Source organism: Amycolatopsis sp. WQ 127309 (genome assembly GCF_023023025.1).
In the GTDB taxonomy this organism is placed as follows: Bacteria; Actinomycetota; Actinomycetes; order Mycobacteriales; family Pseudonocardiaceae; genus Amycolatopsis.
The window spans coordinates 5,945,129-6,002,799 of record NZ_CP095481.1 but is presented as its reverse complement, the minus strand read 5'-3'; the positions used below and the strand labels follow the sequence as shown (position 1 = coordinate 6,002,799).

The window sequence follows — 57,671 nt, the reverse complement described above, 5'->3', positions numbered from 1 at the left end:
GCGCAGCTCGGCCGCGCCCGGCGCGTCCAGGCCGCGACGGCTGGTGAGCACCAGCCGGTCGACGCCCTCGGCGGCCAGGTGGCGGGCGACGTGGGCGCCGAGCGCGCCGGTGCCGCCGGTGACCAGCACGGTCCCGCGCGGCGTCCAGGCCGTGGTGGCGGGGGCGGCGTGCGTGAGGCGCCGGCCGAAGACGCCGGTGGCGCGGATCGCGACCTGGTCCTCGGTGCCGTCGGCCAGCACCCGGACGAACCGGGTGGCGGCGCGCTCGTCCAGCGTGGTGTCCAGGTCGATCAGGCCACCGCCGTGCTGCGGGTACTCCAGGCCGACGACGCGGCCGAAACCCCAGGTCATCGCCTGGGTGGCGCTGCGCGGCCGGTCGGCGCGGCCGGTGCCGACGGCGCCCGAGGTGACCAGCCACAGCGGGGCGGCGACCTCGTGCGCGGCCAGGGTCTGGACCAGGTCCAGCGTCGCGGCGAGGCCGTCCTGCTCGTCCAGCGAGAGCAGGGAGACGACACCGGCGACCGGGCCGTCGAGCGCCGTCGGGGTCAGCGGCTCGACCTCGGCGCCGTGCGCGGTGAGGGCGGCGGTGACGCCGAGGGTGTCGGGGCCGGCCAGCAGCCAGCGGCCAGGCAGCTCCGGGGTCGTGTCCGACGGCACCGGCAGCCACTCGATCCGGTAACGCCAGGAGTCCACAGTGGACCTTTCCTGGCCGCGGCGGCGGTAGCCGGCGAGCGCGGGCAGGACGTCGGCGAGCGAACCGGCGGGCAGGTTCAGGGTCGCGGCGAGCGCGTCCGCGTCGCCGGTTTCGACGGCCTGCCAGAACCCGGCGTCTTCGCTGCCCGAAACCTGGGCGGTGGCGGGTTCGGGCCAGAACGTCGTGTGCTCGAACGGGTAGGTGGGCAGGTCGATCCGGCGGACGTCGGCGCCCGCGAACAGCCCGGCCCAGTCGATCTTCGCGCCGTGGGCGTACGCGGTGGCCAGCGCGGTGGCGACGGTGTCGCGCTCCGGGCGGCCGGACCGCAGCAGCGGCGCGAAGGTGCCGTCGGCGACGCAGTCCTGGCCCATGGCGGACAGCACGCCGTCCGGGCCCAGTTCGAGGAACGTCGTGACGCCGTGGTCCGCCAGGGTGCGCATCCCGTCGGCGAACCGGACGGCGTCACGCACGTGCCGGACCCAGTACTCCGGGTCGGTGACGTCACCGGCGATGATCGGGATCCGCGGCGCCGCGAACGTCAGGGACTGGGCGACCGCGCGGAACGCGTCCAGCATCGGGTCCATCAGCGGCGAGTGGAACGCGTGGCTCACGGTCAGGCGCTTGGTCTTGCGGTCCGCGAAGTGCGCGGCGACGGTCAGCACGGCGTCCTCGTCGCCGGAGACGACTGTCGCATCAGGACCGTTGAGCGCGGCGATGCTCACGCGCTCGGTCAGGTGCGGGGTGACCTCGTCTTCGGTCGCTTGGATCGCGACCATCGCACCACCCGACGGCAACGCCTGCATCAGGCGGCCCCGGGCGGCGACCAGCGTCACCGCGTCCGTCAGCGAGAGGACCCCGGCGACGTGCGCCGCGGCCAGCTCGCCGATCGAGTGCCCGGCCAGGAAGTCCGGCCGCAGGCCCCAGGATTCGACCAGGCGGAACAAAGCCACCTCGACCGCGAACAGCGCGGCCTGGGTGTATGCGGTCTGGTCCAGCAGCTCGGAATCTTCGGACAAGATCGTCTGCAGTGGACGGTCGAGGTGCGTGTCGAACTCCGCGCACACCGCGTCGAGCGCGTCGGCGAAGACCGGGTGGGTTGCGTACAGCTCACGGCCCATCCCGGCTCGCTGGCTGCCCTGCCCGGTGAACAGGAACGCCAGCCCGCCGCTCGCTTCGCCGCGGACGAGAGCGGCGTCGGACCGGTCCTCGGCCAGCGCGCGCAGGCCGCGCTCGACGTCCTCGGCGGTCTCACCCGTGACGACCGCGCGGTGGTCGAGCGCCGCCCGTGAGGTGGCCAGGGAGTAGGCGAGGTCACCCAGGTCGGCGTCGACGGTCAGTGCCGCCGCCTGCGCCCGCAGCGCGTCCGGCGTGCGTGCGGACAGCACGACCGGCGCCAGCGAGGGCCGCGCGCCGCGTTCCGGAGCCGGTTCGGTCGAAGGAGCCTGCTCGATGATCGTGTGCGCGTTGGTCCCGCCGACCCCGAACGACGACACGCCGGCGCGGCGCGGACGTCCGGTCTCGGGCCAGGCCCGCGGCTCGGTCAGCAGCTCGACCGCACCGGACGTCCAGTCCACGTGCGGGGTCGGCTCGTCGACGTGCAGTGTGCGCGGCAGGACGCCGTGCCGCATCGCGAGGACCGTCTTGATCACGCCGCCGACCCCGGCGGCGGCCTGGGTGTGCCCGATGTTCGACTTCAGCGAGCCCAGCCACAGCGGTTCGCCGTCGCGGTCGCGGCCGTAGGTGGCCAGCAGGGCCTGCGCCTCGATCGGGTCGCCGAGGACGGTGCCGGTGCCGTGCGCCTCCACGGTGTCCACATCGGACGTCGTGAGCCCGGCGGCGCCGAGCGCCTGGCGGATGACGTTCTGCTGGGCCGGGCCGTTGGGTGCGGTGAGGCCGTTGGACGTGCCGTCGGAGTTGACCGCGCTGCCCGCGACGAGCGCGAGGACCGGGTGGCCGTTGCGCTGCGCGTCGGAAAGCCTTTCCAGCAACAGGAGTCCGGCGCCCTCGCCCCAGCCGGTGCCGTCGGCCGCGGCGGCGAAGGACTTGCAACGGCCGTCGGCCGCCAGGCCGCGCTGACGGGAGAACTCGGCGAACGCGGTCGGCGTGGTCATCACGGTGACGCCGCCGGCCAGCGCCAGCTCGCACTCGCCGTTGCGCAGCGCCTGCGCGGCGAGGTGCAGCGCGACCAGCGACGACGAGCACGCCGTGTCGACGGTCAGCGCGGGGCCTTCGAGGCCGAACGTGTAGGCCAGCCGGCCGGAGACGACGGCGGCGGCGTTGCCGGTGGCGAGGTAACCCTCGCCGGCGTTCCCGGAGCGCATCAGGAGGGCCGCGTAGTCCTGGCCGTTCGAGCCGACGAACACGCCGGACCGGCTGCCGCGGACCGAACGCGGGTCGATGCCCGCGCGCTCGAACGCCTCCCAGGCGGTCTCCAGCAGCACACGCTGCTGCGGGTCCATGGCCAGCGCTTCACGCGGCGAGATGCCGAAGAAGGCCGCGTCGAACCCGCCGACCGCGGGCAGGAAGCCGCCTTCGCGGGTGTAGCTGGTGCCCGGGTTGTCCGGGTCGGGGTCGTACAGCGCGTCGAGGTCCCAGCCGCGGTCGGCCGGGAACGGGCCGATGCCGTCGAGGCCACCTTCCACCAGGCGCCAGAGGTCCTCGGGCGAGGTGACGCCGCCGGGGTACCGGCAGCTCATCGCCACGATGGCGATCGGGTCGTCCACAGTGGACGTGGTGACGGTGGTCGCCACCGGCGCGTCGCCGATCAGCTCGGCGTGCAGGTGCGCGGCGAGCAGTTCCGGCGTCGGACGGTCGAACACCAGCGACGCGGGCAGGTTCAGCCCGGTCTCGGTGGCCAGCAGGTCGCGCAGCTCGACCGCGGTGAGCGAGTCGAAACCGAGGTCGGCCAGCGGGCGGTCGTCGCGCACGTCAGCGACCGAGGTGAACCCGAGCACGGCGGCGACGCCGGCGCGGACGATCCCGGCGAGCACGCCGAGAGCGTCCTTTTCGGATGGTTGCGCGGCGAGCCGCGCGCGCAGTTCGGCACCCGCCCCGGACTCGGTACGGGCGGGCCCGCCCGTCAGCGCGGCGACCGCTTCGGGCAGCTCGTCGAGCAGCGGACGCGGACGCGCCGCGGCGAACCCGGGTGCGAAGGCAGCCCAGGTCACGTCGGCGACGGTCACCGTGGTCTCGTCACCGTCGAGCGCCCCGGCCAGCGCGGCGAGCGCCGGCTCGGTGGCCATCGGCGGCAGGCCGCGGCGGCGCAGCTGCTGCTCGCCGTCACCCTCGACCATGCCGCCCCCGGCCCACGGGCCCCAGGCGATCGCGGTCGCGGTCAGCCCGCGTGAACGGCGCTGCTCGGCCAGGGCGTCCAGGTGGGCGTTGGCCGCCGCGTACGCGGCCTGCCCGCCACTCCCCCAGACTCCGGCGATCGAGGAGAACAGGACGAAGGCGTCGACGTCGCCGACGAGTTCGTCGAGGTGAGCCGCGCCGAGCACCTTGGCACGCAACAGTTCCGCGAACGCCGTAAGGGACGTCTCGTGCAACGGCGCCGAGCCGGTCGCGCCGGCGGCGTGGAACACCGACGTCACCGGGTGTTCGGCGAGCAGCGCGGCCAGAGCGTCGCGGTCGGCGACGTCACACGCCGCGACGACGACGTCCGCACCGAGCGCGGTGAGTTCGTCGCGCAGCTCGGCCGCGCCCGGGGCGTCGAGGCCACGACGGCCGGTCAGCACCAGGCGTTCCGCGCCGGTGGCGGCGAGGCGGCGGGCGACCTGCGCGCCGAGGGCGCCGGTGCCGCCGGTGATCAGGACGGTGCCGCGCGGGGCCCAGGACCGCACCGGCGTCGCCGGGGCCCGGACCAGACGGCGGGCGAACACCCCGCTGGCGCGCACGGCGACCTGGTCTTCGCCGGCGTCGGCGAGCACCGCGGCCAGCCGGGCGCCGGCGCGGGCGTCGAGTTCGGCCGGGAGGTCGACGAGCCCGCCCCAGCGGCCGGGCTCCTCCAGGCCGAGCACCCGGCCGAGGCCCCAGACCTGCGCTTGAGCCGGGGAGACGGCCCGGTCGGCGCGCCCGGTGGCGACCGCGCCGGAGGTGGCGAGCCAGATCGGCGCGGTCATGCCGAGGGCTTGGATCAGCTCGATCGTGGCGGTCAGGCCCGTGGTCAGGCCGGGGTGGGTGGGGTCGGGGGTCTCGTCGAGGGCAAGCAGGGAGAGCACCCCGGCGAGTGGTTCGTCGGCGAGATCGCTGGCCAGATCGCTCGCGTCGGCGAGGTTGCCGGGCAGTTCACTCGCGTCGGCGATCCAGCGGACCCGCGCGCCGTGTGTGGCCAGGGCCTCGACGGCCGAGTCGGTGAGTGGGCCGGGCGGGCCGACGACCAGCCAGGTGCCGGACAGTTCGGCGGTCGCGGTCGGCTTGGGGGTCCAGGAGATCCGGTATCGCCAGCCATCCACAGTGGATTCTTCGCGGCGGCGATCGCGCCACGACGCCAGTGCGGGCAGGACCTCGCCCAGCGACGACGCCAAGTCCGCGTTGCCCGGGTCGATCGTGGCGGCGAGCGCGGCCGGGTCGCCGCTCTCGACGGCCTGCCAGAAGCCGGAGTCCTCGGTGGTGGCGGCCGGCGTGGAGGAGCTCGGCTCGATCCAGTAGTGCTCCCGCTGGAACGGGTAGGTCGGCAGCTCGACCCGCCGGGCACCCTCGAACAGCACCGGCCAGTTCACGGCGACCCCGTGCACGTGGACGGCGGCGAGCGCGGCCAGCGCCGAGCCGGGCTCGGGACGGCCGGCCCGCAGCACGGCGGCGAACACCGCGTCCGGGCCGGCGGACTCGCGGCCCAGCGCGGACAGCACGCCGTCCGGGCCCAGCTCGAGGAACGTCGTGACGCCCTTCGCGGTCAGCGTGCGCATGCCGTCGGCGAACCGGACGGCCTCACGCACGTGCCGCACCCAGTACTCCGGGTCGGCCAGCTCGGCCGCGGTGGCCGGGGCGCCGGTGACGTTCGAGACAATCGGTATAACCGTCTTACCGTAAGACAGAGACTCCGCTACACCGCGGAACTCTGCCAGCATCGGATCCATCAACGGCGAGTGGAAAGCGTGGCTCACAACCAGCCGCTTCGTCTTGCGGCCCAGGTCGGCGAACTGCGCCGCGACCGCCAGCACCGCGTCCTCGTCACCCGAGATGACCGTCGAATCCGGGCCGTTCACCGCCGCAACGGTCACACGGTCAGACAGATATACCGAAACCTCGACCTCGGTCGCTTGCAGAGCCACCATCGCGCCACCCGAAGGGAGCGCCTGCATCAGCCGGCCGCGCGCGGCGACCAACGTGACGGCGTCCGTCAGGGACCAGACCCCGGCGACGTGGGCGGCGGCCAGCTCGCCGATCGAGTGGCCGACCAGGAAGTCCGGCGTGACGCCGAAGTGCGCCAGCAGCCGGAACAGCGCCACCTCGAGGGTGAACAGCGCGGCCTGGGTGTACTCGGTCCGTTCGAGCAGACCGGTTTCGTCGAACAGGACTGTCTTGAGTGGACTGTCCAAGTGGGACTCGAACGCGGCGCAGATCTCGTCGACCGCGGCCGCGAACTCCGGGAACGCGGCGTACAGCTCGCGCCCGGCACCGGCCCGCTGGCTGCCCTGGCCGGTGAACAGGAACGCCAAGCGGCCACGCACGGCCGTGACCCCGCGGACCAACCCCGGCGCGGCGGTGTCGCCCGCCAATGCGGTGAGGCCGGTGAGCAGCGCGTCACGGTCGTCAGCGAGCAGGACGGCCCGGTGTTCCAGGGAGGAGCGACCGGCCGCAGCCGAGAACGCGACGTCAGCGAGCCCCAGCTCGGGGCGCGCGGTCAGGTGGGTGACGAAGTCCCCGGCGAGTGCGCGCAGGGCCTCCGCGCTGCGGGCGGAAACCAGCACCGGCAGCGGCGACGGCCGCGGGCGCGGCGGGATGACGACGACCTCGGCGTCCTCGGACTCCGAAGCGACCGGAGCGGGCGGCGCCTCTTCCAGGATCGCGTGCGCGTTGGTCCCGCTGATCCCGAAACCGGACACCGCGGCCCGCCGGGGACGTCCGGTCTCCGGCCAGTCGCGTTCCTCGGTGAGCAGCTCGACCGCGCCCGAAGCCCAGTCGACGTGCGGGGTCGGCTCGTCGACGTGCAGGGTGCGCGGCATCTTCGCGTGCCGCAGCGCCTCGACCAGCTTGATCACGCCGCCGACACCGGCCGCCGCCTGGGCGTGGCCCAGGTTCGACTTCAGCGAGCCGAGCCACAGCGGCAGCCCCGGCTCGCGCTCCTGGCCGTAGGTGGCGAGCAGCGCCTGCGCCTCGATCGGGTCGCCCAGCTTCGTGCCGGTGCCGTGCGCTTCGAGCAGGTCGACGTGCGCGGCGGACAGCCGCGCGTTGGCCAGCGCCTGGCGGATGACCCGGCGCTGGGAGGGGCCGTGCGGGGCGGTCAGGCCGTTGGACGCGCCGTCGGAGTTCACCGCGGTGCCGCGTACGACGGCGAGGACGTCGTGGCCGTTGCGGCGGGCATCGGAAAGCGTTTCCAGCAGCAGGACGCCGGCGCCCTCGGCCCAGCCGGTGCCGTCGGCCGCGGCGGCGAACGCCTTGCAGCGCCCGTCCGGAGAAAGCCCTTGCTGGCTGTCGAAGGCGACGAACGTGCCCTGGTGCGCCATCACGGTCACGCCGCCGGCCAGCGCCATCGAGCACTCGCCGGTGCGCAGCGCGTGCACCGCCAAGTGCAGCGACACCAGCGAAGACGAGCACGCGGTGTCCACCGTGACCGCCGGGCCCTCCAGCCCGAAGGTGTAGGCCAGCCGGCCCGAGACGACGCTGGTCGCGTTGCCGGTGAGCAGGTGCCCCGCGAGCCCCGCCAGCTCCGCGCCGCTGCCCGCGCCGTACTGCGAAGACGCCGCGCCGATGAAGACGCCGGTGTCCGAGCCGCGGACGGCGTCCGCCGGGATGCCCGCCCGCTCGAACACCTCCCACGCGACCTCGAGCAGGACACGCTGCTGCGGGTCGACGGCCAGCGCCTCGCGCGGGCTGATGCCGAAGAACCCGGCGTCGAACTTCGGCGCGTCGTAAAGGAATCCGCCCTGCGGCACCCGCCCGCCGGGACCGGGCTCGAGCTGCCAGCCGCGGTCGCCGGGGAAGTCCGCGATCGCGTCGCCGCCCGTCGTGACCAGCTCCCACAGGTCCTCCGGGCTGCGCACCCCACCCGGGAAGCGGCAGCTCGACGCGACGATGGCGATCGGCTCGGTGTCCCGCTCCTCGACGTCGCGCAGCTGCCGGCGGGCGGTGCGCAGGTCGGCCGTGAGCCGCTTCAAGTACTCGAGGTACTTGCTTTCGTCAGGCATTCGAAGTCACCTCGGGGACGCGGGGGGAACGGGGGCTGGGGCGGGGGTTCACGACATGCCCAGTTCTTTGTCGAGCAGCTCGAAGATGTCGTCGCCGGTGGCCGACTCGAGCTCGGCGTCGGCCGTGTCGGCGCTCCGGTGCGCGTCGCTCCACTTCGAAAGCAAGCTCTGCAGCCGCAACGTGATCCGGGGCTGCTCGGCCTCGTCGTGGCCGGGCGCCAGCAGCAGCGCTTCGAGCCGGTCCAGTTCGCCGAGCACGGCCGGGCGGGCCGTGGCGACGGGCTCGTCCAGCAGCGCCTCGCGCAAGTACCGGGCCAGTTCGAGGGGCGTCGGCTGGTCGAACACCAGCGTCGCGGGCAGCCGCAGGCCGGTCCCGGCGTTGAGCCGGTTGCGCAGCTCGACCGAGGTCAGCGAGTCGAACCCGAGCTCCTTGAACGGCCGGGCCGGGTCGACCTCGGCCGCCGAGAGGTGGCCGAGCACCGCGGCGACCTCGGCGCAGACCGTCTCGGTCAGCAGCTGCTCACGCTCCACTTCGGACATCGCCGCCAGCCGCGTCTTCACCGCGATCCCGCCGCCGGCGGAGTTTTCCGCGGCCCGGCGGATGCGGTGCCGGATCAGTCCGTTGAGGACAGTGGGCACGCCACCGCCGGCGGCGCGGGCCCGCAACGCGGCCAGGTCCAGCCGCACCGGCAGCAACGCCGGTTCGGCCGAGGCCAGGCCCGCGTCGAACAGGGCCAGGCCTTCGGCGGCGGTCAGCGGCGGGATCCCGCCGCGGGTCATCCGGCGCACGTCGGCCTCGGTGAGGCTGCCGAGCATGCCGCCGCCCGCCCAGGGACCCCAGGCCAGCGACGTAGCAGGCAGCCCGGCCGCCACGCGCCGCTGGGCGAGGGCGTCCAGGAACACGTTGGCCGCCGCGTAGTTGGCCTGCCCGGCGTTGCCGAACGTCCCCGCGACCGAGGAGAACAGCACGAACGCGGCCAGGTCGGTGTCTACGGTCAGCTCGTGCAGCCGTTGCGCCGCAAGGGCTTTCGGCGCCCACACGGTGTCGAGCCGCTCGGGGGTGAGTGCTTCGACGGTGCCGTCGTCGAGGACACCGGCGGTGTGCACCACAGCGGTGAGCGGGTGCTCGGCGGGAATGGTGCCGAGCACCGCGCCCAGCGCCGCACCGTCGGTGACGTCGCACGCCGCGACGGTGACTTCGGCGCCCAGCCCGGCCAGTTCCTCGACGAGGTCGTCGGCGCCACCGCGCCGGCTGAGCAACAGCAGGTGCTTGACGCCGTACGTGGTGACCAGGTGCCGGGCCACCAGCCGGCCGAGCGCGCCGGTGCCGCCGGTGATCAGTGCGGTGCCCGCCGGGTCGAGCGGGCGCGGCACCCGCAGCACGACCTTGCCGACGTGCCTGGCCTGGCTGAGGTAGCGGAACGCCTCCGGCGCGTGCCGGACGTCCCATGTGGACAGTGGCAACGGCTCGAGCGCGCCGCTCGCGAACAGCGCGAGGACGTCCACGAACAGCTCGGCGATCCGGTCCGGGCCGGCGTCGATCAGGTCGAACGCCTGGTAACGGACGTCGTGCGCGGCGGCCACCTGCGCCGGGTCGCGGACGTCGGTCTTGCCCATCTCCAGGAACCGCCCGCCGGGCGCGGTGCTGCGCAGCGACGCGTCGACGAACTCGCCGGCCAGCGCGTCGAGCACGACGTGCATCCCGCCGCCGAACGCCTGCTCGAACTCGAGCGTGCGGGAGCTGGCGAGGTGCGCGTCGTCCAGGCCCATGCCGCGCAGGACGTCCCACTTGCCGGGGCTCGCGGTGCCGAAGACCTCGGCGCCGAGGTGCCGGGCGAGCTGGACGGCGGCCATGCCGACGCCGCCCGCGGCGGAGTGGATGAGCACGCGCTCGCCCGCTTGGAGCGCGCCGAGCTGAACCAGCGCGTAGTACGCGGTCAGGAACACGATCGGCGCGGACGCGGCCTGTTCGAAGGTCCAGCCGTCGGGAATCGGGACCAGGTAACGGTTGTCGGACACCGAGACCGGGCCGAACCCGCCGGCGAGCAGGCCCATCACGCGGTCGCCCGGAGCCAGCCGGGTGACGTCGGCCCCGACCTCCAGCACGACGCCGGCGCCCTCGATGCCGAGCAGCCCGGCCTCCCCGGGGTACATGCCCAGCGCGTTCAGCACGTCGCGGAAGTTGAGCCCGGCGGCGCGGACGCCCACCCGGACCTCGTGGCCGGCGAGCGGTGCGACGGCCTCCGGACTGGGCACCAGGACAAGGTTGTCCAGGGTGCCCTTGGCCCGCGTGTCGAGCCGCCAGGCGCGGTCACCGGACGGCGGCTGCAGCGCGCCGCCACCCCGCGTGACCCGCGGGACGAACAGGTCCCCGCCCCGGACCGCGATCTGCGGTTCACCGGTGGCCAGGGCCGCGTCGAGCAGCTCGCCGTCGGGGGCGTCGACGAGGACGAACCGGCCCGGGTGTTCGGCCTGCGCGGACCGGACCAGACCCCAGATCGCGGCCACGGCCGGGTCCGCGTCTGTGTGCACCGCGCCGCGGGTGCGCAGCACCAGCTTCGAGTCGGCGAAGCGTTCTTCGGAAATCCAGCTCTGGACCAGCTCCAGGACCTCGGTGACGCTCGTTGCGTCGGCCACGACCAGCTCGGGCACTTCGTCGGCGATCTCGCTGAGCGGGACCGCGACGGCGACCGCGTCCGGCTTCGGGAACGGCGTCCAGGCGAGCCGGTACAGCGACTCGGGTGCCGCGGGGCCGGGGTCGGCCACGGCCGAAACCGGGCGGAGCACCAAGGATTCGACGGTGGCGACCGGCGCCCCGGACGCGTCCGCGACCAGCAGTACCACGGCGTCGTCGCCGGACGGGGTCAGCCGGACGCGCAGTTTCGCGGCGCCGGCGGCGTGCAACGTGACGCCGGTCCACGCGAACGGCAGCCGGGCCGGGCGCTCGCCGGGCTGGGCGAGCTGGTCGCCGGTGCCCAGGGCGAGCGCGTGCAGGGCCGAGTCGAGCAGCCCCGGGTGCAGGCCGAACTCCGCGGTGCCGGCCGGCAGCGCGACCTCGGCGTAGATCTCGGTGGCCGTCCGCCAGGCGGCGGACAGGCCGCGGAAGCTCGGGCCGTAGCCGAACCCGGCCTCGGTCATCCCGTCATACAGACCGCTGACGTCGATGGGCTCGGCGCCGGTGGGCGGCCACACGGCCAGCCCTTCGGACGGCGCGGCCTTTGACGTCCCGAGCGCACCTTCGGCGTGCAGGGTCCATTCGCCGCCGCCGGCCACGCGGGCGTGGACGGTCAGCGGGCGGAGCCCCCGCTCGTCGGCCTCGCCCACGCGGACCTGGACGTCGACCGCCCCGTCCTCGGGCAGCACCAGCGGGGCGTGCAGGGTCAGGTCTTCGACGCGGTCGTGGCCGGCCTCGTCTCCGGCCCGCACGGCCAGTTCGACGAACGCGGTGCCGGGCACCAGGATCGCGCCGCGCACCCGGTGCTCGGCAAGCCACGGGTGGGTCCGGATGGACAGCCGGCCGGTGAGCAGGAACCCGTCGTCGCCGGCGGTCGCGACGGCCGCGCCGAGCAGCGGGTGCCCGGCCGCGGCGACGCCCAGGGCCGACGGATCGCCGGCGACGGTCGGCCGCAGCGTCGGCCAGTGGCGCCGGCGCTGGAAGGCGTAGGTCGGCAGGGCGACCCGCGGGACCGCGGCGGGGAAGGCCGCGGACCAGCCGACCGGGGTGCCGTGGACGAACGCCGTCGCCAGCCCGGCGAGCAGCGCGGCCTCCTCGGGCCGGCCGGCGCGCTGGGTGGGTGCGAAGACGGCGTCGGCGGTGACGCAGTCCTGGCCCATCGCGGACAGGACGCCGTCCGGGCCCAGTTCGAGGAAGCGGGTGACGCCGGCGGCCTCCAGCGTGCGGACGCCGTCGAGGAACCGGACGGCTTCGCGGGCGTGCCGGACCCAGTAGCCGGCGTCGAACTCCAGCACCGGCTCGCCGGTGACGGTCGAGACAATCGGTATAACCGACTGACCGTATGACAGAGACTCAGCTACACCGCGGAACTCCGCCAGCATCGGATCCATCAGAGGTGAGTGGAACGCGTGGCTCACGGTCAGCCGCTTGGTCTTACGATCCGCGAAGTGCTCCGCCACGGCTTTTACCGCAGCCTCGTCGCCGGAGATGACCGTCGAGTCCGGGCCGTTCAGCGCGGCGATGGTCACACGGTCAGACAGATATACCGAAACCTCGTTCTCGGTCGCCTGGATCGCCAGCATCGCACCACCGGACGGCAGAGCCTGCATGAGACGGCCGCGCGCGGCGACCAGCGTCACCGCGTCGGCCAGCGAGAGGACACCGGCGACGTGCGCCGCCGCCAGCTCGCCGATCGAGTGCCCGGCCAGGAAGTCGGGCCGGACGCCGAAGTGCTCCAGCTGCCGGAACAGCGCCACCTGCAGCGCGAACAGCGCGGGCTGGGTGTACGCGGTCTGGTCGAGCAGCCCCGGTTCGCCGAACATGACCGTCTGCAGTGGACGGTCCAGGTGGGTGTCGAACTCCGCGCACACCGCGTCCAGTGCCGAGGCGAAGACCGGGTGCGTCTCGTACAGCTCGCGGCCCATGCCGGCGTGCTGGCTGCCCTGGCCGGTGAAGAGGAACGCGGTCCGGCCGGTCGCCGGGGCCGTCCCCTCGATCAGGCCGGCGGCCGACTCGCCGCGGGCCAGTGCGCCGAGACCGTCGAGCAGGGCGGTGCGGTCATCGGCGAGCACGACCGCGCGGTGTTCGTGGACGGCGCGGGTGCCCGCCAGTGCGGCGCCGAGGCCGGCCAGGCTGAGGTCCGGCTGGTCGTCGAGCTGGGCGCGGAGGCGCTGGGCCTGGTCGCGCAGGGCGTCGGCGTTGCGGGCCGACAGCACGAACGGGGCCGTCGAAAGTTCGGTTTCCGGAGCGGCCACCGCTTCGACCGGCGGCGCCTGCTCGAAGACCGCGTGGGCGTTGGTGCCGCTCATGCCGAACGACGAGAGGCCGAACCGGCGGGGCGCGCCCGTCTCCGGCCACGGTGTCGGCTCGGTGACCAGCGCTACCGACCCCGCCGACCAGTCCACGTGGGACGACGGCGCGTCCACGTGCAGGGTCTGCGGCAGCACGCCGTGCTCGACCGCGAGCACCATCTTGATCAGCCCGGCCACCCCGGCCGCGGCCTGGGTGTGCCCGATGTTGGACTTCACCGAACCGAGCCACAGGGGACGTTCGCGGTCACGGCCGTAGGTCGCGAGCAGCGCTTGCGCCTCGATCGGGTCGCCCAGCTGGGTGCCGGTGCCGTGCGCCTCGACGACGTCGACGTCCGATGTGGACAGTCCAGCGGCCGCGAGCGCCTGGCGGATCACGCGTTGCTGCGAGGGGCCGTTCGGGGCGGTCAGGCCGTTGGACGCGCCGTCGGAGTTGACGGCGGAACCGCGCAGCACCGCGAGCACCGGGTGCCCGTGGCGCTGAGCGTCGGAAAGCCTTTCCAGCAGCACCATGCCGGCGCCCTCGCCCCAGCCGGTGCCGTCGGCCGCGTCGGCGAACGCCTTGCAGCGGCCGTCGGCGGCGAGGCCGCGCTGGCGGGAGAACTCGATGAACGCCGCCGGGGTAGCCATCACCGTCGCGCCGCCGGCCAGCGCCAGCGAGCACTCGCCGGACCGCAGGGCCTGGGCGGCGAGGTGCACCGCGACCAGCGACGACGAGCACGCGGTGTCGACGGTGACCGCCGGGCCCTCGAGTCCGAAGGTGTAGGCCAGCCGCCCGGACACGACGCTCGCCGCGTTGCCGGTGGCGACGTGGCCCTCCATCGCCTCGACCGAGGCCATCAGCAGGTTGACGTAGTCCTGGCCGTTGGTGCCGGTGAACACGCCGGTCCGGCTGCCCCGCACCGTGCGCGGGTCGACGCCCGCCCGCTCGAACACCTCCCACGACGTCTCCAGCAGCAACCGCTGCTGCGGGTCCATGGCGAGGGCCTCACGCGGGCTGACCCCGAAGAACGCCGCGTCGAACTCCTCGGCACCGTCGAGGAACCCGCCGGAGCGCGAGTAGCTCGTGCCGTGGTTGTCCGGGTCGGGGTCGTAGAGCGCGTCGGTGTCCCAGCCGCGGTCGGCGGGGAAGTCCGAGACGGCGTCGCCGCCGGCGCGCAGCAGGTCCCAGAACTGTTCGGGAGTGCGAACGCCACCGGGGAACCGGCAGCTCATCGCGACGATCGCGATCGGCTCGGTGCCGTCCACAGCGGCCTCAACAACGTCGTCCACAGTGGATTCTTCGAACAGCTCCGCGGCCAGCAGGTCGGCCAGCGCGAGCGGGTTCGGGTGGTCGAACACCAGCGTCGCCGGCAGCCGCAGGCCGGTCGCGGACTCGACCAGGTCACGCAGCTCGACGGCCATCACCGAGTCGAAGCCGAGCTCGCGGAAGGCCCGGCCGGGCTCGACCGCGTCGGTCCCGGCGTACCCGAGCACCCCGGCGACCTGGTGGCGCACCAGCTCCAGCAGGACGGCCGAACGCTCCGAAGCAGACGCCCCAGCGAGGCGACGCTGCAGCGCCGAAAGCTCCTCGGGCTCGGCGGCGGGCCGGCTGTCCAGTGCCGCGCGGACCTCGGGCAGCTCGCCGAGCAGCGGGCTCGGCCGCGCTGCGGTGAAGCCGGGTGCGAAGCGCGCCCAGTCGACGTCGGCGACCGTGACGACCGGGTCGTCTTCCGCCACCGCCCGGGCCAGCGCGGTGACCGCGAAACGCGGCGCCATCGGCGCCACGCCACGGCGGCGCAGGTGCTCGGCGGCGTCACCGGTCGCCATCCCGGCCTCGGCCCACGGGCCCCACGCGACCGACGTCGCCGGCAATCCGGCGGCGTGGCGGGCCTGGGCCAGCGCGTCGAGGAAGGAGTTACCGGCGGCGTAGGCCGACTGGCCGGCGCCACCCCAGGTGCCGGCGATGGAGGAGAACAGCACGAACGCGTCGAGTTCGCCGAGCAGTTCGTCGAGGTGGGTGGCCCCGGCGACCTTCGCGGTGACGACGTCGGCCAGGTCGGCCGGCGACATCTCCTCGAAGGCCTGGGCCTGGGCGACCCCGGCCGCGTGCACGACGGCGTTCACCGGGTGCTCGGCCAGCAGCGCGGCAAGGGCGTCGCGGTCAGCGATGTCGCAGGCGACGACCTCGACGTCCAGGTTGGACAGTTCGGCACGCAGCTCCGCGGCGCCCGGAGCGTCCGGGCCGCGGCGGCTGGTGAGCACCAGCTTGGTTGCGCCGTTCGCGGCGAGCCAGCGGACGACCTCAGCGCCCAGCGCGCCGGTGCCGCCGGTGACCAGGACGGTCCCGCGCGGCGTCCAGACGCCGTCGCGGCCGGTGGCGCGGGTGAGGCGGCGGGCGAAGAGGCCGTTGGCGCGGACCGCGATCTGGTCTTCGGCGCCGAGCCCGGCCAGCACGCCGGGCAGCCGCAGCAGGGCGCGGGGGTCGAGGTCGCGCGGGAGGTCGACGCTCCCGGCGATCCGGTCGGGGTGTTCGAGCGCGACCGCGCGGCCGAGCCCGGCCACCGCGGCCTGTGCGGCGAAGGCCCGCCGGTCCCCCGCCGGCCGGTCCGCCCGGCCGACGGCCACCGCACCCCGGGTGACCAGCCACAACGCGGCCTCCCCCGCCACGTCGCCGAGGGCCTGGGCCAGGGCCGCGGTCGCCGCGACGCTGTCCGGGACTCCGGTGTTCGCGCCGGGGTCCGCTGTGGCCAGCAGCGACAGGATGCCGGAGACCGGACCTTCGGCGAGCACCTCGCGCAGCGGTTCCGCGAAGGTCGCACGGTCGGCCGTGATCGGGACGCGCAGGATCCGTGTCTCGGCGCCGGCTTCGGTCAGGGTGTCGACGACCGCGGCGAGGGTGTCCTCCTCGCCGTCCGGGGCGACCAGCAGCCAGGTGCCGCCGACCCGGTTCGCGGCGGCGGGCAGTGGCTGCCAGGTGATGCGGTACCGCCAAGTGTCCGAAATGGACAGTTCGGTGCGGGATCGGCGCCACGCCGACAGCGCGGAGACGACCGGGCCGACCTCGCCCTCGGGCAGGGTGAGCGTGCCGGCGAGTGCTTCGACGTCCTCGCGTTCGACGGCGTCCCAGAACTGTGCCTCGCCTTCGTCTGCCGGGCCGGTCGCGGAGACCGTCGGGACGTCGAGCCAGTAGCGCTGCTCCTGGAAGGCGTAGGTGGGCAGGTCGACGCGGGCGGCGGGGCCGAAGACGGCGGTCCAGTCGACCCGGGCGCCGCCAGTGTGAGCGGCGGCGAGCGCGGTCAGCACCGTGCGGGCGGCGGGACGGCCTTCGCGCAGCGCGGCGGCGAAGCTGCCGGTGGCAGTGCCGGGAGCGGCGGCGGTGCCCGCGCCTTCCAGGCACTCCGGGCCCATCGCGGCGAGCACGGCGTCCGGGCCCAGCTCGATGAACGTCGTGACCCCGCGGGCTTCCAGCGTCCGCATGCCGTCGGCGAAACGGACGGCCTCACGCACATGCCGCACCCAGTACTCGGCGTCGAACTCCGTGACCAGCTCACCGGTGACGTTCGAGACAATCGGTATAACCGTCTTACCGTAAGACAGAGACTCCGCTACACCCCGGAACTCATCCAGCATCGGATCCATCAGCGGCGAGTGGAACGCGTGGCTCACGACCAGGCGCTTGGTCTTGCGGCCCAGCTCGGCGAAGTGCGCGGCGACCGCGAGGACGGCGTCCTCGTCGCCTGAGATGACCGTCGAGGCTGGGCCATTGATCGCGGCGATGGTCATACCGTCTGACAGATATACCGAGACCTCCGCCTCGGTCGCCTGTAGTGCCGCCATCGCGCCACCCGGCGGCAGGGCGTCCATCAGGCGGCCGCGTGCGGCGACCAGCTTGACCGCGTCGGCCAGCGACAGCACCTCGGCCATGTGCGCCGCGGCGATTTCGCCGACGGAGTGGCCCAGCAGGTGGCTCGGCCGCACGCCCCAGTGCTCGAAGAGCCGGTACAGCGCGACTTCCAGCGCGAACAGCGCCGGCTGGGTGTAGGCGGTACGGCCGAGCAGGTCGGCGTCGGCCGACCCGGCTTCGGCGAACATGACCATCCGCAGCGGCCGGTCCAGGTACGCGTCGAACTCCGCGCACACCGCGTCCAGCGCGGCGGCGAACTCGGGGTGGACGTCGTAGAGGTCGCGGCCCATGCCCGGGCGCTGGCTGCCCTGGCCGGTGCACAGGAACGCGGGCGCGACGCCGGTCGCCGCACCGCGGACGACGTTCGCGGCCGCCGATCCGCCGGCGAGGGCGGTCAGGCCGCGGACGAGTTCGTCGGTGTTCTCGCCGACGACCGCGGCGCGGACGTCGAACGCCGAGCGCGCGGTGGCCAGCGCGTGGCCGATGTCGTGCGGGTGCCCGGCGGCGGCGTGTTCCAGTAGCCGGGACGCCTGCGCCCGCAGCGCGTCCGAAGTCCGTCCGGAAAGGACCCACGTGACCGGGCCGTCGGCGGGGACGGGCAGTTCGGGAGCCGGGTCACCCTGTTCCAGCACGGCGTGCGCGTTGGTGCCGCTGATGCCGAACGACGACACGCCGGCGCGGCGCGGACGTCCCGTCGCGGGCCAGTCGCGTGTGTCGCGCAGCACCTCGACCGCGCCGTCCGCCCAGTCGATCCGGGTGGACGGCCGCTCGGCGTGCAGCGTCTTCGGCAGCGTGCCGTGCCGCATCGCCATGACCATCTTGATGATCCCGGCGACACCGGCCGCGGCCTGGGTGTGACCGAAGTTGGACTTGATCGAGCCCAGCCACAGGGGTTCCCCGGCGCGGTCGCGGCCGTAGGTGGCCAGCAGGGCCTGCGCTTCGATCGGGTCGCCGAGGGACGTGCCCGTGCCGTGCGCCTCGACGGCGTCCACATCGGACAGTTCGAGTCCGGCCGCGGCGACCGCCTGGCGGATCACCCGCTGCTGGGCCGGGCCGTTCGGCGCGGTCATGCCGTTGGACGCGCCGTCCTGGTTGACCGCGCTGCCGCGGACCACCGCGAGGACCGGGTGCCCGTTGCGGCGCGCGTCGGAAAGCCGTTCCAGCAACAGCATGCCGACGCCTTCGCCCCAGCCCGTGCCGTCGGCGCCGTCGGCGAACGACTTGCACCGCGCGTTCTCGGCGAGGCCGCGCTGGCGCAAGAACTCCATGAAGATCGTCGGGGTGTTCATCACGGACACGCCGCCGGCCAGCGCCATCGTGCATTCGCCGGTGCGCAGCGCCTGCGCGGCCAGGTGCAGCGCGACCAGTGACGACGAACAGGCCGTGTCGATGGTGACGGCCGGGCCTTCGAGGCCGAAGGTGTAGGCGATGCGGCCGGACGTGATGCTGCCCGCGCCGCCGTTGCCGAGGTGGGCGCTGTACTCGTCGAGACCGTCCGAAGCGTAGAGCCGGGAGCCGTAGTCGTGGTACATCACGCCGGCGAACACGCCGGTCCGGGAGCCGCGCGCGGCCGCCGGGTCGATCCCGGCGCGCTCGAAGGCCTCCCACGTCGTGGTCAGCAGGAGCCGCTGCTGCGGGTCCATCGCCATCGCCTCGCGCGGGCTGATGCCGAAGAACTCCGGGTCGAAATCGGCGGCTTCGTAAAGGAAACCGCCCTCGCGAGCGAAGCGGGTGCCGTCGCCGTCCGGGTCCTGACCGTAGAGCAGCTCGGGGTCCCAGCCGCGGTCGGCGGGCAGCGCGCCGATGGCGTCGGTGCCCGAAGAGACCAGCTGCCACAGGTCTTCGGGCGTCCGGACGCCGCCGGGGTAGCGGCAGCTCATCGCGACGATCGCGATCCGGTCGTCCGTGTCGTCCACAGTGGACTTGACGCGCCGGACGGGCACGATCTCGCCGGTGCCGAACAGTTCCCCGCGCACGTGCCGGGCCAGCGCGATCGGCGTCGGGTGGTCGAAGACGAGGGTCGCGGGCAGCCGCAGGCCAGTCGCGAGGTTGAGGCGGTTGCGGAGGTCGACCGCGGTCAGCGAGTCGAAACCGAGGTCCTTGAACGGCTTGCCGTCGCGCACGGCTTCGGCGGACGCGTGGCCCAGCGCGGCGGCCGCGGTGGTCCGGACCAGGTCGAGCAGCGACTGCTCGACCTCGGCCTCGCCTAGGCCGCTCAAGCGTTCGCGCAGCAGGGATTCGTCTTCGGCGGCTCCGGCCGTGGTGCGGCGGGCCGGAGCGCGGACGAGCCCGCGCAGCAGCGCCGGCACCGTGCCGGGCTTCGCCGTCGAGGCGGCCAGCCGGACCGGCACGAGCAGGGCGTCGCCGCTGCCAGTCGCCAGGTCGAACAGGGCGAGGGCGTCCTCGGTGGGCAGCGGCTCGATGCCGCCGCGGCTCATCCGGCCGAGGTCGCCGTCGTCGAGGTGGCCGGTCATGCCGGACGCCTGGGCCCACAAACCCCAGGCCAGCGACGTCGCGGGCAGCCCCGCGGCGCGCCGGTGCGCGGCGAGCGCGTCGAGGAAGACGTTGGCGGCGGCGTAGTTCGCCTGGCCCGGACCGCCGAAGATGCCGGCGGCGCCGGAGAACAGCACGAACGCGCGCAGCGGCAGGCCGGCGGTCAGCTCGTGGAGGTTCGCGGCGGCGTCGACCTTCGGGCGCAGCACGGCGGCCAGGCGTTCGGGGGTCAGGGACTCCACAGTCCCGTCGTCGAGCACGCCCGCGGTGTGCACGACGGCGGTAAGGTCTTCGGTCCGCGCCAGGAGCGCTTCGAGGGCGTCGCGGTCGGCGACGTCGCACGCCGCGACCTCGACGTCGGCGCCCAGCGCGGTCAGCTCCTCGGCCAGCGAAGCGGCGCCGTCGGCGGCGAGGCCACGGCGTCCGACGAGCAGCAGCTTCCGGACGCCGCGCTCGGCGACGAGGTGGCGAGCCACGAGCCCGCCGAGAGTGCCGGTGCCGCCGGTGATCAGGACCGTCCCGTCCGGACCGAACACCGTCTCGTCCACATCGGACACCGTGTGCCGCGCCAAACGCGGGACATACGCGACGCCGTCCCGCACGGCCAGCTCGGCCTCGTCGGCGGCGAGCGCGGCCGGCAGCAGGTCGAGCAGGTTGTCCGGCGCGACGGCGTCGAGGTCGGCGACGGCGAAGCGGCCCGGGTGTTCCGCACGCGCCACGCGCAGCAGCCCCCAGACGGTCGCCGCGGCGGGGTCGCCACCGCCGTCCGGGCCGAGCGCGCCGCGGGTCACGAAGACCAGGCGGGAGCGGTCGAACTTCGGCTCCGCGAGCCAGGTCTGGACCAGGTCGAGGGTGTCCTGGGCGGCCCGGTGCGCGGCGGCCGTGAGGCTGTCTCCCCCGCCCGGCGCGACCACGACGAAGTCCGGTGCACCGCCGTCGCTCGACGCGGCGAGCGCGGCGAGATCGGCCCAGGAGGCGACCGAGCCGCCCAGCGGCGTGCCGAGCTGCGCCCAGGTGGCCGAACCGTCCACAACGGACAGCGGCAGCTCCGGCCAGTCCACCCGGTACAGCGCGTCCCGGACGCGGCCGGCGTCGCCGATGGCCGCGGCGTCGACCGGACGCAGGACCAGCGACTCGACCGCGGCGACCGGCCGGCCGCTCGGGTCGGCGACGTCGAGCGAGATCGTGTCCGGCCCGGCCGGGCTCAGCTTGACGCGGATCGCGTCGGCCCCGGCCGCGAACAGGGTCACGCCGGTCCAGGAGAACGGCAGCAGCCCACGCGCGGACCCGGTCAGGCCGACACCGTGCAGCGCGGCATCGAGCAGGGCCGGGTGCAGGCCGAACCGGCCGGCCGTCGGCTTGACCGCGTCGGGGAGGCGGACGTCGAGGTAGAAGTCGTCGCCGGATCGCCAAGCCGCGTGCAGGCCGCGGAAAGCGGGCCCGTACTGGAAACCGGCGGCGGCGAAGGCGTCGTAGAGGCCGTCGACCGGGACCACCTGCGCGCCTTCCGGCGGCCAGGTCACGGTGTCGACGGGCGCCGCGGTGCCGGACGTCGTGAGCGTACCGGTGGCGTGCCGCGTCCACGGCTCGTCGAAGGCGGCGTCGGCGGGCCGGGAGTAGAACTCGATGGTCCGCGGGTCGCCGGCGCCGACCGTCACCTGCAGCGTGACGCCGCCGCGCGCGGGCAGCACCAGGGGCGCCTCAAGGGTCAGCTCGGCCAGCCGGTCGCAGCCGGCCTGGTCCCCCGCCCGCACGGCCAGCTCGACAAAAGCGGTGCCAGGGAACAGGATCGTGCCGCCGACGGCGTGGTCGGCCAGCCACGGCTGGGCGTGTGCGGAGAGCCGGCCGGTGAACAGGAAGCCGTCGCCGTCGGCCAGCGCGACGGTGGCGCCGAGCAGCGGGTGCGCGGCCGCGCCGAGCCCGGCCGAGCCGAGGTCGCCGGTGCGGATCGCGGAGACGTCCGGCCAGAACCGGCTGGGCTCGAAGGCGTAGGTCGGCAGGTCGGCGCGCTCGCCGGTGCCGTACAGCACGGCCCAGTCGGGCACGACCCCGCCGGCCAGCGCTTCGGCCAGCGACAGGTGGAACCGCGCGAGGCCGCCTTCACCGCGGCGCAGGGTCCGCAGGGCGACCGCTTCGACGCCTTCGTCCTCGAAGATCTCCTGCAGCCCCACGGTGAGCACCGCGTGGGGCGCGACCTCGACGAACGCGCCGATCTCTTCGGCGAGCATGACGCGGACGGTGCCGTCGAACCGCACGGTCTCGCGCAGGTTGCGGAACCAGTAGCGGACGTCGAGGGTCGTGGTGTCGATCCGCTCGCCGGTGACGGTCGAGTAGAACGGCACGTCGGTCGCGCGCGGACGGACCGGCGCGACGGCGCGTTCGAACTCTTCGCGCAGTTCTTCCAGCTGTGCCGAGTGCGCGGCGTAGTCGACGGCGACGCGCTTGGCGCGCACACCGTCGCGTTCGCACCGGGCGAGCAGGGCGTCGAGCGCACCGTCGTCACCGGAGACGACCGTGCTGGCCGGACCGTTGACCGCACCGATGGACAGCGGGCCGCCGGTGATCAGGGCCTCGACGTCGGCCTGCGGCAGCGCCACGGAGACCATGCCGCCGCGGCCGGACACCCCGAGCACCAGGCGGCTGCGCGTCACGATGACCAGGGCACCGTCCTCGATGGACAGTGCGCCCGCGGCGACCGCGGCGGCGATCTCGCCCTGGGAGTGCCCGACGAACGCGTCGGCGGTCACGCCGTGCGCGCGCCAGACCTCGGCGAGCGAGACCATCACGGCCCACAGCACCACCTGCTGCACGTCCACGCGGTCCACTTCGGACGGTGCGCCCTCGGCGCCGGCGACGACGTCGAGCAGCGACCAGTCGACGAGCGGGGCCAGCGCGGCCGCGCATTCGCGCATCCGGGCGGCGAAGACGGGCGACGCCGTCATCAGCTCGCGGGCCATGCCTTCCCACTGCGCGCCCGCGCCGGGGAAGACGAAGGCGGTCCGGCCGGAGCCGGTGACCGCGGCGCGCGTGGCCGTCGACAGATCGTCCAAAGCGGACAGCAGCGCGTCCCGGTCGGAAGCTTCCACGACAGCGCGGTGTTCGAAGGCCGCCCGCGTGGTGGCGATCGTGCGGGCGACGTCCACAAGGGACAGCTCGGGGTGCGCGGTGAGGTGGTCGCGCAGGACCTCGGCCTGCCGGGTGAGCGCGGCCTCGGTGCGGCCGGACAGCAGCAGCGGCAGGGTGCCGCCGACGGGAGCCCGGTGCTCTTCGGGGGTTTCCGGCTCGGGCGCCTGCTCGATGATGGCGTGCGCGTTGGTGCCGCTCATGCCGAACGACGAGACGGCCGCGCGGCGCGGTTCGCCGGTCTCCGGCCAGGTCCGCGCCTCGGTGAGCAGCTCGACCGCGCCGGCCGCCCAGTCGACGTGCGGGGTGGGCTCGGTGACGTGCAGCGTCTTCGGCAGGACGCCGTGCCGGATGGCCTGGACCATCTTGATGATGCCGCCGACGCCGGCCGCGGCCTGCGAGTGCCCGATGTTGGTCTTCATCGAGCCGAGCAGCAGCGGGCGTCCGTCCGGGCGGTCCTGGCCGTAGGTGGCGAGCAGCGCCTGGGCCTCGATCGGGTCGCCGAGCGAGGTGCCGGTGCCGTGCGCCTCGACCGCGTCGACCTGCCCGGCCGACAGCCGCGCGTTGGCCAGCGCCTGCAGGATGACCTTCTGCTGGGCCGGGCCGTTGGGGGCGGTGAGGCCGTTGGACGCGCCGTCGGAGTTGATCGCCGTGCCGCGCACCACCGCGAGCACGGGGTACCCGAGGCGACGCGCGTCGGACAGCCGGGCCAGCAGCAGCATGCCGACGCCCTCGGCCCAGCCGGTGCCGTCGGCGGCGGCGTCGAACGCCTTGCAGCGGCCGTCCGGCGCGAGCCCGCGCTGGCGGCTGAACTCGATGAACGCGCCCGGCGTCGACATCACGGTGACGCCGCCGGCCAGCGCGAGCGAGCACTCGTCGCGGCGCAGCGCCTGCGCGGCGAGGTGCAGCGAAACCAGGCTCGACGAGCACGCGGTGTCGACGGTGACGGCGGGGCCTTCGAGCCCGAAGCTGTAGGCGACCCGGCCGGAGAAGACGCTCGCCGCGCTTCCCGTCGCTACGTGCCCTTCGACGCCTTCAGGCGCGTCGGCGAGAAGCGTCGCGTAGTCGTGGCTGGTGGTGCCGACGAAGACCCCGCACTGGGTGCCCTTCAGCGAAGCGGGGACGATCCCGGCGCGTTCGAAAGCCTCCCACGACGTCTCGAGCAGCAGCCGCTGCTGCGGGTCCATGGCGAGCGCTTCACGCGGCGAGATGCCGAAGAACGCGGCGTCGAACCGGCCGGCTTCGGCGAGGAAGCCGCCTTCGTTGGCGTAGGTGGTGCCGCTGTGGTCGGGGTCCGGGTCGAAGACGGCGTCGGTGTCCCAGCCGCGGTCCTCGGGGAACGGGCCGATGACGTCGCGTCCCTCCGAGACCAGCTCCCAGAGCTGCTCCGGGGTCCGCACGCCGCCGGGGTACCGGCAGCTCATGGCGACGACGGCGATCGGTTCCTGCGTCCGGTCCTCGAGGCTGCGCAGTTTCTGCCGGGTCTGGTGCAGGTCGGCGGTGACCCACTTCAGATAGTCACGGAGCGTCGCCTCATCGGCCATCGCCGCACACCTCACTTGTCGCCGTGTCTGCGTCCCCCGGCTTCGTTCGGTGCGCGCGGTTCCCTTGGTCTTTCCCGTGGTCACAGCGCTGCCCCGACGAACCGGTGCCAGGGAAACCTATGAATCCGCGGACTCCCGCGACAACCCTTAGCGACCCCCTACGCCCCTAGGCGAACCCGGCTCCGACCTGCGGAAAAGCCCCGGGACGCCGCGCCGGGAGCCGAAAGCCGTGAAGGCCTCCTTACCGGCGCTAAGAGCCGGTAAGGAGGCCTTCACGGACCTGCGGGAGGGTCAGGAGCGACCGAGGTCCTTGTTGATGAACTCGAAGAGCTCTTCGTCGGACGCGCCGTCGAAGACGCCCGCCGGGCTGTCCACGGCCTCCTCGTTCTCCCACTTGGCCAGCAGGGCCTGGACGCGGACCTTGACCTTGGCGCGGGTCAGCTCGTCCGTGGCGGCCGCCGACAGCACGGCCTCCAGCCGGTCCAGCTCGCCGAACACCGACGCGACGCCGTCCTCGCCGCCCAGCTCGCGGCCCAGGTGCGCGGCCAGGTCCTGCGGGGTCGGGTAGTCGAACACCAGCGACGCGGCCAGCTTCAGCCCGGTCCCGGCGGTCAGCCGGTTGCGGAGCTCGACCGCCGTCAGCGAGTCGAAGCCCAGCTCGGTGAACGCCCGGTCCGGCGCGACCGCCGCCGTGCCCCGGTGCCCGAGCACCAGCGCGACGTCGGTGCGGACCAGCTCCAGCAGCGTCCGCCGCCGCCCGGCCTCGTCCAGCTCCGCGAGCTTGCCGCGCAGCTCGTCGCCGGTGTCCGCCTCCTCGACAACCTCGGCCTCGAGGACCGCCCGCACCTCCGGCAGGTCCGCGATGAACGCGTTCGGCCGCAGCGCGGTGAAGCCGGGCGCGAACTTCGCCCAGTCGACGTCGGCCACCGTGACCACCGCCTCGCCGTGGTCGACGGCCTGGGTCAGCGCCGCGACGGCCAGGTTCGGGTCGAGCGCGGGGAGGCCGCGGCGACGCAGCTGCTCCTCGTGCTCCCCCTCGGCCGCCATGCCGCCGCCGCCCCACGGGCCCCACGCGATCGACGTCGCGGCCAGCCCGGCCGCGCGCCGCCGCTGGGCCAGGGCGTCGAGGGCCGCGTTCGCCGCCGCGTACCCGGACTGGCCGCTGCCACCCCAGGTCGCCGCGACCGACGAGAACAGCACGAACGCGTCCAGCTCGCCGAACAGCTCGTCCAGCGCGAGCGCGCCGGTCACCTTGGCGTCCACCACGGCGGCGAACTCCGCGACGCTGCTCGCCGCGATCGGCGTGCCCTGGCTGACGCCCGCGGCGTGCACGACCGCGCGCACCGGGGAGTCCAGCCCGCTGACCAGCGCGGCCAGCGCGTCCCGGTCCCCGACGTCGCAGGCGGCGACGGTGACCTCGACACCGGTCGCGACCAGCTCGGCCCGCAGCTCCTCGGCCCCCGGCGCGGCCGGGCCGCGCCGGCTGACCAGCACCAGGTGCTCGGCGCCGTGCTCAGCCAGCCACCGCGCCATCCGGGCACCGAGACCGCCCGTCCCGCCGGTGACCAGCACCGTGCCACGCGGCTGCCAGGGCTGCGACGACGTCGTGGGCAACGGCGCCCGCGCCAGCCGCCGGGCGAAGACCCCGTCGGCCCGCACCGCGAGCTGGTCCTCCGCGCCGTCCCCGGCGAGCACGCCCGCCAGGAGTCCGGCGACGCGGTCGTCGAGCACCGCGGGCAGGTCGATCAGGCCACCCCAGCGGTCCGGGTGTTCCAGGCCCGCGACCCGGCCCAGGCCCCAGACCTCGGCGCCGGCGATGTCGACGTGGTCGCCGTACACCGCGTCCCGCGTGATCGTCCACAAGGGAGCGTTGATCCCTGCTGTGCCGAGCGCCTGGATCAGCTCCAGGGTGCCCGCGACGCCGGTGGCGACCATGCCGTGTTCCGCGTGCGGCCGGGTGTCCACGGCCAGCAGCGAAAGCACCCCGGCCAGCGGGAGGCCGTCCTCGACGAGGTTCGCGGTGCCGCGCACCGTGCGCACCTCGGCGCCCTGGGCCCGCAGCGCCTCGACGACCTGGCCGCACCACGCGGCTTCGGTCTCGGGCAGCACGACCAGCCAGCCGCCGGTGAACAACGGCGTCTCCGGTTCCGGTGTCGCGGTCCACGACACCCGGTACCGCCAGTCGTCCAGTGTGGACAGTTCACGGCGTTGGCGCCGCCAGCCGGACAGCACCGGCAGGAGCGTGCCGAGCGACTCGCGGTCGACGCCCGCCGGGAGCGTCCCGGCCAGCTCGTCGACGTCCTCGCGCTCGACGGCCGCCCAGAACCGGTCCTCGGCGGCGTCCCGCGGCGCGGGTGCGGCCACCGGCTCCGGCCAGTAGCGCTCGCGCTGGAACGGGTACGTCGGCAGCGCGACCACCCGGCCCGGCGTGAACAGCGCCGCCCAGTCCACGGCGACGCCGTTGACGTGGGCCGCGGCCACCGCGGTGAGCAGGGCTTCCGCCTCGGGGCGGCCGCGCCGCAGCGCCGGCACCACCACGGGTGTGCCGCCGTCGACCGCGGCGCAGTCCTGCGCCATCGCCGTCAGCACCCCGTCCGGGCCGAGTTCGACCACAGTGGACACCCCGGCGGCGAACACCGCGCGGATGCCGTCGGCGAACCGGACCGCCGCGCGGACGTGCCGCACCCAGTAGTCCGCTGTGCGGAACTCGTCCGCCGTGACCGGCGCACCGGTCAAGGTGGACACCAACGGCACCGTCGGCTCGTGGTACTCCAGCCCCTGCGCGATCGCGGCGAACTCGGCCAGCATCGGCTCCATCCGCGGCGAGTGGAACGCGTGGCTGACGGTCAGCCGCTTCGTCTTGCGCCCCAGCGCGGCGAGCCGCGCCGCGACCTCGGCCACCGGCTCCTCGTCGCCGGCGATGACCACCGCGGCCGGGCCGTTGACCGCCGCGATCCCGGCGACGTCCTCGAATCCCGCCAGCAGCGGCAGGACCTCTTCCTCGGACGCCTGGACCGCGACCATCGCACCACCCGAGGGCAGCTCCTGCATCAACCGGCCGCGCGCGGCGACCAGCTCGACGGCGTCGGCCAGGGTGAGCACCCCGGCGACGTGCGCCGCGGCCAGCTCGCCGATCGAGTGGCCGACCAGGACGTCCGGCCGGACGTCCCAGCTCTCCAGCAGCCGGAAGAGCGCCACCTCCAGGGCGAACAGCGCGGGCTGGGTGTACACCGTGCGGTCGAGCAGGTCGTTCTCGGTGACCATGACCGTCCGCAGTGGACTGTCCAGCCGGGAGTCGAACGCGGCGCAGATCTCGTCGAGCGCCGCGGCGAACACCGGGTACGTCTCGTACAGCTCGCGGCCCATGCCGGCCCGCTGGCTGCCCTGCCCGGAGAAGGCGAACGCCAGGCCACCCGGCCGGGCCGTCCCGCTCGTGACGCCCGCCGCCGGGCCGCCGGACGCGACCGCGTCCAGCCCGGCGAGCAGTTCGTCGCGATCACTCGCGAGCACCACGGCGCGGTGCTCGAAGATGGACCGGGTGGTGGCCAGCGCGTAGGCCAGCTCCGCCGGTTCGCCGTCGTGCTCACGCAGCCTCGACGCCTGTGCGGCGAGCGCGGCGGCGTCGTGGCCGGAAAGCACGATCGGGACCACGGCCGGGCCCTGCACGTCCGGCAGGGCCATGGGTTCCGGAGCCTGCTCGATCACGACGTGCGCGTTGGTGCCGCTCACGCCGAACGAGGAGACGCCGGCCCGGCGCGGACGGCCGGTCTCCGGCCACGCGCGCGGCTCGGTCAGCAGCTCGATCGCCCCCGCCGTCCAGTCCACCTGGGACGACGGCGAGTCGACGTGCAGCGTCTTCGGGAGCGTGCCGTGCTGCATGGCCAGCACCATCTTCATCACCCCGGCCACGCCGGCGGCCGCCTGCGTGTGCCCGATGTTGGACTTCAGCGAGCCCAGCAGCAACGGCGTCTCGCGATCCTGGCCGTAGGTGGCCAGCAGCGCCTGCGCCTCGATCGGGTCGCCCAGCTTCGTGCCGGTGCCGTGTGCCTCGACGGCGTCGACGTCCGAAGCAACCAGTCCGGCCGCGGACAGGGCCTGGCGGATCACCCGCTGCTGCGAGGGACCGTTCGGCGCGGTCAGGCCGTTGGACGCGCCGTCCTGGTTGACCGCGCTGCCGCGAACCACCGCGAGCACCGGGTGGCCGTTGCGCTGAGCGTCGGAAAGCCTTTCCAGCACGAGCATTCCGGCGCCCTCACCCCAGCCGGTGCCGTCGGCGGCCTCGGCGAAGGACTTGCAGCGGCCGTTCATCGCGAGCCCGCGTTGCCGCGAGAACTCGACGAACACGCCCGGCGTCGACGTGACGATCACGCCGCCCGCCAGCGCCAGCGAGCACTCACCGGCCCGCAGCGCCTGCGCCGCGAGGTGCAGGGCCACCAGCGACGACGAGCAGGCCGTGTCGATCGTGACCGCCGGGCCTTCGAGCCCGAAGGTGTAGGACAGCCGGCCGGAGACGACGCTCGCCGCGGTGCCGGTGGCCAGGTAGCCCTCGGCTTCCTCGGTGCCGGCGAGCAGCGTGCCGTAGTCCTGGCCGCTGGTGCCGGCGAACACGCCGGTCCGGCTGCCGCGGACCGACCGCGGGTCGATCCCGGCCCGCTCGAACGCCTCCCAGGTGATCTCGAGCAGCAGGCGCTGCTGCGGGTCCATGGCGAGGGCTTCTCGCGGGCTGATCCCGAAGAACGCCGGGTCGAACTCCCCCGCACCGGCGAGGAAGCCGCCTTCGCGGATGTAGCACGTGCCGCTGTGGTCGGGGTCCGGGTTGTAGAGCGCGGCCAGGTCCCAGCCGCGGTCCGTCGGGAACGGCGTGATCGCGTCCGTGCCTTCTGACACGAGCTGCCACAGTTCTTCCGGCGTCGTGACGCCGCCGGGGAAGCGGCAGCTCATCGCCACGATGGCGATCGGGTCGTCGTCGGTCGCCGCGGGGGCGATGACGTCGTCCGCTTCGTCGCCGCGCAGGTGCGCGGCGAGCACGGCCGGCGTCGGGTAGTCGAACACCAGCGTCGAGGGCAGCGTCTGCCCGGTCGCCGCGCCGACGCGCTTGGCCAGCTCGACCGCGGTCAACGAGTCGAAGCCCAGCTCGCGGAACGGCAGGTCCGGTTCGACCTCGGCGGCCGACCGGTAGCCGAGCACGGCCGCCACTTCGGCGCGCACGAGGTCGAGCAGAGCCCGGGTGTCGCGCCGCTCCTCACGGTCTACTGTGGACACTTCTGCCCGGCGACGCGGCACGGTGACCAGGCCGCGCAGCATCGGCGGCACGTCACCCGTGATGCTCGCCCGCAGGGCCGGCAGATCCAGCTTGATCGGCACGAGCACGGCGTCGCTTGTGGACACCGCCGTGTCGAACAGGGCCATGCCGTCCGCGACGGACAGGGCCCCGATCCCGGCTTCGGTCATCCGCCGCAGGTCCGCGGCGGTGAGCCGGGCCGCCATGCTGCCGGCGCCGGACCACATGCCCCAGGCCAGCGACGTCCCGGGCCGCCCGGTGTTCCGGCGGCGCTGCATCAGCGCGTCGAGGAACACATTCGCCGCCGCGTAGCTCGCCTGCCCGGCGCCGCCGAGCACCCCGGCGGCCGAGGAGAAGACGACGAACGCCGTCAGCTCCCGGTCGGCGGTCAGCTCGTGCAGGTGCCAGGCCGCGTCCACCTTGGGCCGCAGCACGGTGGCGACGCGCTCGGGCGTCAGGGACGCCAGCACGCCGTCGTCGAGGACGCCCGCGGTGTGCACCACGGCGGCGAGGTCGGCGATCCCGTCGAGCAGGGCCGCCGCCGCGGCGCGGTCGGCGACGTCGCAGGCCACGACGTCCACCTCGGCACCCGCGGCGACCAGCTCCTCGGCCAGTTCGGCCGCACCCGGTGCGTCGGGGCCGCGGCGGCTGGTGAGGACCAGCTTGCGCACGCCCTGGGTCGCGACCAGGTGTTTCGCCAGCTCGGCGCCCAGTGCGCCGGTGCCGCCGGTGATCAGGACCGTGCCTTCGCCGAGCGTCTTCGCCTCTTCGGGGACGGTCGCTCGCACCAGTCGCGGTGCGAACGTCTCCCCGGCCCGGACGACGACCTGCGGTTCGCCGGTGGCGACGGCCGCGGCCACCGCGTCGGGGTCATCGGTGTCGACCAGGACGAACCGGCCGGGCTGTTCGGACTGCGCCGAACGCACCAGGCCCCAGACCGCGGCACCCGCGAGATCGGCGCCGGCGTCCGGTCCCGCCGCACCCCGTGTCACGACGACCAGGTTCTCGCCGGTCTGCAGCTTCGCGAGCACGTCACCGACGATCCGGTGGACGTCCTCCGGCGACTCCCCGGCGGGCACCCGGTAGACCTCCTTCGCCTCACCGATCGGGCCCGCTTGGACGGGCACCCAGTCGATCCGGAACAGCGAGTCGACGGTCTTCACGGACTCCGCCGGCCGCAGCGTCACCGCGTCGGCGGTGACCACGGCCGTGCCCTCCGCGTCGACCGCGTGCAGCGCAACCGTGTCGTCACCCAGGTCCGTCAGGCGGACCCGCAGATCACGGGCCCCCGACGCGTGCAGCGCGAACCCCGACAGGGCGACCGGCGACAGCCCGCCGAACGCCGCGTCGAGCAGCGCCGGGTGCAGGCCGAACCGTCCGGGCTCGACGCCTTCCGGCAGCGACACCTCGACGACGTCCTCGTCCGTCCACTCGGGAATCTTCGGCAGTACGACCGCGAGCATGCCCTCGGCGTGCCTTGTCCACGCGCCGCCGTCTTCCGGTCGCGAGTGGACGGTCACGTCCCGGCGGCCGGAGCCGTCTGGCTCGCCGACCCACACCTGCAGCTGGAGCGCCCCGCGCTCGGGGAGCACGAGCGGCGCGTCGACGGACAGCCGTTCGACCAGCCCGCACCCCGCCTCGTCCGCGGCCCGCGAGACCAGTTCGGCGAACACCGAGCCCGGTGCCGCGCCGCCCAGGAGCTGCGTGGACAGGCGCCCGGTGAGCAGGAACCCGTCCCCGTCGGCCCGCGCCACCGCCGCGCGCAGCAGCGGGTGCCGGGTGGCGCCGAGACCGGCGGCCGTGACGTCACCGCCCGCACTGGTCCGGAGCCAGAAGCGCTGCCGCTGGAACGGGTAGGTCGGCAGGTCGACCCGGCGCCGGGCGGCGGTGCCGAACACCGCGGCCCAGTCCGGCTCGACGCCGTGGACGTGCGCGCCGAGCACCGCGGTCAGCACCGCGTCGGGCTCGGCCCGGCCGGCCCGCACGGCCGGGACGAACTCGCCTTCGGCGCACGCCTGGCCCATGGCCGACAGCACGCCGTCCGGTCCCAGCTCGACGAACACCGAGACACCGCTCGCGGCGAGCGTCCGGACGCCGTCGGCGAACCGCACCGTCTCGCGCACGTGCCGCACCCAGTAGTCCGCGGTGAACTCGGTGATCAGCTCACCCGTGACGTTCGAGACGATCGGGATGACCGACTTGCCGTAAGACAGCGAGTCCGCGATACCGCGGAACTCGTCCAGCATCGGATCCATCAGCTGCGAGTGGAAGGCATGACTGACCGTGAGCCGCTTGGTCTTGCGGTCCTTGAACCGTTCGGCGACCGCGAGGACGGCGTCCTCCTCACCGGAGACGACCGTCGAGTCCGGGCTGTTCAGCACGGCGATGGTCACCGCGGCCGACAGGTGTGGCGTGACTTCGTCCTCGGTCGCCCGGATCGCGACCATCGCGCCGCCTTCCGGCAGCGCCTGCATGAGCCGTCCGCGTGCGGCGACGAGCGTCACCGCGTCCGCGAGCGAGAGCACCTCGGCGACGTGCGCCGCGGCCAGCTCGCCGATCGAGTGCCCGGCCAGGAAGTCCGGCTGGAACCCGAAGTGCTCGAAGAGCCGGAACAACGCCACTTCCAGGGCGAACAGGGCCGCCTGGGTGTAAGCGGTGCGGTCCAGCGGCTCGCCGTCCTCGAACAGGACCGTCCGCAACGGACGGTCGAGGTGCGCGTCGAACTCGGCGCATACCGCGTCCAGCGCGTCGGCGAAGACCGGGAACGCGTCGTACAGCTCGCGGCCCATGCCGGTCCGCTGGCTGCCCTGGCCGGTGAAGAGGAAGGCCAGCTGCCCGCGGTCGCGGGCGACCCCGCTCAGTACGCCGGGTGCCGTGCCGTCCTCGGCCAGCGCGGTCAGTGCCGTCCGCAGGTCGTCGTGATCGGTGGCCAGCAGGGCCGCGCGGTGGTCGAGCGCGGACCGGGTCGTGGCCAGGGCGTACCCGAAGGCGTCCAGGTCCGGCGTGTCCGACGCAGCCAGCGAAGCCGCCTGGGCCCGCAGCGCGGCGGCCGTCCGTCCGGAAAGGACGATCGGCACCGGCAGCGGCGACTCGACCACGTCGGCCGGTTCCTCGACGGGAACGGCCTCGATGATCGCGTGCGCGTTGGTGCCGGAGACGCCGAACGCGGACACCCCGGCCCGGCGCGGCGCACCGGTCTCCGGCCACGGGCGGGCCGCGGTGAGCAGCTCGACCGCACCCGCCGTCCAGTCGACCTGCGTCGACGGCTCGTCGACGTGCAGGCTGGCCGGCAGCACCCCGTGCCGCATGGCCTGGACCATCTTGATCACGCCCGCGACACCGGCCGCGGACTGCGTGTGCCCGATGTTGGACTTCAGCGAACCGAGCCACAGCGGCTCGGACCGGTCACGGCCGTAGGTCGCCAGCAGCGCCTGCGCCTCGATCGGGTCGCCGAGCCGGGTGCCCGTGCCGTGCGCCTCCACGACGTCGACGTCCGATGTGGACAGACCGGCGTTGGCCAACGCCTGGCGGATCACCTTCTGCTGCGCGGGACCGTTGGGGGCGCTGAGGCCGTTGGACGCGCCGTCGGAGTTCACTGCGGAGCCTCGCACGACCGCCAGGACCTGGTGGCCGTGGCGCCGGGCGTCCGACAGCCGCTCCAGCAGGAGCAGGCCGACGCCTTCGGACCAGCCGGTGCCGTCCGCCGCCTCGGCGAAGGGCTTGCACCGGCCGTCGGCGGCCAGGCCGCGCTGCCGGGCGAACTCGACGAACCCGCCCGGGTCGGCCATCACCGCGACGCCGCCGGCCAGCGCCATCGAGCATTCACCCGACCGCAGGGCCTGCGCCGCCCAGTGCAGCGCGACCAGCGACGACGAGCACGCGGTGTCGAGCGTGACCGCCGAACCTTCGAGCCCGTAGGAGTAGGCCAGCCGTCCGGAAAGGACACTGCCGACGTTGCCGGTCAGCATGTGGCCCTCGACGCCGTCGGGCAGCTCACCGGCGCCCGCGCCGTACCCGGAGGCCGCCGCGCCGAGGAACACCCCGGTGCGGGTGCCGCGCAGGGTCCGCACGTCGATGCCGGCGCGCTCGAAGACCTCCCACGACGTCTCCAGCAGCAGCCGCTGCTGCGGGTCCATGGCGAGGGCCTCGCGCGGGCTGATCCCGAACAGGCCGGGGTCGAACTCGCCTGCGTCGTGGAGGAAACCGCCCTCCTTGGTGTAGGTCGTGCCCGCGTGCTCCGGGTCCGGGTGGTACAGCGAGTCCAGGTCCCAGCCGCGGTCGGCCGGGAACGGCCCGATCGCGTCGTCACCGGCCGCGACCAGCCGCCAGAGGTCTTCGGGCGAACGGACGCCGCCGGGGAACCGGCAGCCCATCGCGACGATCGCGATCGGTTCGTCGGACCCGGTGGTGACGACCGCGGTCGTGGTGGTGTCCGGCTCGGCGCCGAGCAGCTCGCCCAGCAGGAACGTGGTCAGGTCGAGCGGGGTCGGGTAGTCGAACACGAGGGTCGCGGGCAGCTTGAGGCCGGTGGCCGTGACCAGCCGGGTGCGGACCTCGACCGCCGTCACCGAGTCGAAGCCGAGCTCGCGGAACGCCCGGGCGGGCGGGACGGCGTCGGTGCCGGTGTGCCCGAGCACCGCGGCCGCCTCGCCGCGGACCAGGTCGAGCAGCACACGCTTGCGTTCGGCCGCGGGCAGTTCGGCGAGCCGTCCGGCCAGTCCGCTGTGGATCTTTGTGCCGGTTTCTTCCGTGTCCAAAGCAGACACTTCGGGCAGTTCGGCGATCAGCGGCCGGGCTCGCAGCGCCGTGAAGGCGGGTGCGAACTTCGCCCAGTCCACGTCGGCCACCGCGAGGAACGTCTCGTCCGCATCGAGGGCCTGCTGCAGCACCGAGATCGCCAGCTCCGGCGCCATCGGCCGCAGCCCGCGCCGGCGCATCTGCTCACCGGCCTCGCCTTCGGCCATACCGCCCTCGGCCCACGCGCCCCACGCCACCGAGGTGGCCCGGGCACCGCGAGCGCGGCGCTGTTCGGCGAAGGCATCGAGGAAGGCGTTGGCCGCGGCGTATGCGCCCTGGCCACCGCCGCCCCAGACCCCGGCGTTGGAGGAGAAGAGCACAAAGGCGTCCAGCTCGGTGTCCGCGAGCGCCCGGTCCAGGTTGACCGCGCCCGCGACCTTGGCGGCCGCGTTGACCGCGAGGTCTGCGGGACCGGTTTCGGCCAACGGCGGCGAAACCCCGACACCTGCGGCGTGCAGCACCGCCGTGAACCGGTGCTCGGCGGTGAGGCGTCGCACCGATTCGAAGTCGGCGACGTCGCACGGGTCAACGGTGACCTGGGCGCCGAGCCCGGTCAGCTCCTCGACCAGCTCTTGTGCGCCGGGCGAGTCGAGACCGCGACGGCTGGTGAGCACCAGGTGCTCGGCGCCGTGCCGGGCCAGCCAGCGCGCGATCTGCGCGCCGACCGCACCGGTGCCGCCGGTGACGAGCACCGTGCCACGCGGAGTCCAGCCGGTGATCGCCGGCCGTTCGGCCAGCGGGGCGCGCACCAGACGGCGGGCGAAGACGCCGGACGGGCGCACCGCCAGCTGATCCTCGTCGCTGTTGCCGGCGAGCACCGCAACCACGCGGGCCGAGGCCCGCGAGTCGAGGTCTTCCGGCAGGTCGAGCAGGCCACCCCAGCGTTCGGGGTGCTCCAGTCCGGCGACCCGGCCGAGCCCCCAGACCTGCGCCTGGACGGCCGAGGTCAGCCGATCGGACCGGCCTGCGGAGACAGCGCCACGGGTGGCGAGCCACAGCGGAGCCGCGACGCTGTCCAGCGCCCGGATCAGTGCGGCGGTCAGGGCGAGCCCGGCGGGGACGACGGGGTGTTCGGGGTCGGGGCGCTCGTCGAGCGCCAGCAGGGACAGGACACCGCGGAACTGCAGCGGCTCAACACCGGCGCCTGACTCGGCACCGTCGGCGGCCGAGGTGACCGCATCGCCCTCCGAACTGCTGTCAGCGACCAGCCCACCCAAGGCAGCCGGGGTGCCCGGCCGAGCACCGTGGTCGGCCAACAGCGCCGCCAGTTCCTCGGCCGAGGTGCCCGGTTCGACCGGGACCACGTGCGGCCGCGCTCCATGCGCGGTCAGCAGCGCGGTGACCGCCTCGATCTCGGCGTGTGCGCCGACCGGGACCGGCACCAGCCAGTCGCCGTCCAGGTTCGCGGCCTCGAAGTCCAGGGCAGTCCAGGCGATCCGGTACCGCCACTTGTCCACAGTGGACTTATCGCGGCGGTTGCGTCGCCAAGTCGACAACACGGGCAGTGCGGCCCGCAGTGTCTCCTCGTCGGTGCCGTCGATCTCCAACGCGGCCGCGACGGCGGCCGGGTCGTCGCTGTCGACGGCGTCCCAGAAGGTGCTGTCGGCGAATCCGTCGCCCGTGGCGACCGTGTCGACCAGTTCGGGCCAGAAGCGGCTGCGCTGGAAGGCGTAGGTCGGCAGATCGATCCGCCGGCCTCCGCTGAACACGGTGTCCCACGCCACCCGCGCGCCGCCCGTGTGGGCCTGCGCGAGCGAGGTGAGTACCCGGGTGAAGCCGCCCTGGTCTCGGCGCAGGGTGCCGGTGACCGTCGCGGCTACACCCGCGTCCTCGAGGATGTCCTGCAGGCCGGTGGCGACCACCGGGTGCGGGCTGACCTCGACGAACACGTCGTGGCCGGCCATGGCCTCGATCGCGTCGGTGAACCGCACCGTCTGGCGCAGGTTCCGGTACCAGTAACCGGCGTCGAGGCCGGAATCGATCAGTGAGCCCGTCACCGTGGAGTAGAACGGGATCTCCGCCGGGCACGGGCGCACCGGGGCGAGCACGTCCAGGAGTTCCGCTTCCAGCGACGCGACGTGCGCCGAGTGGGACGCGTAGTCCACCGGGATCCGCTTGGCCCGGATCTCCTGCTCCTCGCAGCGGGCGAGGAACTCGTCCAGGGCGTCGGCGTCGCCCGAGACCACGGTCGCCCGCGGCCCGTTGACGACGGCGATCGAGATCCGGTCGCCCCACGGCTCAAGCGAAGCGGCGACCTCCTCCGGCGGGAGCGGCACGGAGACCATGCCGCCGCGCCCGGCCAATGCAAGGATCGCCTTGCTGCGCAAAGCCACCACCAGTGCACCGTCCTCAAGGGACAGTGCACCCGCGACGACCGCCGCGGCGATCTCGCCCTGCGAGTGGCCGACCACCGCGGCCGGCTCGACGCCGTGGTGGCGCCAGACCGCGGCCAGCGAGACCATCATCGCCCACAGCGCGGGCTGGACGACGTCCACGCGTTCCAGCGGTTCCGCCGCACGCAGGACGTCGAGCAGCGACCAGTCGACGAACGGCGCCAGCGCCTCGGCGCAGTCGGCCATCCGCGCGGCGAAGACCGGCGAGGTGTCCAGCAGCTCGACGGCCATCCGCGGCCACTGCGAACCCTGGCCGGGGAAGACGAACGCGACCTTCCCGGTGCCCGCCAGGCCGTGCACGGCGTTGGCGGGCTCCCCCGCGGCCAGCGCAGCGAGACCCGTGCGGGCCTCGTCGGCGTCCCGCGCGAGCAGGACGCTGCGGTGCTCCATCCGGTGGCGGCACTGAATCAGCGAAACTGCCACGTCGGTCATGCGCGGAGGGTCCACCTCGAACAGTTCCAGCAGACGACCCGCCTGGGCGCGGACGCCGTCGGCGGTCTTCGCCGAGAGCACCAGCGGAGCCAGGACGTCTTCGCCCGCGGCGACCTCGGCGGACGCCGGTGCCTGCTCGATGATCGTGTGCGCGTTCGTCCCGCTGAACCCGAACGACGACACCGCCGCGCGGCGCGGCCGATCCACCGACGGCCAGGGCCGGGCCTCGGTGAGCAGTTCCACCGCGCCCGCGGTCCAGTCGATGTGCCCCGACGGCTCGGAGACGTGCAGCGTCTTCGGCAGCGTGCCGTGCCGCATCGCCATGACCATCTTGATGATGCCGCCGACACCGGCCGCGGCCTGGCTGTGGCCGAGGTTCGACTTCAGCGAGCCGAGCCACAGCGGGTCACCGGTGCGCTCGGCACCGTAGGTCGCCAGCAGCGCCTGCGCCTCGATCGGATCACCCAGTGACGTCCCGGTGCCGTGCGCCTCGACGACGTCGACGTCCGAGGTGGACAGACCGGCATCGGCCAGCGCCTGACGGATCACGCGTTGCTGCGACGGGCCGTTCGGCGCGGTCAAGCCGTTGGACGCACCGTCCTGGTTGATCGCGGTGCCGCGCACGACGGCGAGCACGGGGTGCCCGTTGCGCTGGGCGTCGGACAGCCGCTCCAGCAGGATCATGCCGGCGCCTTCGGCCCAGCCGGTGCCGTCGGCGTCCGCGGAGAACGCCTTGCAGCGGCCGTCCGGCGAAAGCCCGCGCTGTTTGCTGAACTCGATGAACGCGGCGGGCGTCGACATCACCGTGACGCCGCCGGCCAGGGCCATCGTGCACTCGCCGTTGCGCAGGGCTTGCGCCGCGAGGTGCAGCGCCACCAGCGAAGACGAGCACGCGGTGTCCACAGTGACCGCCGGGCCCTCGAGTCCGAAGTGGTACGACAGCCGTCCGGTAACGACGCTGCCGGAGTTGCCGGTGCCGAGGTGCCCGGCGACGTCGTCCTTCGACCGCTCGAGGAGGCTGACGTAGTCGTGGTACATCAGGCCGGCGAACACGCCGGTCCGGCTGCCGCGCACGGCATCCGGGTCGATGCCGGCCCGTTCGAAGACCTCCCACGACGTCTCCAGCAGCATTCGCTGCTGCGGGTCCATGGCGAGGGCCTCACGCGGGCTGATCCCGAAGAACTCGGGGTCGAACTCGGTGACGTCGCGCAGGAATCCGCCGTGGCGGGTGTAGCTCGTGCCCGGCCGCGTGGAGTCGGGGTCGTACAGCGCGTCCAGGTCCCAGCCGCGGTCCGCGGGCATCGGGCCGATCGCGTCCTGTTCGGACTCGACCAGCGCCCACAGCTGCTCGGGACTGGTGATACCGCCCGGGAACCGGCAGCTCATCGCCACGATGGCGATCGGCTCGTCGTCCCTTGTGGACACCTCCACGACGGCCTGCTCTTCGACGCCGAACAGGCGTCCGGCGATCTCCTCGGCCAGCGCCGACGGCGTCGGGTGGTCGAAGATCAGCGTCGCGGGCAGCCGCAGCCCGGTGGCCGCGTTGAGCCGGTTGCGCAGCTCGATCGCGGTCAGCGAGTCGAAACCGAGTTCGGTGAACGCCCTGGTCGCGCCGACGGCGGCGGCCGAGGCGAACCCGAGCACCGTCGCGACCTCGTCGCGGACCAGGTCGAGGATTCCGTCCTGGCTCAGCCGCGAACCGGTGACGGCGACGGCGGTCCGCCGGAGCGGGGCGGTGACCAGGCCGCGCAGCAACGGCGGCACCTGGCCGGACGCCCGCACGGCGGCGAGGTCCAGCCGGATCGGCACCAGGACGGCGTCCTCTCCGGACAGTCCGGCGCCGAACAGCGCGAGACCGTCCTCGGTGGACAGAGCGGCGACACCCGCGCCGGCGAGCCGGTCCAGGTCCGTGTCGCCGAGGTGCCCGGCCATGCTCGTGCCGGTCGCCCAGAGGCCCCAGGCGAGCGACGTCGCGGGCAGCCCGGCCGCTCGGCGCTGGGTGGCCAGGGCGTCGAGGAAAGCGTTTGCGGCGGCGTAGTTGCCCTGCCCCGCGCCGCCGAACACACCGGCCGCGGAGGAGAACAGCACGAACGCGTCGAGGTCCGAGGTCAGCTCGTGGAGGTTCCACGCGGCGTCGACCTTCGGCCGCAGCACCGCGTCGAGACGCTCGGGCGTCAGCGACGACAGCACGCCGTCGTCGAGGACGCCGGCCGCGTGCACCACGGCCTTGAGGTCGGTGATCCCGGCCAGCAGCGCGGCCAGGGCGTCGCGGTCGGCCGCGTCGCAAGCGACGATGTCGACCTCGGCACCGGCGGTGACCAGGGTGTCCCGCAGTTCCGCGGCACCCGGGGCGGCCGGGCCACGGCGGCTGGTCAGCACTAGCCGTCGGACATCGCACTCGGTGACCAGGTAGTCGGCCACGGCGGCGCCGAGCGCGCCGGTGCCGCCGGTGAGCAGGACCGTGCCGTCGGTGGTGAACGCCGGCGCGGACACCGTCGCCCGCGCCAGCCGCGGCGCGTACAGCTTGCCGTCGCGGACCGTCACCTCGGGTTCACCCGAAGTCAGCGCGGCCCGCAGGTCTTCAGGCCCAGCGAGATCGTCCAGGCTGACCAGCGCGAACCGGTCCGGGTGCTCGGTGCGGGCCGAGCGGACCAGGCCGTGGACGGCGGCCGCGGCGAGGCTGTCGCCCCGCGTGACGATCGCGAGCCGGGCGTCTTCCGGCTTGGTCAGCCAGTCCTGCAGAACGGCCAGGACGCGGTGGGTGGCCGCGCGGACGTCGTCCGGTGTGTCACCGGTGCCGGTCTGCTCGTACACCTCCCAGTCCGCTGTGGACTGTCCACCGGGGACTTCCACCTGGTTGATCCGGAACAGCGATTCGGGCCGCTTCGCGAGGTCCTCCACCGCCATCGGGCGCAGCACCAGCGACTCGGCCGACACCACGATCGCGCCGGACTCGTCGGCGGCGGTCAGGGAAACCGCTTCCGGACCCGCCTTCGCCAGCCGGACCCGCAGCGTGCGGGCCCCTTCGGCGTGCAGGCCGACACCCGCCCACGAGAACGGCAGGCGCGCCCGGTCGTCGTCGAGCAGATCGCCGAGACCGACCGCGTGCAGGGCCGCGTCGAGCAGCGCCGGGTGCACACCGAAACCGGCCACCTCGACGTCCTCGGGCAGGCTGACCTCGGCGAACACTTCGCCGTCACGCTGCCAGGCCGCGGTCAGGCCCTGGAACGCCGGACCGTAGCCGAAGCCGGCGGCGGCCAGGTCGTCGTACCGCGTGCCGACGTCGACCGGCCGCGCGGCGGGCGGCCATTCGGAGAGCGTCTCCGGGATCGCTGGGGCGTCGGTGGCGATGAGGCCACCGGCGTTGCGGGTCCACGGCAGGTCGGCCGCGTCCTCGGCCCGCGAGTACAGCGTCAGCTCGCGGCGCCCGGCCGCGTCCGCCACGCCGACCCACACCTGGATCTGCACCGCGCCGCGCTCGGGGAGCACCAGCGGGGCCTCGATGGTCAGCTCCTCGACCTGGCGGCATCCGGCGAGGTCGGCCGCGCGCACCGCGAGCTCGACGAACGCCGTGCCCGGCACGAGGATCGCGCCGGCCACCGCGTGCTCGGCGAGCCACGGGTGAGTCTGCGTGGACAGCCGGCCGGTGAGCAGGAACCCGTCACCGTCGGCGCGGCTGACCGCCGCGCCGAGCAGCGGGTGTTCCGCCGCGCCCAGGCCGAGACCGGTGGCGTCGCCCGTGGTGTTGCCCGGCCGCGGCCAGTAGCGCACGCGCTGGAACGGGTAGGTTGGCAGGTCGACCCGCGCGGCCACCGGGTACAGGGCCGTCCAGTCGACGGTCGTGCCGTGGACGTGGGCCTCGGCCAGCGCCGTGACCAGGGTGTCCGGCTCGGGACGGCCCTTGCGCAGCGCGGGCGCGAAGGTCGCGTCCGGCAGGAGCTCGCGGCCGAGCGCGGTCAGCACGCCGTCCGGGCCCAGCTCGACGAACGTCGTGACACCGGCGGCTTCCAGGGTCCGGATCGCGTCGGTGAACCGGACGGCGTTGCGGACCTGGCCGACCCAGTAGTCCGGCGTCGTCGGCTCGGCCGTCCCGCAGGTGGTGACGAGCGGGATGTGCGGCTCGTGGTAGGTCACCGTTTCGGCGACGGCGCGGAAGTCGTCCAGCATCGCGTCCATGTGGGGCGAGTGGAACGCGTGGCTCACCGTGAGCCGCTTGGTCTTGCGGTCCTGGAACTGCGCCGCGATGGCCAGCACCGCGTCCTCGTCGCCGGAGACCACAGTGGACTCGTCACCGTTGAGCGCCGCGATCGACACCCGGTCCGACAAGTGTGGCGTGATCTCGTCCTCGGTCGCCTGGATCGCGACCATCACCCCGCCGGCCGGGAGCGCCTGCATGAGGCGGCCACGGGCGGAGACCAGCCGCACCGCGTCGGCCAGCGAGAACACCCCGGCCGCGTGGGCGGCGGCCAGCTCGCCGATCGAGTGCCCGGCCAGCGAGCCGGGGGTGACGCCGAAGCTCTCGAAGAGCCGGAACAACGCCACTTCCAGTGCGAACAGGTTCGCCTGGGCGTACTGCGTCTGGTCGAGGTCACCGCCGTCGAGGTCGAAGTCGAACTCGGCGCGCACCGCGTCGAACGCCGCGGCGAACACCGGGAACGCCCGGTACAGCTCGCGGCCCATGCCGGCCCGCTGGCTGCCTTGGCCGGTGAAGAGGAAGGCCGTACCGCCGTCAGTGGCTTCACCGGTGACGGCACCGGAGAGCCCTTCCAGACCGGCCGGGTCGAGGACGACCGCGCGGTGCTCGAACAGCGAGCGCCGGGTGACGAGCGCCGAACCCAGCTCGGCAACGTCCACTGTGGTCAGCGCCGTGCGCAGACGTTCGGCCTGTTCCCGCAAGGCTTCCGGCGTCCGCGCCGAGAAGACCAGCGGGGTGACGACCGGGGTCTCGACCGTCAGCGACGTGCTTTCCGGGGCCTGCTCGATGATCACGTGGGCGTTGGTGCCGCTGAAACCGAACGACGACACGCCCGCCCGGCGGGTCCGGCCGGTGTCCGGCCAGTCCCGCGTCTCGGTCAGCAGCTCGACCGCGCCGGAGGCCCAGTCGACGTGCGGCGACGGCTCGGTGACGTGCAGCGTCTTGGGCAGGACGCCGTTGCGCAGCGCCTGCACCATCTTGATCACGCCGCCGACACCGGCCGCGGCCTGCGAGTGTCCGACGTTGGACTTCAACGAGCCCAGCCACAGCGGGTCACCCGCACGCTCGACGCCGTAGGTCGCCAGCAGCGCCTGTGCCTCGATCGGGTCGCCGAGTGACGTCCCGGTGCCGTGCGCCTCGACCGCGTCGATGTCCGAAGTGGACAAACCGGCGTCGGCGAGAGCCTGACGGATCACGCGTTGCTGCGACGGGCCGTTCGGCGCGGTGAGTCCGTTGGACGCGCCGTCCTGGTTGATCGCGCTGCCGCGCACGACCGCCAGCACCGGGTGACCGTTGCGCTGAGCGTCGGAGAGACGCTCCAGCAGGATCATGCCCGCGCCCTCGGACCAGCCCGTGCCGTCGGCGTCGGCGGAGAACGCCTTGCAGCGGCCGTCGGCCGAAAGTCCGCGCTGGCGCGAGAACTCCAGGAACGCGCCCGGCGTCGCCATCACCGTGGCACCACCCGCGAGAGCCATCGTGCACTCGCCGTGGCGCAGCGCCTGGACCGCCCAGTGCAGGGCGACCAGCGACGACGAACACGCGGTGTCGATGGTCACCGCCGGGCCTTCGAGCCCGAAGGTGTAGGACACGCGGCCGGAGGCGACGCTGCCCGCGTTGCCGGTGCCGAGGTGGCCGACGTAGTCCTCCGGCGCGGCTTCCAGGAGGTTGGCGTAGTCGTGGTACATGATCCCGGCGAAGACGCCGGTCCGGCTGCCGCGCAACGCTTCCGGCGCGATGCCGGCGCGTTCGATGGCCTCCCAGGACGTCTCCAGCAGCAACCGGTGCTGTGGGTCCATCGTCACCGCTTCACGCGGCGAGATGCCGAAGAACTCCGGGTCGAAGTTCGCCGCGTCGCGCAGGAACCCGCCCTCGCGGGCGTAGCTCGTGCCGATGTGGTCGGGGTCCGGGTGGTACAGCCCTTCGACGTCCCAGCCGCGGTCGGCGGGGAACGGCGTCATGCCGTCCACGCCCCCGGCGACCAGGTCCCACAGCTCTTCCGGGGTCGTGACGCCGCCGGGGAACCGGCAGCTCATCGCGACGATGGCGATCGGCTCGTCGACGGCCAGCACGGTGTTGACCTCGGCCGGACCGTCCACTCCGAACAGTTCGCCCGCGAGGTAGGCGGCCAGGGCGTCCGGGGTCGGGTAGTCGAAGATCAGCGTGGCGGGCAGCCGCAGGCCGGTCGCGGTGTGCAGCTTGTTGCGCAGCTCGATCGCGGTCAGCGAGTCGAAGCCGAGCTCGGTGAACGTCCGGGCCGCGCCGACCGCGTCCGTCGAGGCGAACGCCAGCACCAGCGCGACCTCGGTGCGGACCAGGTTGACGAGCGCCCGTTCGCGCTCGGCCGTGTCGAGGGCACCGAGGCGTTGCTCCAGCGACGCGGTGACGGTCGAGACCGCCGCCCGTCGCTTCGACGCGGGCACCAGCCCCCGCAGCAGCGACGGTACGGCGCCCCGGGCTCGGACCGCGGCCAGGTCCAGCCGCACCGGCACCAGCACGGCGTCCCCTGTGGACAGTGCCGCGTCGAACAGTGTCAGACCGTCCTCGGTGGACAGTGCGCCGATGCCGGCGGCGGACATCCGCCGCAGGTCGGCGTCGGCCAGGTCAGCGGCCATGCTGTCGTCACCGGCCCAGAGGCCCCACGCGAGTGAGGTCGCGGCCTGCCCGGCGGCGTGCCGGCGGTGCGCCAGCGCGTCCAGGTAGGCGTTCGCGGCCGAGTAGCTGCCCTGGCCCGCGCCGCCGAACACCCCGGAAGCCGAGGAGAACAGCACGAACAGGGACGCGTCACCTGCCAGCTCGTGGAGGTTCCACGCGGCGTCGACCTTCGGCCGCAGCACGGCGTCGACGCGCTCGGGGGTGAGCGACGCCAGCACGCCGTCGTCGAGGACGCCGGCCGCGTGCACCACGCCGGTCACCGGGTGCTCGGCCAGCAGTGCGGCCAGGGCGTCCCGGTCCGCGACGTCGCAGGCCGCGACGGTCACGTCCGTACCGAGTTCGGTCAGCTCCGCGGTCAGGTCGGAGAGGATGTCGGCGGTGGCGGACCGGCTGACCAGCAGCAGGTGCCGCGCGCCGCGTTCGGCGAGCCGGCGGGCGAAGACCGCGCCGAGCGCGCCCGTCGCGCCGGTGACCAGCACCGTTCCGTCGAACGTCGCGGGCTCGTGGTCCGCGACCGCGGCCCGCGCCAGCCGGGGCGCGAGCACGGCTCCGCCGCGGACGGCGAGTTGCGGTTCGCCGGAGGTGAGGATCCCCGGCAGTTCGGCCAGGTCGGCGGCCGCGTCGAGGTCGATCAGCGTGAACCGGCCGGGCTGCTCGGCCTGGGCCGCGCGGACCAGACCCCACACGGCGGCGCCGGCGAGGTCCGGGTTGTCACCGTCCAGCACCGCGGTCGCGCCGCGGGTGACGACGGCCAGCCGGCCGTCCGGATCGGACTGTCGCTGGAGCGCGTCGAGCACGAGGTGGATCGCGGCGCGGACCTCGTCCGGCGTCTCACCCTGCGGCACCAGCAGAACCGGGGTGTCCGGGTCGGACTCGGCCGGCACAGCGACGGCCGTCCAGTCCACTGTGTACAGCGACTGGCGGATGACGTCGTCGACCGGAACGCCCGAAACCGTGCGCAGGGAAAGGGATTCGACCGACAGCACCGGCTCGCCGGCGGTGTCGGCGACGTGCACGGACACCGCGTCGGTGCCCGCGGTCGCCAGGCGGACCCGCAGCGTGCGGGCGCCGGTGGCGTGCAGCGTGATGCCGGACCAGCTGAACGGCAGCCGCGCCGTGCCGGTGTCCTCGACGAACGCGCCGAGCCCGACCCCGTGCAGGGCCGCGTCGAACAGCGCCGGGTGCAGGCCGAATCCGGTGATGTCGGTGTCGTCCGGCAGTGTGACCTCGGCGAACACCTCGCCGTCCCGTCGCCAAGCCGTGGTCAGGCCCTGGAAGACCGGGCCGTAACCGAGCCCACCGGCCAGCAGGCCTTCGTAGAGTGCGGAGACGTCGACCGGTTCGGCACCGGACGGCGGCCACTCGGCCGCGAACGGCGTCGCGGCGATCGCGCCGGGCGCCAGTTCACCGGTGGCGTGGCGCACCCAGGGAGCGTCGCCGGTGCGGGAGTGCACGACGAGCGAACGGTGGCCCGACTCGTCTTCGGCACCGAGCGAGACCTGGACGACGACGCCGTCGGCCGGGACGACCAGCGGTGCTTCCAGGACCAGTTCCTCGACGCGGTCGCAGCCGGCCGGTTCGCCGGCGTGCAGCGCGAGGTCGGCGAAGGCCGTTCCGGGCAGCACGACGACGTCGCGCACGGTGTGCTCGGCCAGCCACGGGTGGGTCCTGAGCGAGAGCCGGCCGGTGAGCAGGAACCCGCCGTCGTCGGCGCGGGCGACGGCCGCGCCCAGCAGCGGGTGGTCCGCCGCGCCGAGGCCGGCCGCGGTCAGGTCCCCGGTCCGGGTGCCCGGCTTCGGCCAGTACAGGTCGCGCTGGAAGGCGTAGGTCGGCAGGTCGACGTGCTGCCCGGCGCCGCCGAGGACGGCGGTCCAGTCGACGTCGGCGCCATGGGCGTGGGCGGTCCCGAGCGCGGTGACCGCGGTCAGCGCCTCCGGCCGGCCCTTGCGCAGAGCCGGGACGAAGGTCGCCTCGGGGACGATCTCCTGGCCGAGCGCGGACAGCACGCCGTCCGGGCCCAGCTCGACGAACGTCGTGACACCTTGCGCCGCAGCCGTGCGGACGCCGTCGAGGAAGCGCACGGCCTCCCGGACGTGGCGCACCCAGTAGTCCGCGTCGAACTCGGTCACCAGCTCACCGGTGACGTTCGAGACGATCGGGATAACCGTCTGACCGTAAGACAGGGACTCCGCGATATCGCGGAACTCCTCGAGCATCGGGTCCATCAGCGGCGAGTGGAACGCGTGGCTCACCTTGAGCCGCTTGGTCTTGCGTCCCTTGAACTTCCGGGCGATCGCCCGCACGGCCTTCTCGGTACCGGAAATCACCGTCGAGTCCGGGCCGTTGAGCGCGGCGATGCTCACCGCGTCCGAGAGGTGTGGCGAGATCTCGGCCTCGGTGGCCTGGATCGCCAGCATCGCGCCGCCTTCCGGCAGCGCCTGCATGAGCCGGCCGCGGGCCGACACCAGCGTCACGGCGTCGGCCAGCGACAGCACGCCCGCGACGTGCGCGGCCGCCAGCTCGCCGATCGAGTGGCCGACCAGGACGTCCGGGCGCAGGCCCCACGACTCGTAGAGCCGGAACAGCGCGACTTCCAGGGCGAACAGCGTCGCCTGGGTGTACTGCGTCCGGTCGATGTGCCCGTCGAGATCCAGTTCGGCGGCGATCGCGTCGAAGGCCGCCGCGAACGCCGGATAGGTCCCGTACAGCTCGCGGCCCATGCCGAGCCGCTGGCTGCCCTGGCCGGTGAACAGGAACGCCGTCCCGCCCGTCCCGGCTTTGACGGCCTCGGCCGTCGACAGGCCGGTCAGCAGGTCGTCAGCGCTGGCGCCGGTGATCACCGCACGGTGCTCGAACCGGGTGCGGACGTGCAGCGAGGCCGCGACGTCCGCCGGTTCGAACCCGGCCGCCAGGTGTTCACGCAGTCGCGTGGCCTGCTCGGTCAGCGCGGCCGGCGACTTCGCCGACAGCACCAGCGGGACCACCGCCGGCGCCGGGACCTGCGGCTTCGGTGCGGGTTCCGGCGCCTGCTCGATGATCGCGTGGGCGTTGGTGCCGCTGAACCCGAAGGACGACACCGCCGCGCGGCGCGCCCGTCCGGTCACCGGCCAGGCCCGCGCCTCGGTCAGCAGCTCGACCGCACCCGAGGCCCAGTCGACGTGCGGCGACGGCTCGTCGGCGTGCAGCGTCTTGGGCAGTTCGCCGCTGCGCAGCGCCATGACCATCTTGATCACGCCACCGACGCCCGCGGCCGCCTGGCTGTGGCCGATGTTCGACTTCAGCGAGCCGAGCCACAGCGGGTCGCCGGTGCGCTCGGCACCGTAGGTCGCGAGCAGCGCCTGCGCCTCGATCGGGTCGCCGAGCGACGTCCCGGTACCGTGCGCCTCGACGGCGTCCACATCGGACGGTGCGAGACCCGCGTTGGCCAGGGCCTGCCGGATCACGCGTTGCTGCGACGGGCCGTTCGGTGCGGTCAGGCCGTTGGACGCGCCGTCCTGGTTGATCGCGCTACCGCGCACGACCGCCAGTACCGGGTGCCCGTTGCGCTGGGCGTCGGAGAGGCGCTCCAGCAGGATCATGCCCGCACCTTCGGCCCAGCCCGTGCCGTCGGCGTACGCGGAGAACGCCTTGCACCGGCCGTCGGCGGCGAGGCCGCGCTGGCGTGAGAACTCGATGAACGCGTTCGGCGTCGCCATGACCGTCACACCACCGGCGAGCGCCATGGTGCATTCACCGTTGCGCAGCGCCTGAAGCGCCCAGTGCAGCGCGACCAAAGAGGACGAACAGGCGGTGTCCACAGTGACCGCCGGGCCCTCGAGCCCGAAGGTGTAGGCGACCCGGCCGGAGGCGATACTGCCCGCGTTGCCGGTGCCGAGGTGGCCCTCGTAGTCCTCGTCCGCGCCGTCGAGCAGCGCGGAGTAGTCGTGGTACATCACGCCGGCGAAGACGCCGGTCTTACTGCCGCGCAACGCTTCTGGCGCGATACCGGCGCGCTCGAAGGCCTCCCAGGACGTCTCCAGCAGCAACCGGTGCTGCGGATCCATCGTGACGGCTTCGCGCGGCGAGATCCCGAAGAACACCGGGTCGAAGCCGCCCGCGTCGTGCAGGAACCCGCCTTCGCGCGAGTAGCTGGTGCCGAGGTGGTCGGGGTCCGGGTGGTACAGCCCGTCGAGGTCCCAGCCGCGGTTGTCCGGGAACGTCGTGATGGCGTCGCCGCCGGCGGCGACGAGGTCCCACAGCTGCTCGGGGGTCGTGACGCCGCCGGGGTACCGGCAGCTCATCGCGACGATCGCGATCGGGTCGTCGGAGCCGGTGGCCGCGACGACCTCGACGGCCTCCTGGCCGCCGAACAGTTCGGTGTGGACGTGGCCGGCGAGCGCGTCCGGTGTCGGGTAGTCGAACACCAGCGTCGCAGGCAGCCGCAGGCCGGTGGCCGTGTGCAGGCGGTTGCGCAGCTCGATCGCGGTCAGCGAGTCGAAACCGGCCTCGCGGAACGCCTTGGCCGGGTCGACCTCGTCGCCCGAGTCGTAGCCGAGCACGCCCGCGACCTCGCCGCGGACCAGCGTCAGCAGCCGGTCACGCTGCTCGTCGGCGGCCAGCCCGGACAGGGTGTCGGCGAACGCTCCGGCCGCGCCGGTCGTCGCCGCGACCCGCCGCGCCGGTGCGCGGACCAGGCCACGCAGCAGCGGCGGAATCTCACCGGTGGCGGCGCGGATGGCCGCCGGGTCGAGGTGCACCGGCAGCAGGACCGCGCGGTCCGCGGCCAGCGCGGCGTCGAACAGCGCCACGCCGTCCTCAGTGGACAGTGGTGCGGTGCCGGCCCGGACCAGCCGGGCGACGTCGGCTTCGCTGAGGTTGCCCGCCATGCCGCCGTCCCACAGGCCCCAGGCCAGGGACGTCGCCGGCTGCCCGGCCGTGCGCCGTTGCTCGGCGAGCGCGTCGAGGTAGGCGTTGGCCGCGGCGTAGTTCGCCTGGCCCGCGCCGCCGAACGTGCCGGCGACCGAGGAGAACAGGACGAACGCGTCGAGGTCGGTGGTCAGGTCGTGCAGGTTCTGCGCCGCGTCCGCCTTGGCGGCCAGCACAGTAGCGAGTCGTTCGGGGGTGAGGGATTCGACGAGGCCGTCGTCGAGGACGCCCGCGCTGTGCACCACCGCGGTCACGCGGTGTTCGGACAGCAGATTGGCAAGGCCATCACGATCGGCGACGTCGCAGGCGGCGATCGTCACGTCGGCGCCGAGTTCACGCAAGCGCGTCGCCAGCTCGGCCGCGCCGGGCGCGTCCGCACCACGACGGCTGGTGAGCAGCAGGTCCCGGACGTCGTACCGGGTGACCAGGTGCTCGGCGAACAACGCGCCGAGCGCACCGGTACCGCCGGTGACCAGGACCGTGCCGTCTCCGAAGTGGACGTCCGTTTCGGACAGTGCGGCCCGCGCGAGACGCGGCACGGTGAGCACGCCGTCACGGACCGCGATCTGCGGTTCGCCGGTGGCCACCGCAGCGTGCAGCTCCGCGGGACCGGCGGCCGCGTCCAGGTCGACCAGGACGAACCGGCCCGGGTGCTCGGCCTGCGCCGAGCGGACCAGGCCGTGGGCCGCCGCGGCGGCCGGGTCGGCGTCGCGGGTCACGACGACGACCGTCTTCTCGGTCGGCAACCACGTCTGGACCACGGCGAGCGCGGACGCGGCGTCGGTGACCGGCTCGACGACGAAGCCGTCGGCTTCCGGCCAGCCGTCCGGGACGGCCGTTTCGGGCCTGAGGACGGTGGTCCATTCGAGCTGGAACAGCGAGCTTCGTGCCACCCCGCCGGCGAGCTGACCAGCGGAAACCGGCCGCAGCATCAGGGAGTCGGCCGAGAACACCGGCGCCCCGGCCGGGTCGGCGACGTGCACCGACACCGCCTCGGCACCGGTCGCGGCGAGGTGGACGCGCAGCGCCCGAGCACCGGATGCGTGCAGCGAGACGCCGGACCAGACGAACGGCAGGCGCGCGCCGCCCTCGGCCGGGAGGGCGCCGAGGCCGATGCCGTGCAGGGCCGCGTCGAGCAGGGCCGGGTGCAAGCCGAACCCGGACAGTTCGACGTCCTCGGGCAGGCTGACCTCGGCGAACACCTCTGTACCGCGGCGCCAAGCCGCGGTCAGGCCCTGGAACAGCGGGCCGTAGGCCAGGCCGGCCGACTGCAGGCCGTCGTACAGCTCGGTGACGTCGACGGCCTCGGCGCCGGCGGGCGGCCACTCGGCCGGGGTCGCCGGGATCGGGGCGCCGGTCGCGGCGAGCACACCGCCGGCGTGGCGGACCCACGGTTCGCCGTCCGGTCGCGAGTGGACGGACAAAGTTCGGCGCCCGGACGCGTCGGCCGCGCCGACGGTGATCTGGACGGCGACGCCGCCCTGCGCAGGGATGACCAACGGCGCTTCGAGCGTCAGCTCTTCGAGGCGGTCGCAGCCGACCTCGTCGCCCGCGCGGATCGCGAGCTCGACGAAGGCCGTCCCCGGCAGCACGGTGATGCCGTGCACCGCGTGCTCGGCCAGCCACGGGTGCGCCTGCGCGGAGAGCCGCCCGGTGAAGACCAGGCCGTCGCCTTCGGCCAGCTCGACCGACGCGCCCAGCAGCGGGTGGTCGGCCTTGCCGAGCCCGAGGCCGGAGGCGTCCGCGGCGGACGCCGCGCTGTGCAGCCAGTAGCGGCGACGGCGGAAGGCGTAGGTCGGGAGGTCGATCGTGCGTGCCCCCGAGCCGGCCCACAGCCGCGTCCAGTCGACGTCGGCGCCGCGGACGTCGGCCTCGGCCAACGCGGTGAGCAGAGTGTCCGGTTCGGACCGTCCCTTGCGCAGGGCCGGGACGAACGTCGCGGCCGGGACGATCTCCTGGCCGAGCGCGGACAGCACACCGTCCGGGCCCAGCTCGACGAACGTCGTGACACCGCGGCTTTCCAGCGTGCGCACCGCGTCGAGGAACCGGACGGCGCCGCGGACCTGGTTCACCCAGTAGCCCGGCGACGTCGGGTCGCCGTCCACAGTGGACATGATCGGGATGCGCGGTTCGGCGAACGTCAGCGTCTCCGCGACCGCGCGGAACTCCTCGAGCATCGGGTCCATCAACGGCGAGTGGAACGCGTGGCTCACCGTGAGCCGCTTGGTCTTGCGGTCCGCGAAGTGCGCCGCGACCGCCAGCACGGCGTCCTCGTCACCGGAGATCACCGTCGACATCGGACCGTTGAGCGCGGCGATGCTCACCAAGTCCGAGAGGTGTGGCGTGATCTCGTCTTCGGTCGCCTGGATCGCGACCATCGCGCCGCCGGTCGGCAGCGCCTGCATGAGACGTCCTCGCGCCGACACCAACTTGACCGCGTCTTCCAGGGAGAAGACGCCGGCGACGTGCGCCGCGGCCAGCTCGCCGATCGAGTGCCCGGTCAGATAGTCCGGCCGGACACCGAAGTGCTCGAAGAGCCGGAACAGGGCCACTTCCAGGGCGAACAGGGCCGCCTGGGTGTGCTGGGTCTGGTGCAGTTCGTCGGTGTCGAAGGCCACGTCGAAGTCGAACGCGGCGCGGATCTCGTCGAACGCCTCGGCGAACACCGGGTAGGTCTCGTACAGCTCACGGCCCATGCCGAGCCGCTGACTGCCCTGTCCGGTGAAGAGGAACGCCACCGAACCCGGCGACACCGCACCCGTCACGACACCGCCGGCTTCACCGGCGGCCAGCGCGGCCAGGCCGCGCAGCAGCTCGTCACGGTCCACACCGGACACCACCGCACGCAGCGGCATCCGGCTGCGCGTGGTCACCAGCGAGTGGGCCACGTCGAGCGCGTCCTGCTCCGCGGCGACGGCGTGCAGGCGCGACGCCTGCTCGCGCAGGGAGTCCGCGTCCCGCGCCGACAGCACGAACGGCGTGGCGATCGCGGGCGTCTCCCCCACGATCGGCTCGGCGAAGTCCGGTGCCTGCTCGATGATCGTGTGCGCGTTGGTGCCGCTGATGCCGAAGGACGACACCGCGGCGCGCCGCGGCCGTCCGGTCTCCGGCCAGGGCGTCCGCTCGGCGAGCAGCTCGACCGCGCCCGCTTCCCAGTCGACGTGCCGCGAGGGCTCGTCGACGTGCAGGGTGGCCGGCAGCTCGCCGTGCCGCATGGCCATGACCATCTTGATGATCCCGGCGACACCCGCGGCGGCCTGGCTGTGCCCGATGTTGGACTTGATCGAGCCGAGGTACAACGGGTCACCGGTGCGGCCGGCGCCGTAGGTGGCCAGCAGCGCCTGGGCCTCGATCGGGTCACCCAAGGTGGTGCCGGTGCCGTGCGCCTCGACGGCGTCGACGTCCGAAGTGGACAGTCCGGCGGAGGCGAGCGCCTGGCGGATCACGCGTTGCTGCGACGGGCCGTTCGGTGCGGTCAGGCCGTTGGACGCACCGTCCTGGTTGATCGCGCTGCCGCGCACCACCGCGAGGACCTGGTGGCCGTTGCGGCGGGCGTCGGAAAGCCGTTCCAGCAGCAGGAGGCCGGCGCCCTCGGACCAGCCGGTGCCGTCCGCCGCCTCGGCGAACGACTTGCACCGGCCGTCGGCGGCGAGGCCGCGCTGGCGGGAGAAGTCGACGAACGTCGTCGGCGTCGACATCACCGTGACACCGCCGGCCAGGGCCATTTCGCACTCGCCGTTGCGCAGGGCCTGCGCCGCGAGGTGCAGCGCCACCAGCGAAGACGAGCACGCGGTGTCCACCGTGACGGCCGGGCCTTCGAGCCCGAAGGTGTAGGCCAGCCGTCCGGAAAGGACACTGCCCGCGTTGCCGGTGCCGAGGTAACCCTCGACCTCCTCCGGGATCTCCGGCAGGCGTGCGGCGTAGTCGTGGTACATCAACCCGGCGAACACGCCGGTCCGGCTGCCCCGCAACGACTCCGGCGCGATGCCGGCGCGTTCGAAGACCTCCCACGACGTCTCCAGCAGCAGCCGCTGCTGCGGGTCCATCGCGAGGGCCTCACGCGGGGAGATGCCGAAGAACTCGGCGTCGAACTCGTCCGCCTCGTGCAGGAACCCGCCCTCGCGGGCGTAGCTCGTGCCGCTGTGGCCGGGCTCGGGGTGGAACAGTTTCTCCAGGTCCCAGCCGCGGTTGACCGGGAACGGCGAGATCGCGTCGGCGCCGGTCGACACCAGCCGCCACAGGTCCTCCGGCCCGCGGATGCCGCCGGGGTACCGGCAGCTCATCGCCACGATGGCGATCGGCTCGTCGACGTCCACCGCCCGGACCGGCGCCACGGCGACCGGCTCGGCCGAGCCGAGCAGCTCGGTGCGCAGGTGCGCGGCGAGGGTGGTCGCGTTCGGGTAGTCGAACACCAGGGTCGCGGGCAGCCGCAGACCGGTCGCCGTGTTGAGGCGGTTGCGCAGGTCGACCGAAGTCAGTGAGTCGAAGCCGAGCTCCTTGAACGCCTTCCCGGCGTCCACGGCGTCGGCCGAGTCGTAGCCAAGAGCGGCCGCGACGGTCTGGCGGACCACGCCGAGCAGGGTGCGCTCGCGTTCCGCCTCATCCATAGTGGACAGACGGTCGGCCAGCGCCGAACCACTCGCGACGGTCTCGGCCGTCACCACCCGGCGGGTGGTGGTCCGGACCAGGCCGCGCAGTACGGCAGGCACCGTGGTGCCCGGGTCGCGCAGGGCGGCGGCGTCCATCCGCATCGGGACCAGCGCGGCCTCGCCGGACGCGAGCGCGGCGTCGAACAGCGCGACGCCCTCGTCCGCGGTCAGCGCGGCGACGCCGGCGCGGTTCATCCGCCGCCGGTCCGCCTCGCCGAGCCCGCCGGCCATGCTGCCGCCGTCGGCCCACAGGCCCCAGCCCAGCGACGTCGCCGGCTGTCCGGCGACGCGACGGCGCGCGGCCAGGGAGTCGAGGAACACGTTGGCGGCCGCGTAGTTCGCCTGGCCGGCGGCGCCGAACACGCCGGAGGCCGAGGAGAACAGCACGAACGCGGACAGGTCCGTGGTGAGTTCGTGCAGGTTGAGCGCCGCGTCGACCTTCGGCCGCAGCACGGTGTCGACCCGTTCGGGGGTGAGCGTGCCGACGACGCCGTCGTCGAGCACACCGGCGGTGTGCACGACGGCGGTCAGCGGGTGCTCGGCCGGGATCGCCGCGAGGACCGCGGCGAGGGCGTCGCGGTCCGCAGCGTCGCAGGCCGCGAACCGGACTTCGGCGCCCAGTTCGGTGAGTTCCGCCGCGAGGGCGTCCGCGCCTTCGGCGGCGCCGCCGCGACGGCTGAGCAGCAGCAGGTGCTGCGCGCCGTGGTGGGTGACGAGGTGGCGGGTGAACAGCGAGCCGAGCGCGCCGGTACCGCCGGTGACGAGCACCGTGCCGTTGACGTCCATAGTGGACTCTTCGGTCACCGGGAGCGCGGCACGCGCCAGGCGCGGGACGTACGTCTCCCCCGCACGCAGAGCGAGCTGCGGTTCGCCGGTCCCCAGGGCAGCCGCCACGGCTTCGGCTGAGTTGTCGTCGGTGTCCAGCAGGACCAGGCGGTCCGGGTTCTCCGACTGCGCCGACCGGACCAGGCCCCACACGGTGGCGGCGGCCAGGCCGGGGACGTCGTCCTCCGGCCGGACGGCGACCGCTCCGTGGGTGACCAGCACGAGCTTTGCCTCGTCGGTGCCGTCGATCCACTCCTGGACAAGCGCCAGGGCCCGGTGCGCGGCTTCGTGCGCTCCGGCCGCCGAGTCCTCGGCGTCCACGGTGGCCAGTACGAACTCCGGCCGGTTGTCGCCGAGCCGGTCGAGGTGGCCGATCTCGGCCGTTCCGGACGGCTGGACCGGCGTCCACTCCAGGCGGAACATCGACTCGGTCCGGGCGGTGTCGAGCGCGTCGGCCGAGACCGGGCGCAGCACGAGCGAGCCGACCGTCGCGACCGGCCGCCCGGCGGCGTCGAACAGTTCCAGCGAGACGCCGCTGCCGGCCGGGGACAGCTTGGCCCGCAGCGCGGACGCGCCCGAGGCGTGCAGGGTGACGTCGGTCCAGGCGAACGGGATGCCCGTGCCCTCGCCGGTGAGCCGGCCGCTCAGGCCGATCGCGTGCAGCACCGAGTCGAACAGCCCCGGGTGCAGCCCGAACGATTCGTCCACTTCGGACTCAAGGGTGACCTCGGCGTAGACGTCGTCGCCGAGCTGCCACGCGGAACGCAGGCCGCGGAACGCCGGGCCGTAGCCGAAACCGGCTCCGGCGAGGTCGTCGTAGAGCCGTGCCGTCTCCAGTTCTGTTGCCCCGGTCGGTGGCCATTCGGCCAGCTCGGCGGGCGGTGTCGCGACGGCGGTGCCGAGCAGACCGGTGGCGTGCGTCGTCCACGGGTGGCCGAACGTCGTGCCCTCCGGTCGCGAGTGGACGGTCACCTCCCGGCGGCCGTCCGCATCCGGCTCACCCACGGTGACCTGCAGCTGCACACCGCCGTCAGCGGGCAGCACCAGCGGAGCCTGCAGGGTGAGTTCTTCGAGGTGGTCACAGCCGACCTGGTCCCCGGCGCGGACGGCCAGCTCGACCAGGCCGGTGCCGGGCACGAGCACGGTGCCGTGCACGGCGTGGTCGGCCAGCCACGGGTGGGTCAGCGTCGACAGCCTGCTGGTGAACAGCACGCCGTCCCCGCCGGCCAGCGACACGGCCGCGCCGAGCATCGGGTGCCCGGCCGCGTCCAGGCCCAGCCCGGCAGCGGCGCCCCGGCTCGACGCGGTGGGCGTCGGCCAGAAGCGGGTCGGCCAGAAGCGGGTCCGCTGGAAGGCGTAGGTGGGCAGGGTAATCCGGCGCGCGCCGGTGGTCAGCGCGGCCCAGTCGACGTCCGCGCCGTGGGTGTAGGCCGTGGCCAGGGCGGTGAGCAGGGTCCGGCGTTCCGGCCGGTCGCCGCGCAGGACGGCGGTGAACACGGCGGGCTCGTCCAGGCAGTCCTGGCCGAGCGCGGACAGGACGCCGTCCGGGCCCAGTTCGACGAACCTCGTCACGCCCTGGCCGGCCAGGGTCCGCATGCCGTCGACGAACCGGACCGCCTCGCGCACATGCCGCACCCAGTATTCGGCGTCGAACTCGGTCACCAGCTCACCGGTGACGTTCGAGACGATCGGTATAACCGTCTTACCGTAAGACAGAGACTCCGCTATACCGCGGAACTCATCGAGCATCGGGTCCATCAGCGGTGAGTGGAACGCGTGGCTGACGGTCAGCCGCTTGGTTTTGCGGTCCGTGAACTGCGCGGCGACGGCCAGCACTTCAGCCTCGTCGCCGGAGATGACGGTCGAGGTCGGGCCGTTCAGGGCGGCGATGGCCACCCGGTCCGAGAGGTGTGGCGTGATCTCGTCCTCGGTGGCCTGGATCGCCACCATCGCACCGCCGGTCGGCAGCGCCTGCATCAGGCGGCCCCGCGCGGCGACCAGCGTGACGGCGTCGGACAGCGACAGCACGCCCGAGACGTGCGCCGCCGCCAGCTCGCCGATCGAGTGGCCGACCAGGAAGTCCGGCCGAAGGCCCAGGCTCTCCAGCAGCCGGAACAGCGCCACCTCGACCGCGAACAGCGCGGCCTGGGTGTAGGCCGTCTGGTCGAGCAGAGCGGAGTCCTCGAAGACGACCGTCCGGAGTGGACGATCCAGGTGCGTGTCGAACTCGGCGCACACCGCGTCCAGCGCATCCGCGAACACCGGGAACGCCGCGTACAGCTCGCGGCCCATCCCGGCCCGCTGGCTGCCCTGGCCGGTGAACAGGAACGCGGTCGAGCCGTCGGCGACGACGTCGGTCACCAGCTGGGCGGCGGGTTCGCCGCGGCCCAGCGCGCCGAGGGCGGCGAGCAGTTCGGCCCGGTCCCCGGTCAGCACCGCGCGGTGCTCGTGCCGGGCGCGGGACGTGGCGAGCGAGAACGCGACGTCGGCCGGCTCCCAGTCCACGCCGTCGAGCTGCGCGTGGAGGCGGATCGCCTGGTCACGCAGGGCGTCGGCGTCGCGGGCGGAGAGCACCCACGGTGCCGGTTCCCCGGCGGGCACCCGCTCCGCCTCGACGACCTCGGGCGCCTGCTCGAGAACGACGTGGGCGTTCGTGCCGCTCATGCCGAACGACGACACCGCGGCGCGTCGCGGCCGGTCCACCGCCGGCCATGCGCGCGAATCCGTCAGCAGCTCGACCGCGCCCGACGCCCAGTCCACCTTGGACGACGGCGCGTCGACGTGCAGCGTCTTCGGCAGCAGCCCGTGCTGCATCGCCTGGACCATCTTGATGATTCCGCCGACACCGGCCGCGGCCTGGGTGTGGCCGATGTTGGACTTGAGCGAGCCCAGCAACAGCGGCTCGGTCCGCCCTTGACCGTAGGTGGCCAGCAGCGCCTGCGCTTCGATCGGGTCACCCAGCGTCGTGCCGGTGCCGTGACCTTCGACCGCATCGACGTCCGAAGTGGACAGACCGGCACTGGTCAGCGCCTGCCGGATCACGCGTTGCTGCGCGGGCCCGTTGGGCGCGGTGAGACCGTTGGACGCGCCGTCCTGGTTGATCGCGCTTCCGCGCACGATCGCCAGGACCGGGTGGCCGTTGCGCTGGGCGTCGGACAGCCGCTCCAGCAGGAGCATGCCGACGCCTTCACCCCAGCCGGTGCCGTCGGCGGCCTCGGCGAACGGCTTGCACCGGCCGTCCTCGGCCAGCCCGCGCTGACGGGAGAACTCGATGAACGCGTTTGGTGTCGACATGACGACCACACCGCCCGCCAGGGCGAGCGAGCACTCGCCCGCCCGCAGGGCCTGCGCCGCGAGGTGCAGCGCGACCAGCGACGACGAGCACGCCGTGTCCACCGTGACCGCCGGGCCTTCGAGCCCGAAGGTGTAGGACAGCCGGCCGGACACGACCGCGGCGGCGTTGCCGGTGGCCA

3 protein-coding genes (2 of these 3 running past the window's edge) are annotated in these 57,671 nt (G+C 73.9%); all 3 read right to left on the bottom strand.

What is annotated here, in order from left to right:
- Positions 1–8,040: the beginning of a type I polyketide synthase gene (locus MUY22_RS27915; RefSeq protein WP_247049345.1), read on the bottom strand. 14,454 nt of this gene lie to the left of the window's left edge; 8,040 of the gene's 22,494 nt are visible here — the first part of the coding sequence; the start codon lies at positions 8,038–8,040; its stop codon lies beyond the left edge, outside the window.
- 48 nt (positions 8,041–8,088) lie between these two features.
- A complete protein-coding gene (locus MUY22_RS27910) occupies positions 8,089–24,069 on the bottom strand; it encodes a type I polyketide synthase (RefSeq protein ID WP_247049343.1) in 15,981 nt (5,326 codons plus the stop codon).
- Between the two features lie 291 nt (positions 24,070–24,360).
- On the bottom strand, positions 24,361–57,671 hold the 3' portion of the coding sequence (locus MUY22_RS27905; protein WP_371827691.1) for a type I polyketide synthase. 13,930 nt of this gene lie beyond the right edge of the window; only the last 33,311 of its 47,241 coding nucleotides appear in the window; its start codon lies beyond the right edge, outside the window; it ends in the stop codon at positions 24,361–24,363.

Bases quoted from the DNA above. Each gene is read 5' to 3' on its own strand.
- MUY22_RS27910 (WP_247049343.1), bottom strand. From the start codon at position 24,069: ATGGCCGATGAGGCGACGCTCCGTGACTATCTGAAGTGGGTCACCGCC.